Below are 51351 nucleotides of genomic sequence, written 5' to 3' on the forward strand. Positions count from 1 at the left end.
TATGGTTTCACCGATAACATTGAACAATCGGCCCAGAACCTCTTTGCCTACAGGCACCTGGATTGGAGAACCTGTATTGATGGCCTCCATGCCTCTTGTGAGACCGTCGGTAGCAGACAAGGCTACGCATTTTACGATGTCGTCTCCTACGTGCTGTGATACTTCTGCTACGATGTCCTTACCCTGGTGCTTGATGATAATAGCATTGAGCAATTCAGGCATATGTTCGGGTGAAAATTTTATATCGATAACCGGTCCGATAATCTGGTGAATAATACCTTTATTCTGTTCCATATTCCAAACCACCTCCCCTACTTCTCTTGTAACAACTTATTTTTGGGCCTCAGACCCTGCAACGATTTCAATAATCTCATCTGTAATGGCTGCCTGTCTTGCCCGGTTGTAGAACAGGGACAAGTTCTCCAGCATGTCTCTGGCATTGTCCGTAGCGTTTTCCATAGCCATTCTTCTGGCAGCGTGTTCACAGGTAGCAGATTCAACAATAGCTCCGTACACCTTAATCTCTACATACTTGGGAATCAAATAGTCAAACACTGCCTCAACAGAGGGTTCATATTCCACCTCTCTGTCGTGCTTCATGACCTCTGGATCCTTCTGCATAGTGATAGGCAGCAACGTCTCACACTTCACTACCTGCTCCATGGAGTTCTTAAAGGAAGTGTATATAATCACTACCTCATCAACCTCGCCGGAATTGTACATGTCGATAATCGGCCGGCTGATCTGCTTTGTTTGCAGAAAGGAAATATCCTCCGGAGGTCCTACGTACTCTTTGTAGATTTCGTAGTCTCTCTTTTCAAAATATTCCTTTCCTCTTGTGCCAACAGCCACGATGACCGGCTTCTCCGGATCAGCCTTGATCTCAGACTCCGCCTGCTTGATAATGTTAGTGTTGAAGCCTCCGCATAAGCCCCTGTTACTGGTCACGATGATGTAACAAGTCTTTTTGATTTCCCGGCTTCCGCCCAGATATCGCTCTGGAACGTCAGTGACATTGTTGAAAATATCTGCTATAGACTCTGTAATATAATGAAAATACTCAGTTGTTTTTTCGAAGGTGGCTTTAGCCCTTCTCAGCTTGGCAGCTGAAACGAGCTTCATGGCACTGGTTATGTGCTCTGTGCTGGTTACGCTCTTTATGCGGCGTTTTATATCCTGCATATTGTTTGAAGCCATATTTTCCTCCTATACTGACCTTCCCCGCTCTACTTGTCGCGCACTTCCTTATATTTGGAAATAGCTTCTTTCAGAGTTGCTTCTGTCGCTTCGTCCAGCTTGCCGCTTTCTTTAATGGTCTTTCCTACCTGTGCGTACTGAGTATCCATAAAGTCGTAGAAGCCCTTTTCAAACTCTTTAATCTGTTCAACAGGGATGTCTGCAAGGAAGTGATTGACCGCAGCATAAATAATCATAACCTGATGCTGAACTGCGATTGGGTTGTACTGTCCCTGCTTTATTATTTCCATTAAAATCAAACCGTGATCCAGTCGATCCTTGGTGTCCTTATCGATATCAGAACCGAACTGTGAGAAGCTGGCCAACTCTGTATACTGAGCTAATTCCAGCTTAATCTTGCTGGAAACCTGCTTCATGGCCTTAATCTGCGCATTACCGCCTACACGGGATACGGAGATACCAGCATTTACAGCAGGACGCTGTCCTGTAAAGAACAGTTCTGTTTCCAGGAATATCTGGCCGTCTGTGATGGAAATAACGTTGGTCGGAATGTACGCAGATACGTCTCCGGCCTGTGTTTCAATGATTGGCAGAGCCGTAATGGAGCCTCCGCCCAATTTATCAGACAACTTTGCCGCTCTTTCCAACAGTCTGCTGTGCAGATAGAATACGTCACCTGGGTAAGCTTCCCGCCCTGGTGGTCTACGAAGTAACAGGGACATAGCACGATAAGCTACCGCATGCTTGGACAGGTCATCGTAGATGATCAATACGTCCTTACCCTGATACATGAATTGTTCCGCCATAGCACAACCTGCATAAGGCGCAATATACTGAAGCGGTGCAACGTCACTTGCCGTTGCAGACACAACAATAGAGTAGTCCATGGCGCCTTTATTTTCAAGAGTCTGCACCAACTGGGCTACTGTGGATTTCTTCTGTCCGATAGCGACGTAAATACAGATTACGCCGGAATCTTTCTGATTTAAGATGGTATCAATGGCGATAGCTGTCTTACCAGTCTGTCTGTCACCGATAATCAGTTCACGCTGGCCTCTTCCGATTGGTATCATGGAGTCGATAGCCTTGATACCTGTCTGTAAAGGCTCATTTACTGATTTTCTCTGCAATACACCCGGTGCCGGATATTCTACCGGTCTGTGGTCTTCTGCATGAATAGGGCCTTTTCCGTCAAGAGGCTGGCCCAACGCATTGACAACACGACCGATTAAATCGTTACCTACGGGAACTTCAACTACTCGTCCTGTAGGTTTTACGATATCGCCTTCTTTGATGTTCTTGTCGGAGCCCAGCATAACGACACCCACGTTATCTTCTTCAAGATTCAGTGCCATGCCGTATATTTCTCCCGGGAACTCCAGCAGTTCGCCTGCCATACACTTCTCAAGTCCATAAATTCTGGAAATACCGTCTCCAACCTGTATAACAGTACCGAAATCAGAGATTTCAAGCTTATTTTTATAATTCTTGATTTGCTCTTTTATTACGGCACTTATTTCCTCTGGTCTGAGGTTCATGTCAGCAACCCCCTCTCTATATAATAGTATTGTTAAGGTCATCTAAACGCTTTCTAATAGAAGCGTCAATCACCTTACCGTCGATTAGTATTTTGATGCCACCAATCAACTTGGTGTCGATTTCATTTTCAAGCTTCACTGTCTGCTGCAACAGCTTTCCAGTCTCTGCTTCAAATTTCTCGAGCCTATCAGCGCTAAGAGACTCCACGGAAAAGATCTTTCCGTAGGAAACCCCTTCTTCTTTATTTAAAAGTTCCTCGTAAACCTTTATGGCTCTGGCAAAATGCCTTGCTCTTCCTTTATCAATCATGATGTACAGGAAGTTTAAAAGCTCTTCCGAAATGTGGCCTTCCAAGATCGACTTTAACACGTCTTTCTTTTCAACAACGGAAACTACCGGCGTATTGATAAAGGCACTCAAATCAGGCTCTCGATCTAACAGATCAAGAAGCTGCGTCGCTTCTTCCAGGATTAAACCTTTTTTGTCCACGTCGCGGGCTGCTTGAAACAGCGCATTACCATATGTCATTCCAACCGTTAATTCTGCCATTTTGCCGCACCTACCTGTTCAACGATATTATCAATCAGATGCTCTTGTCCTTCTAATGCCAAATCTTTTTCCAGAATCTTTTCTGCTGCAAGCAAAGCCATAGCCGCTACGTGAGACTTCATTTCTGCTAAAGCCTTCGCCTTCTGGCGTTCTACTTCGGTTTCAGCATGAAGTTTAATCTCCGTTGCTTTTGCGTTTGCTTCATTGATAATATCACTTGCCTGAGCTTCTGCTTTTAACTTAGCACTCTTGATGATATCTCTACCTTCCAGTTCCACATTTGCAATACGCTTGTTATACTGATCCATCTTCTCGTCAGCTCTCTTGTTCGTGTCTGCTGCCTGATCGAAGGAGTCCTGTATAGCCTGCTTTCTGTTTTCCAACATCTGTGTAAACGGACGGTATAAGAACTTCGCCAACACGGTCACAAGGATTACAAAGTTTACAATAGCAAAGATAATCTCTGTAAAGTTAATACCTAATGCTTCACCCATGAATAAACCCTCCCTGTGGTTGTTTTGCTTTCTTTAATAAACTTAAATCTTTGCCATTAAAAGGAAAGCGATCAACAAGCCATAGATTGCTAAAGATTCCATGAACGCCATACTCAGGATTAAGTTCGTACGAAGTGTACCTGCCATCTCAGGCTGTCTTGCCATACCTTCCAAAGCCTTTGCGGAAGCGATACCCTGTCCAAGTCCAGGACCGATAGTGGATAGACCGATAGCTAATGCTGCTGCTAATGCAATTGTCATTTTATTTTCTCCTTTCATTTCTGCTGATTAGTTTCAGCCATATGTGTTTGATTATTTATATATATTTTGCTGGGCGGTAAACTTCCTCCCTTTAAAATAGATATCCAACGTTGTGAGCTTTGTAGCCGATTTCATTATATCTGCCTTTTTATTGCATTTCCATGTGTTAATTTCGGTTCAATTCCCAAAATCAACCATGTTGAGCTTGAAGCAGATGCTCGTGCTCTTCTGCACCGTGCTCTGCTGCCTCAGCGATATAGATGCCTGCCAACAGGGAAAATACCAAAGCCTGAATCATGCCCATGAGTACGCTGAAAATCTGCATGATAATCGGCAATCCCAGAGGAACCATACCAAAGAACACGTGAGTTACAGATTCTTCTCCGTAGATGTTTCCGTAAAGCCGAAGAGTCAGGGATACCGGCTTAACTAAGTCTTCCACAATCATCAACGGGAACAGTGCCGCTATCGGCTTAAAGTAATGCTTATAAAATCCAAGACCGTGTGTTTCCTTGATTCCTACAAATTGTACGAAGAAGAAAACAAGTAAGGCTAGTCCCAGAGGGAAATTAATCGAGCTGGTAGGAGCCTGAACACCCGGTAACTCCCCTGAAAGCGGAAGCAAACCAGAATAGTTGCAGAGCAATACGTAGATAAATAAAGTGCCTACAAAGGGAAGATATTTGCGCCCGGCGTATTCGCCCATTAAATCCGCAAAGAAGTCTCCCAACTTCTCCACCGCCACCTCCATGGCATTTTGAAGTCCCGAAGGAATCATTTCCATGTGCCTTCCCGCTAAAATAGCCAAAAGACAGATAATCAGCGTTATAACTGTACTGGTTATCATGGCATTGGTAACACCCATTGAATTTAACATTTCTATCATTTTGCTTTCCTCCTACATGCAATTCTTACCTGACATGGGCCTATGTCTTTTCCAGTCTTCTACAGGTCTGACTTTCCGTTCCTTTCCATCACCTTTTGGACCGAGAAAAACTTTCCCGACACCACTAAGGCAAAAGCCGTTCCAATAATCAAAGCCGTAAAATCAAGGGATATCTTGTCTCTGATCAAAAATACGATCAATAATACCAGCGCATTGACAAAGTAGCTTATAAAAAGCCGAGTAGTAACGGCTTCTATCTTGAGATTCTCAGCCTGCTGAGTCAATAACTTTTTCCATAGAAAAATGTATTTTAAAAGTCCAGCTAAACCGCCATATAAAATACCAACTATGGCACCAATTACATATTCCAATTCTTATAAACCTCTCTTGTCAAAAAGCGATTTTAACATACGTTTTTTTACATTTCTTTAATTATACTCTGAATTTTCCCATTGTAAAGACTTGTTGTTTTAAATTTTTCATCTGCTGTCCCATTTTGTCGAAAGAAACCGCTAAACCATTGCATCTGCTAGCCCTAGCCCTCCATTATCGTTTATTTCTATTAAGCCATTCGCAAAAACTATTGTCAGCAAGTTAGTGATTTTTATGCGGTTTAGTGCAGATTTATCCAGACAAACTTGTCCGATTTCAGAAATATCCGCCTATTCAATGTTGTGGATAACATTTTTCGCCCACTTCTTGGAGCGGAATCGCCTGACCAGAATCACCGATTTGATGATCTCCTCCAATTTGACAAAGAACACCGCAACATATATAGGCAAGCCTAGAGCCAGTGCCGTAATAAATGCCGTCGGCACAGCATAAAGCCAAATGGTAATCATCTCTGTCGCCATGGCGAAAACCGTATCCCCGCCGCATCGCAAGATGCCGGTTACCGCAATGCCATTGTATACATGGAGCCATAGAAAAGCCCCGTATATAAGCAGAATATAGAAGGCGAATTGCTGTCCCTGAGGTGTCAGTTCAAATAGACCAATAATCAGCCGAGAGCAGGACACCAAGCCCAGTCCCAGGCAGACACCTACTGCCAGACCGACGCGCAGAAGCTTCCGCGCCAATTCATAAGCTTCCTCTACCTTGCCTTGCCCCAGCTTCTGCCCCACCAAAATTAATGTCGCATCGCCGATACTAAAAGCCGCTAAGGTAAACAGGTTGTTAATCACATTGCTGGCCTGAACCGCCGCATAAGCGGTGACTCCTACTCTGGCATAAGCGGCTACATACATAGATGTGCCAATACTCCAAAAAGCCTCGTTCATCGTGGTAGGTATCGCATTCTTAACGATACGCCGTACCAATTCCCGATTCCAGCCCACATACTCCGACAGACGCCCGGCTACCAAGTTCCTGCGGACGAAGACGACGAAAAGGACTAACGTCAGCTCTAAGCAGCGAGCTAAGACCGTTCCCAAAGCAGAACCGGGAACCCCTAGCTGAGGTGCACCAAACTTACCAAAGATAAAGGTATAATTCAGCACCGCATTGGTGATAAAAACCACGATACTGATATATAATGGCAGCTTCGTCTGCTGAGTCGTTCGAAGGGCCGCCGTAAAAGGCACCGTTATGCTGATCGTTAAGAACATGGGTGCCCCAGTGCGAATATAGGCGGTTCCCAACTCGATCAGTTCCGGGATGTCCGTAAACAGCCGCATAACCAGATGGGGAACAAATGCCGCTACCAGGAAAAACAGGCTGCTGATGGCCAGGCAGACACAAATAGCCAACCCTGTGGCCTTCTTAATGTTTCGCACATCCTGACTACCCCAGAACTGAGCCATAAAGGTAGAAACCCCGCTGGTAAATCCAAACATGACAATCCAATGGATGAGATAAATCTGGATGGCGATACCTACCGCAGCCAGCTCCGTCTCGCCTAAGCTTCCAACCATCAAGTTGTCAATCAAGGTCAGAGAGGATGAAATCAGCCCCTGTGCCGCAATGGGCAAGGCGATGACCGCCAGCTTCTTTAACAGGTCTCTGTTGTCAATGGTTACGATAGTTTCTTCTTTAATACGTCAACAATCCTTTCACACGCATGTCCGTCCCCATAAGGGTTCATGGACTGCGCCATAACGGCATAGGCAGTCGGATCGGTCAGCAATTCTTTGGACAACTGATAGATATTCTCCATCTCCACGCCGGCTAGTTTCACTGTGCCGGCCTCCACTGCTTCAGGCCGCTCCGTCTCTCGCCGAACCACCAACACTGGCTTGCCTAAAGAAGGCGCCTCCTCCTGAATACCACCAGAATCCGTGATGATAAAGTAGGACTTAGCCATGAGGTTCTCAAAAGGCTGATACTGAAGTGGATCAATCAAATGAACTCGATCCATTCCCTGCAAAATCTTATTGGCTGTCTCTCGTACTTTGGGGTTCATGTGCATCGGATAGATGATTTCCACATCCTGAAACTCTTCCGCAATCCGCCGAATGGCTCCGAAAATCTGTTCCATATTCTCCCCCAGATTTTCCCTACGATGACAAGTTACTGTAATAACTCGATGATTTTCAAAGTCGATTGTCTTTAATGTCTTATCTTCAAATTCATAAGGCTTGTCTACTACCTGGAAAAGTGCGTCGATGACAGTGTTCCCTGTAATAAAGATCTTATCCTCTGGCACCCCTTCTCGCAGAAGATTCTTTCGGTTTCGCTCCGTAGGAGCAAAATGAAAATCTGCCAGATGACCTGTCAATACTCGATTCATCTCCTCCGGATAAGGAGAATATTTGTCATAGGTCCGAAGTCCCGCCTCCACATGTCCAACTTTAATCTGTTGATAAAAACTGGCCATTGCTGCCGCAAAGGTGGTGGTGGTATCTCCGTGAACCAGCACCACATCGGGCCGTTCCTTTTGCAGAACCTCCTCCAATCCTACCAGCACGTTAGACGTAATCTGGCTGATGGTCTGATTGGGCTTCATAATGTTTAAGTCATAATCCGGTGTCAGTTGAAAAAGTTCCAGCACCTGGTCCAGCATCTCTCGGTGTTGGGCTGTCACGCAGAGAACAGACTGAATCCCTTCTGTCTCGTTCAGCTGCTTGACCAAAGGTGCCATCTTGATTGCTTCTGGTCTAGTCCCAAAGACAGTCATTACCTTCATAGTTACACTCCTATTCTTCCAACGCCCTTCCCGCTTTCGGTCCAAGCGCCTGTCAAGCTCTAGTCAAATAGATTATTTTCGCTTCCTCTTCTTGTCTCGTTTCTTCTGGCACTTCTCCTCATGAGCGATGTTAACTGCTTTAATTTGCAGCCGCCAATTGCTGGCATCCGTAAGAAATACGTAGATGTACATAAGTGCGATAGCGATGAGGCCTGCGGTCTCCACGAAGAGATCCCGGCTGAACAGCACTGCCGCCACCCCCATGACACCACTGATACCATAGAGGGTCAGCACTGTCCGACGCTGGCCTAAGCCTGCCGCCATAAGCCGATGATGGAGATGTCCCTTGTCTGCTTCCATAATAGGCCGATGATTTACAAGCCGCCTCAGGATGGCAAAGGCCGTATCGAAAATAGGCAGGCCTAACACCAATACAGGAATGATCACCGCCATAATGGTCGCACTCTTAACCGGTCCTACCACAGAAAGGGTGGCCAGCATAAAGCCTAGAAACAGAGATCCGCCATCTCCCATAAAAATCTTTGCCGGATGGAAGTTGTAAGGCAAAAATCCCAGCGCACTTCCGGCTAAAGCCAGCATAGCCAGCGCCGGCAGATAGGCACCATGGATATAAGCAGTGTAAGCCAAGCAAAGGGAGGAAATAGACGCCACCCCTGAAGCTAGGCCGTCCAGCCCGTCAATGAGGTTCACCGTATTGGTAATCCCCACAATCCAAATAATGGTGATAAAAAAGCAAACCGCTCCGGCAAAGTAGCTGTGGGAATCCCCAAAGCTAGCACCGAAGTGGTTAGTCACAAATTCAATCCGCACGCCAAAGGCATAGGGCACACAAGCAATCAGGGCTTGTCCTAAAAATTTCACCTTGGCTGGCAGCCCCTTCAAATCGTCGATAATGCCCAGTATATAAATCAGCGCTCCGCCCAGCAGGACTCCATACATGCTTTCAATAGGCTGATCCAGAAATCCAGCCCCCATCTGCTGAAAAGCCATGGCCTGCACTGGCCAGCCCCGGAAAGTAACCCAGCCAATGGTGACCATAGCCCCAATAAAGATAGCCAGCCCGCCGAACCGCGGCATAGGCTTGGTGTGCATGCGCCTGCTGTCTTTAGGCACATCCACCGCTCCGATTACAGGAGCCAGCCGGATGGCCACCGGCGTAAAAATAACGGACAATATGAATGCTGCTAAAAAAGCTATCCAAAAAACCATGATTTACCTAATCCCCTATCTTTTCTATCTTTAATCCAGCTTCGTTCAGTATCTCTACAGACAATTCATCCGGATACCCTTCTTTAACTACCAGCCGCGCGATGCCTGCATTGACAATCATCTTAGCGCAGATTACGCAAGGCTGATGGGTTATGTAGATGGTAGCACCTTCAATGCTTTGTCCCAAAGTGGCCGCCTGAATGATAGCATTTTGCTCTGCATGGAGAGCCATGCAGAGTTCATGTCGTTCCCCTGACGGAATCTGTAATTTCTCCCGCAGGCAGCCTCCTCGTTCTTCACAATGTTTAATGCCTCTAGGCGCCCCGTTATAGCCGGTGGCTACGATGTGCTTGTCACAAACGATGGCCGCGCCTACCTGTCTGCGAAGGCAGGTAGACCGCTGCGCCGTCAGCGAGGCAATGCCCATAAAATATTCATCCCAGCTGGGTCTTTCCATTTCTTTCCTCCAGAAGTTCCGCCTTTTTTAGGCAGACTTTTTCATCCTAGTCTGTTTATTGTATCAAAATTCAACCAATTCTTCAAGGTCATAGTACACTTTTGCCAAATACAGCCCTTGAGGCGGTGCTGTATGACCAGCTTGCTGCCGTTCTTTGCCGTCGATAATATCCGCCACGGACTCGGGTTTCTTCTTGCCCAAACCCACCTCGACCAGTGTGCCCGTGATAATCCGCACCATATTGTAAAGGAAGCCGTCCCCCTTGATTTCTAATGCGACAATTCGCTTGCCTTCCAGTGTTTTCTTCTCCACAATATTCAATGCGTAGATGGTCCGCACAGTGGTCTTCTTCTCTTCCCCTCCGGCAGCCTGAAAACATTTAAAATCATGGGTACCTACGATATGAGCAGCGGCCGCCCTCATGGCATCTGTATCCAGATTTTTCTGCACTTGGTAATACTGATTCCGGCTGAATATTTGTAGCTCCGGTTCATTGAGAATCTGATAGATATATTTTTTCCCTTTGGCATCGAATCGAGCGTGAAAGTCCGCTGACATCTCTTCCGCGTTCAAGATTCGCAAATCTCCTACTCGTCCGGAGGTATTTAAGCCTCCCGCCAGTAGATTGTTAGCCGCAATCAACAGCCGATCAGTAGGAATCCCGAAGTCGCCCTTGAAGCTGGCTCGCTGGCCCAGGGCATGAACTCCGGCATCTGTACGGCTTGTCCCATTAATCTGAATGGGGCAGCGGCACACCAAGCTTAGAATCTTCTCCAGTTCTCCCTGGACCGTCCTGCGCTGTGGCTGACGCTGCCAGCCGGAAAACAAAGTGCCATCATATTCTACAGTCAGCAAAATATTTTTCATATGCGTTCTCCGCCCTTACCGGGCTCTCGGGAGCTCAATCTGCTTGTTTTCCTTGGACTCTCTGTACAGAGTAAACTTCTTGCCTATGGCCTGTACAAACTCAGCCCCTACTTGTTCAGCTACCTGATTAGCCACCTCTTTCGGTTCCAGAGTACAGCCCTCCTGTAACTTCACCTTAACCAGTTCTCTAGCTTCCAGGTTTACTTCCACTTCCTTTATAATGTTCTCCGTCAGCCCGCCTTTTCCCAGATAAACGGAAGGTTCCAGACTGTGAGCTAAGCTCTTTAGGTAACTTCTCTGTTTGCTTGTTATCATTTTCTTTATTTTCCCTTCCAAAAACTCATTATTTGATACTATTATACATCAATTTTAAAAATAAAAGTAGTATTAAATTGTCTCCTTTTGTCGAAGTACTTTACATTTATTTTTCGACAGATTACAATGCTGATAGAACGCTAGAAAGACGTTGGAAAGGGGGGTAATCCAAATGCTGCATCGCTTCAAATATATCTTAGTGACAATGGTTCTATTGTCCCTAAGCTTCGTATCCTGCGCGGTATGGTATGTATCAGCAGACAGTCAGCTTATCCACTATGAACGAAGCAAAAATAGCCTCTTACATCTCAATAATATTTACGAACAAGAATATAATGGATTAGTTTCAAAGGCAAAGGAATATCTCGCTACAGGAGATGCCTCTGCAAAATATAAGTTCGTTACAGACACAAATGACTTTATTAGTTGCAACAACAGAAATCTTACTTACCTAAGTTTTTCAGATGAAGGCAAGCTAAGCGTTCTCCAGTTTCCCGGCCGCTACAGTGCGGCAGCGGACAACCATCGGTCCAGCTTCTCCTTAAACCAGGAAGAGCAGGCACTGCTGACAACAGCACTAAATCAATACAATCAAATGTCCCAAGTGCTTTTATCCGCTGTGGATCAGAGAAATACCGATATTTTATATGACAGTCCTTACTCTAAACTATCGGACTCCAAAACAGATGCCATCGATAAGTACACCAGCCTCTATCTCAATCGGATTGCTTCCAAAGAAAAAGACCTACAGTTTTCTTTACACTTCATCTCTACTGTGGCCATTGTTCTCGGGATATGCCTGATTATGCTAGCTTCCAAGGCATTCTTTATCTATTTAAGAAACAACCAATATAATGCCTATTTCAATCAATTGTACAGTAAGGCCATCGAAAATGCTGACGTGGGTATGGCTATCGTGGATCATGAGCAAAAATATGAATACATGAATGCCACCTATAAGCAGCTTCTAAACATTCAATCACCAAATCCCCTGGGACAGACCACCTTTGCCCTGATGCCTGAAGAAATTGCTGAAGCTCTACCTGAATATTCCTTGTCACAGAATGCGAAAAATATACAGATGTCTTACACGTTTGAAGGGTCAATGCGTTACATCAATTATAATTGCTTTTCTATCTTTGATGACCGAAATGAACCGAAGTTTGTCACACTCATCCAAGACTGTACAGAAAGCAAGCTAAAGGATCAGGCTCTGCAACATCAATTAAAAGAGATTGAATTTTTCGCCAACGCCAAGTCGTCGTTTGTGGCCAACGTATCCCACGAAATCAAGACGCCGTTAAACGTGATTATCGGCATGGTTCACATCCTTCAGGGTATGAATCTAACCATGGAGCAAAAAGAAATTCTGGCAAAACTACATATTTCCTCTGAACTGCTCTTGAACATTATCAACGACGTACTGGATATATCTAAGATTAAAAAATCTAATTTTGTCCTCTATCCAGCTGACTTCAACTTACTCAGCATGGTCAGTGAATCAGAGGAAGTATTCAGGCCTCTGATTTATGACAAAGGCCTGGAGCTGATTAAGGATTTTCGCTTTCCAACCAGCCTATGTCTTTCTGCGGATAAAACTCGTTTAGCACAGGTTCTGCTGAATCTGGTTAATAACGCTTGCAAATTTACTACCACAGGCCACATTCGCCTGGCCATTGAGCTGCTAAACATGCAACAAAACTCTGCCTTGCTGAAATTCACCATTGAAGACACAGGTATGGGCATTGAACAGGAGGATATTTCCAAGGTATTCCAGGAATTTGAACAGTTGGAAAATCATCTGACCAAACAACACCAGGGAACTGGACTTGGACTAGCTATCTGCAAGCATGTGGTAACCGCTATGGGTGGTGATATCTGGGTTGAAAGCCTAAAAGGCTCTGGCAGCCGTTTTCAGTTTACGATCTGGGCTCCTACTGTAGATCCAGCCTCCTGTGAGTCTTCCTCTTTAGCAGGCAATTCTCTGTCTCTATTGGATGGCAAGGGGCGGCGTGTGCTAGTGGTAGAGGATACGGAATTAAACTACGAAGTAACTCAGAGCATGTTAGCAGACTCTCATATTGTCTGCGACCACGCTTGTGACGGTCAAGAAGCAGTAGACATGTGTCTAAAGGTTCCAGAAGACTACTATACCGTCATTCTTATGGATATTCATATGCCCGTTATGGACGGTTACACTGCCGCCGAAATCCTTAAAAGCGAGGTAGGTATTACTTGCCCAATTTTGGCTTTGACGGCCACCAACATTGATCCGGAGACAAAGGAAAAGTACAAAGGTATTATGGACGGCTTTATCAGCAAACCGTTCCGTTACAAGGAATTCTACCGTATCCTGCGTCCATACTTCGACGGTACTGGTGACGAACTCCCCGAATCAGCTTTAACAAGTGCTGATTTTGGGACAAGCTTTCTGGAGCAATCACAGGGTACAATCGCTCCAACCTCGGATTCGGATAAGGAGACGGCTGACACCTCCACAATCATAGAATCGAAAACAGATACGGATTTAAACCTTGTAGGATTTGTGCCCAAGCTAGCTGCTGCTTTCGAAGAGGAGGGGGACGACGACCAGCTCTATCCTGATCGGCTCTCCGAGCTGGATTTGACCGAAGCTGCCAAAAACTTGGGCTGTTCAGAAAGGTTGTACATCAAACATTTGATGAAATTTAAAAACACTTATAACCATGCAGACCAAGATATTCAAACGCTGATTTTAAACAATAATTATTTAGAAGCCCACCGGCTGGCTCATTCCATTAAAGGCCTGGCGGGCACGTTGGGACTAGTACCATTGCAACAAATCTCCACCCAGTTGGAAGCAGCTCTAAAAGAAGAATCGGAAAACGCTGCGACCCTCCTGTCTCAGTTCCGATATGAGCTGAAAGGCGTGTGCAAGAGTGCTGTCTCCTATACCTGAAAAGGGAGCAGAACCTGTTATTACACAGGCTCTGCTCCCTTTTTGTTTTCTTATGACTTAGCGTTAACAGCAAAGCAACTTTGCCAACCCTGTGTTCGCCACATTTAACAGTTACTATTTTTTCCAAGAACTTTTCAGGTCTACAATTCGGTTAAACACCAGATTTCCTTCGGTGGACAACTTGCTGTCTGCAATGTAATATCCATGTCGGAAGAATTGGAAACGCTCCCCAGCCTTGGCCTGGGCCACAGCTGGTTCAGCATAGGCTTCCAGCTCCGTTAGGGATGCTGGATTCATTATGTTTTCACCCTTCTCATCTTCAATCATCAAATGCCCATACTGGCGAATTTTGATCTTAATTGCAGTCTTGGCGTCTACCCAGTGAATAGTTCCTTTGACCTTTCGACCCTCAAACCCGCTTCCGCTTCTGGTCTCCGGGTCGTAGGTGCAGTGAAGCGCCTTGATTGTGCCATCTTCATTCTTGATGACCTCATTACAGGTAATGAAATAAGCGCCCTTAAACCGAACTTCGTTACCTGGGAAAAGCCGAAAATATTTCTTGATGGGCACTTCCATAAAGTCCTCGCCATCTACGTAGAGTTCCCTAGAAAAAGGCACCATCCGGCTGCCCATCTCTGGGACTTCCTTGCTGTTCTCAATCTCCATCTCTTCGGTCTGATTTTCCGGATAGTTCGTGATAATCACTTTAATCGGATTTTCTACCACATTTCGGCTTTCTACCTGATTCTTTAAATCTTCTCGGACACAATGCTCCAGCAAGGCCACATCCACCAAGCTGTTGGCCTTGGATACACCAATGCGCTCACAGAAATCTCGCACCGCTTCCGGTGTATAACCTCTTCTCCGCAGACCAGCAATCGTTGGCATCCGCGGATCATCCCAGCCTTCCACCGTTCCGTCTTCTACCATGGCTTTCAAATACCGCTTAGACATGACTGTATTAGTGATATTCAATCTGGCAAATTCAATCTGCTGAGGAGGTGCTTCCCACCAGCCCAGCTGCTCCAGTACCCATTCGTAAAGAGGCCGATGATCTTCGAACTCCAAGGTACAAATAGAGTGTGTAATCCCTTCGATAGCGTCTTCAATAGGATGAGCGAAGTCGTACATAGGGTAGATGCACCACTGATCCCCTGTGTTGTGATGGCTGACATGAGCAATCCGATAGATAACCGGGTCACGCAAGTTGATATTAGGAGAAGCCATGTCAATCTTGGCCCGAAGGACCTTTTCGCCATCTCCGTATTTACCGGCTCGCATCTCCTCAAAAAGGCTTATATTTTCTTCTACGCTGCGGCTTCTGTAAGGGCTTTCTTGTCCTGGTTCCTTTAAGGTCCCCCGGTATGCCCGAATCTGCTCTGCATTTAAGTCACACACAAAAGCCTTTCCCTTTTTAATCAGGTCTACTGCGGCTTCACACATTTTATCAAAATAATCAGAGGCCCAAAGGCGTTTATCCCATTGAAAGCCTAGCCAAGTTACATCTTCTTCAATGGAAGTCACATACTCCATGTCCTCTTTCACCGGATTCGTATCATCATATCTCAAGTTGCACTTTCCACCATATTTCTGAGCGGTAGAAAAGTTCAAGCAGATGGACTTAGCGTGTCCGATATGCAAATATCCATTAGGTTCCGGTGGGAATCGAGTATAAACCCGATCTCCGTATTTTTGTGTTTCCAAATCCTTTTCTATTATATTATGAATAAAATTGGAAGCGGTCTGCGTCTCTGTTCCTTCAGAGTTCACAGCTTTTTTCTCGTCAGTCATAATTCTTCCTCCTTTTGCTCCAATACTACTATCTTTATATTTAGCTATTGCCTTTAAATACGAAAATATACCAGTTCTCCCCAGCATATTTTAAGGTTGCAGGCTTCACCTTTGGCTGCTCCGCCGCAAGGTTGAATATGGTGAAATAATGCCAATGGCCTCCCAAACGTATTTTATTATGAATTGGTATTGTAACATGAAAACTTGGTCAATCAGGCTTCAATAAACGCGTCCTTTCGGCATCCCCCAACTCAATCCTTGTTTTTATTATACCATAGCCTTCGCCCCTTGGCAGCTCCGCTGCAAGGTTGGATATGGTGAAATAATGCCAATGGCCTCCCAAACGTATTTTATTATGAATTGGTATTGTAACATGCGAACTTGGTCAATCAGGCTTTAATAAACGCGTCCTTTCAGCATCCCCCAACTCAATCCTTGTTTTTATTATACCATATCCTTCGCCCTTTGGCGGCTCCGCCGCAAGGTTGGATATGGTGAAATAATGCCAATGGCCTCCCGGCCATTGGCATTATTATAACATTCCAGTTGCTTTTCACGCAATAAGTATTTACAATAATGGTATGCTCTGCATTACTCATAGTAGTGCATATCATCTTGATTTATTTCAGAAAGGTAATTGAATTATGCTAACAGGAAAAACCGTCGTTCTAGGAATAACCGGCAGCATCGCTGCCTATAAAACTGCGTACCTGGCAAGTGCTTTAAAAAAGCAGCATTGCGATGTCCACGTAATCATGACCAAGAACGCCTGCGAATTTATTGCACCGCTTACATTTGAAACCCTTACAGGCAACAAGTGCCTGATCGATACATTTGACCGAGACTTCAAATTCGATGTAACACACATTTCCATCGCCAAGAAGGCAGACCTGATTATGCTGGCTCCAGCCAGCGCCAACTTGATTGCCAAGCTGGCTAACGGCATTGCTGATGACATGCTGACCACTACGGTTTTGGCCTCTAAGGCGGTAAAACTGATATCTCCAGCGATGAATACTAACATGTACCAGAACCCCATCACCCAGGACAACTTGCGCAAACTAGCTCATTACGGCTTTGAGATTATTCAACCGGCCACCGGACTGCTGGCCTGCAATGATGTCGGCGAAGGTAAAATGCCAGAGCCCGAAGTGCTCTTTGAATACATCCTCAAGCACCTAGCTAAAGAAAAAGACTTAATTGGTAAAAAGGTCTTAGTCACTGCCGGCCCTACTCAGGAGGCCGTGGACCCCGTGCGCTTTATCAGTAACCATTCCACTGGTAAAATGGGCTATGCCCTGGCTCAGGCCTGCATGCTGCGAGGCGCAGAGGTGACGTTAATCACGGGGAAGACTGCCATCGCCCCGCCTAGATTCGTAGATGTGGTACAGGTAACTTCTGCCAAAGACATGTATGATGCAGTCCAGCAGCAAGCGGACAGTGCCCATATGATTTTTAAGGCTGCTGCCGTTTCTGACTATACGCCTTCCGTCTCTTACGAGCACAAGGTAAAGAAAGCAGATGACAGTTTATCCATTCCCCTGGCCCGTACTTCTGATATTCTCTTACAGCTAGGCTCCAGCAAAAAAAATGGACAAGTTCTCTGCGGATTTTCTATGGAAACGGAGAATATGCTGGAAAATTCCCAGGCGAAGCTGGTAAAGAAAAATCTAGACATGATTGTCGCAAATAATCTTAAAGTGGAGGGAGCCGGCTTTGGCACCGACACGAATATCGTCACGATTATTACCAAAGACGGCCTTCAGGAACTGCCTCTTCTTTCCAAGTTTGATACGGCCAACCGAATTATCGACACCGCTTTGGAGCTGTACCAGAAAGAAATATAGAAATTTGCCGTTAACGGCTCCTTAGCTCCATAGTTCCACACCTTTGGCATTCCCTAAAACTAAACCCGTCCAACTTCTAAAACTATAAAACCGTATCCAGCTATTTTACTTGCTGAATACGGTTTTCTTTTGCATTAACCCTTGTCACCCCAAAAGCATATATTATAAAGGAACGCTCATTTTCCCTATAAAAAGCCTCTGCGACACGCTCTTTGCTCACATCCCTTCTCATTAAATTGCAACATTTTTTGATATTCCATTCCTATCGCTTTCAGATTTATTCCCTACATAATAAAAAGGACCAGGTGACCTTATGAAACATACGACAGTTTTAGAAATGCCGTCCGTCGGCTATGTCCGCCTTCTCCATGCAGTCCCCGATGCCCCCAAAGTAGATGTATATGCAAATCAGCAGCTACTAGCCTCGGGACTTGCTTATGGACAGCATACGGACTACATACCTCTTACTAGAGGCCTCTATACCTTTACCCTCTATGCAGCAGATGACACAGAACAGCCCCTGCTGGTCAATCAGTTGTCCGTCGGCATCGGAGACCTGTATACCGTCTGCATCTGTGGCATGGCAGCAACGATAAATTTTCTGGCAGTTTCCGATTTTGCTCAGCCCCCCGGTATCATCAATGCCTTGTTTCGCTTTGTTCACCTATCACCAGACACTCCAGCTGTGGATGTAACACTGCCTAACGGGACTTTATTATTCTCTCAAGTTTCCTTCCAGCAGATAACTCGATACCTGCCGATCGCTCCCAGACCTTTCAACTTTCAGCTCCGACTAGATTCAAATCCTGCTGTGGTGATTATTACGCTGCCTTCTTTTTCTCTCCACCAAGGTAAGATTTATACGCTCTATGCCCTAGGCTTGTCCATGGGAACTCCACCTCTTGACGGCCTTTTCTTGGAAGACAACAACTTAACCTGAATATGAAAAAAGGCGGTGTCCTGCAAGTGCTAAACCAGCCCACTGCAAAACCTCCCGCCTTTCCTATTCAAAATACTATCGTAACACTGAACTCAAAAAATCCTTTAGCCGCTCACTCTTCGGATTCTGGAAGATGTCTTCTGCCGTTCCCTCTTCTACAATCTTTCCTGCATCCATAAAAATAACTCGGTCCGCCACTTCCTTAGCAAAGCCCATTTCATGAGTAACAATGACCATGGTCGTATGCTCCTTGGACAACTTTCTCATAACGCTCAGTACTTCCCCAGTAATCTCCGGGTCCAGCGCACTGGTAGGCTCATCGAACAACATAATCTCTGGGTTCATGGCCAGACCTCTGGCAATAGCCACTCGCTGCTTTTGTCCACCGGACAATTGAGCCGGATAGGCCTCCCCTTTTTGAGACAAGCCTACCATGTCCAGCAGTTGTCGTCCACGGGCTTGAGCCTCTTCTTTTTTCTGCTTCTTAACCTTGACTGGTGCGTAGCACACATTTTCCAGGCAAGTCATGTGAGGAAACAAATTAAAGTGCTGAAAAATCATGCCAGTCTCTGCGCAAATATTCTTTAAAGACTTATCTGGCAGATACACGGCTTTCATGCCAGCCTTCGTCTCCACAAAGGTATCTCCGTTTAAGGTAATGCTGCCGCTTGTGATTCGTTCCAAACAGTTGATACATCGCAGCAGGGTACTCTTTCCCGAGCCAGAAGGACCAATGATAGCCACTGTTTCACCCTTCTGCATTGAGAAATTCACGTGATCCAGAGCCAAACAACCGGCAAACTGTTTTACGATGTCCTTCATTTGCAAAATAGCTTCCATATGCTGCTCCTCCTTCTCTTACTGGTGATCTGCACCTCATGTCCTTCATATTTAGAATAATGCCGTTCCAAATAACCTGTCAACAAAGTCAACAGGAAGGTGAATATTAAATATATAATAGCTGCGATAACAAAAGCTGTAGCGTTTACGTCGCGATTTACAGCTCCTCTGGAGGCTTTCAGCAGCTCCCCTACGGAAAGAACGGAAACCAACGCTGTATCCTTAATCAAGGTGATGGCCTCGTTGGATACAGATGGCAGGACTCGCTTTACTGTCTGAGGCAGGATAATACCAAACATAGTCTGTCTGCGATCCAATCCCAAGGATTGAGCCGCTTCATACTGCCCCTTGTCAATGCTCTCGATACCGCCTCTATAAATTTCTGCCAGATAAGAGGCGTAATTCAGTACAAAAGTAATGACTGCCGTAGTAAAGGCATCCAACCGTACGTCCATGACGATAGGAATGTAAAAATAAAAGAAAAACAGCTGGAGCATAAGGGGAGTTCCTCGAAAGATCCAGATGTATGTCTTTGATATCCACCTAAACGGTGCAAATTTGCTATTGCTGCCCAATGCAAAGGGCAGGCCTAAAGGCAGAGCTAAAATTAATGTAAAAGCAAAGAGCTTGACTGTTACCCAAGCTCCCTGCAATAGAGTGGGCATTAAAACGCCCACATAATTTATAGTCTCCGCCAGTTGATTAAAAAACTGATCCACTATCTATTACCTCTTATTATTCATCATATCCTTCTAGTATAACAATGTTGCGTCCAAACCACTTGTTGCTGATTTCTTCCGCCTTGCCGCTTTGAATAACGGCATCCAGTGCTTCGGTAATCTTCGCAGCCACATCGGTGTCCGCCTTGCGGCAGCCGATAGCATAGAAGTCGTCTCCAAAGTCGTAATCACATACTACCATCTTCTGAGCCAGCTTTGTGTTCTTGTATTCGCCTAACACCTGGTCTACAGCAATGCAGTCGATTCTACCAGCCTGCATATCCATGATGGCTTCATCATAGGTCTTGTATTCAGAAATTTTGTCTGCGAAAGTATCATAGTCCGGGTTGGCCTTCAGGATCTCCAGAGCAGCGGAATCTGCCTGAGTTCCCACGTTGTAGTTAGCCAAGTCGGAAGCCTTCTTTACCTTGATGGTGTCATCTTTTCCCATTACAATAATCTTGTTGTTAATGTACTTGTCAGTGAGAGCCATACTTTCTATTCGTTCCGGCGTAGCGGACATACCATTCCAAATGCAGTCAACCCGTTTAGATTTTAACTCCATTTCCTTAGCATCCCAATCGATAGATTTAAAGGTAACCTTTACGCCCAGTTGTTCACCGACTGCGTTGGCCAAATCAATATCAAAGCCCACTAGATCTCCCGCTTCATCTCGGAATCCCATCGGAGCAAACGTGTCATCCAAGCCTACAATCAGTTCGCCCTTGTCTTCGATATAAGCCCAGCCTGTCAAGTCGGAATCATTGGTGCCATCAGCATTTTCGGTGCTTCCGCATCCGGTCATGGCAATCAGACCGGCTACAAGTGTTATCATAAGTAAACTTGTCCATAATTTCTTCATTGCTGTCCTCCTAATTTTCATTATTATTTCTTCGTTACCCATTCGCTTTATCTCACTAAAGCGCTACTTAAAGATAGTACCATACTTTGCTGAACCTGTCAACTGATTTCTATCAAGCCAAAAGGCAGCCATCTCTGACTGCCTTTTGGTCTTTTCTTTATAAATTTTCACTATTTTACGGTAACCAGATCGTAATCCATGCTGCCTAATCCCATCTTTTCACAGTGAGCAAGGCAGACCTCCCAATTCGTATCCGGATGTGTCATCTGAAAATGGTCTGTTGGCTGCTGCGCGTCTTCCTGATGGTCGCAGCTGCAATCCCCGTGGTGATGAATCTGGTCTTCCAGGATACTGCCCTTTACCGGCATCTGTCCGTTGACCGCATCCGCACAGGCCTTGTCCAGAGCTACGGGATCAAAGGAAGCAAACATACCGATGTTCGGCACGATTGGGATATCATTTTCCGAATGACAGTCACAGTTAGGGGATACATCTACCACTAGCGATACGTGGAAATGCGGACGACCATGTAGAACGGCCCAGGTGTATTCCGCCATTTTTTTGTTTAAAATATCTTTAGACTCATCCCATTTGGTGGCGATAGCATCCGTTGGACAGACTCCAATGCACCTGCCGCAGCCGACACATTTATCTTCGTTCAGGTAGGCCTTTCGGTCTTCAATGGTGATGGCATCATGAGCGCATACGGCTATACACTTCCCACAGCCGATACAGACTTTCTGACGAATCATCGGTGTTCCGGCACTGTGCTGCTCCATCTTTCCGGCCCGAGACCCGCAGCCCATACCGATGTTTTTAATCGCGCCACCAAAGCCTGTAGACTCGTGTCCTTTAAAGTGATTTAAGGAAATAAATACATCCGCATCCATAACTGCCCGTCCAATTTTAGCTTCTTTGACGAATTCACCGCCCTCTACAGGCACTAACATCTCGTCGGTGCCTTTCAGTCCGTCGGCGATGATGACATGGCAGCCGGTGGAAAAGGGTGAAAACCCGTTGAGGTAAGCAGACTCTATGTGGTCTAAGGCATTTTTTCTGCCACCCACATACAAAGTATTGCAATCTGTTAAAAACGGCTTTCCTCCTTGCTGCTTGATTAAATCCACCAGCACTTTGGCATAGTTCGGTCTCAGGTAGGCCAGGTTTCCCGGCTCTCCAAAGTGGATTTTGATAGCAGTGTATTTCTCTTTCAAATCCATGGAGTCCATCCCTGCCTTGCGGATTAATTTATCTAATTTCGTCAGCAGGCTCACACCTAGCTCGGTCTTCATGCTGGTGAAATATACGGTTGATTTTTTCATATATTTTTCTCTTCCTCCAATACAATTATTTTTTCCTTGCAGCCGGGCTGCATTCCTTCTCATCAGCTTCATTCTACAACAAAGAAGGCTGGAAATCCAGCCTTCTTCATAAAAATGGTCTCTATTTATTTTTATCTTTCAACGATAAGCGCTGTACCCTGTCCGCCGCCGATGCAAAGAGTTGCCAGACCAGTCTTAGCATCTCTCTTAGCCATTTCGTAAATCAGGGAGATCAGGATTCTTGTTCCAGAAGCGCCAATTGGATGACCGATAGCAATTGCTCCGCCATTTACATTAACGATTTCAGGATTCAGTCCAAGATCTTTTCTTACTGCTACGGACTGTGCAGCAAAAGCTTCGTTTGCTTCAATCAGTTCAAGATCTTCAACCTTCATGCCAGCCTTTTCTAAAGCTTTCTTTGTTGCAGGAACCGGTCCGATACCCATGATAGTTGGATCTACACCGGCAGAAGCGTAGGACTTAATAGTGCAAAGCGGCTTAAGACCCAGTTCGTCTGCCTTTTCCTTGGACATAACGATTACGGCAGCACCTGCATCATTGATACCAGAAGCATTAGCAGCTGTTACGATACCATCCTTCTTGAAAGCAGGCTTTAATTTAGCAATGCCTTCAGCAGTAGTTCCAAACTTAGGGAATTCATCTGTATCAAAGATCTTTGGTTCGCCCTTTCTCTGAGGAATGGACACTGGAACGATTTCATCCTTAAACTTGCCTGCCTTGATAGCCGCTTCAGCTCTCTGCTGTGAAGTAGCTGCAAACTCATCTAGTTCTTCTCTTGTAAGGTTCCACTGCTCACCAATGTTTTCAGCAGTAATACCCATATGGTAATCGTTAAATGCATCCCAAAGACCGTCATTAACCAGCATATCCACCATCTTAGTGTTGTTCATTCTAGCGCCCCATCTTGCTGCCGGCATGGCATAAGCTGTTGCTGACATGTTTTCAGCACCACCAGCAACAACGATGTCTGCATCGCCTGCTTTAATCATCTGTGCTGCCAAAGAAACTGCTCTAAGGCCTGAACCGCAGACCTTATTTAATGTCATTGCAGGCACTTCAACCGGAATCCCTGCTTCAATCGCCATCTGTCTTGTTATGTTTTGTCCTAAACCACCCTGAAGTACGCAACCCATAACAACTTCGTCAATCTGTTCCGGCTTGATTCCAGCTCTTTCAATTGCACCCTTAATTGCGATAGCTCCTAAAGTTGATGTTTTAACATCCTTTAAGGAACCGCCATAGCTGCCAAGCGGTGTTCTAGCTGCACTTACAATTACTACTTCTCTCATGTTTTTAGTCCTCCTTAAAACCATTTGTAAAAATCATTCGCAAGAATCATTTGCAAATTAAATGTATTGTATAAGCTTTCATTCCCATATATCATATCACATTTCCTGTTAATTGCAATATGATAACCCGCAAAATGTTGATTTATTGTTATATATTTCACAATTTTTATATAATTTTAAAATGTCTGCAAAGAGAAGTCAATAGTTTTTTTAATTTTCTTACACTTTTTTACCTGTAAAACTTGTTTTATATAACAATTTAATGAACTCCTACAAATAACTTCAATCGTTACTGATAATATAAAAAAGCTGGCTAAAAACAGTTATCCTTTTCAGCCTCTTTACCTGTTAAAATATAGTTGGAATTTTTAAGCTGTTTCTATTCATGCAGCATTGGTTTTGAAGAAAGGATAGGATAAGAAATATGAATAAAAAATCATTGTGGTATATATTTAGTCTATTTGTCCTATTTGTATATGCGATTTCTGTGAAAAACGCTTTTTAGGGTACCTAACCCTGTGTCTGCCGAGCTTACTGATACTTCCCACCTATTCGAAAGATAAGCTATCGCCTCAAAAATGCGAGGACAAAAATAAACCGCTAAACCGATGCAATAACCTTGCAGCCGTTTAGCGGTTTTTTCATTTCTTTTTAAACCCAATCTTTAAAGCATACAATATACTTCTCCACCAGTTCCACCGGCTTATAGGAAAGCTTCGCTTTCCGCAAATTCTCAATGCCCATGTCCTCTTCTCGGTTCACATACACTACTGAATCGTCCAAGTGCTTACAAAACTCATTGTTGATGGCTGGATATAGGCCACGAATCTGGCTGTTAGCCTTCTCTACGTGAACCGTTACCGTCTCTTCTCCCAACCGTCCGCCAATGCTGAAAGCCTCCACCTTGCCATCTATAACAATAGCTCCCGCTATATAATCCAGCTTGTTTAGATTCATCACCACATCTCGCATGGCGTTGGTCTCCATCAGCAGCCAGTTCATCTCATGAGGAGCGATATTCTTCCGCGCGTTGAACTCCTCCAGGAACACCATGACTGTATCTAACATGTCCGGCGTCAGCGGCACGTACTCATACTGATAATTATTGAGAAAATAATTCAAATGGTTCTTCTTGGCATGATAGGTCCGACCTTTTAGGTCAATTAAATCCTGCTTCAAATACAAGTAATCATAATTAGGCCGGTCGGGAATAAACTCTGTCCCAGGGCAGGCCTCTGCAATGACCTCTCGCATGTGAGCGGGAAGCAGACGGATGGTAAAAGTGGAGTCTTTTTCCTTAAACCGTCTTCTGGTCTCCTCCAAGGTCTTTCTAAGGCTCTCCGGTTCGTACGTACCAGTCTTGGTCAGTGGTGGAAACAGGAAATATTCGTGTTTGTCAATCTCCAGATGACTTAATCCGGCGATAACCATATAATCCCCTATGATCTCCCATGAAAACTCATTTTGGTCCCGCCACATATAGAGTGACGAAAATGACAGTCCAGAAGTCCGGTACTCATAAGAGAATAAATAGGGCTCCAGAACTGCTTTACTTTCTATCGTTATTTCGTTTTTAAAAATGCTCATCTATTGTTCTTTCCTTTTGTCATTCAATGCCCCAGCTCTTCACTTCCTCCACCAATTTATAGTTAGTAAAATCATAGTGAAGCGGTGTGATGGATGCGTAACCATTTTGTATCGCCATCACGTCATATTCCTCCGTCAGGTCCTGGCATTTCACAGGTTTCCCGCTGTACCAATACTGGCATGCACCCGTATCTTCCACTTCCTGCTGATGAAACCAGCCCTCATATACCCGGGTGCCCAGGGTTGTAACCTTCACACCTTTTAACTTCTTCTTGGGTACGTCCGGTACATTGATATTCAATACCGTTTTGTCATCCAGCTTACCAAAGGACTTCAACATCGCCTGTACTGCTAACTCGGCGGCCACATCAAAGTGCTTCGGTTCATATCCATTGACCGGAACTGTGCCATGAATCGAAACAGCCACTGAGGGAATCCCGCAGATGCAGCCTTCGATAGCGGCAGATACGGTTCCCGAGTAGTGGATATCTGTCCCCAGATTTCCTCCGTGGTTAATACCGGAGAAAACCATATCTACATCTATACCCCGATTTCTTAAAAGTAAAACACCCAATTTTACACAATCCGCCGGTGTACCACTTATTTCATAGGCCAGCTGCGCATTTTTATAAGGAACCTCTGTAGCTTCCAACCCCTGCCTTATGGTAATGCTGTGGCCAGCGGCACTGCGCTCTACGTGGGGAGCACACACGTACACATCGGCTACTTTTGACAAAGCTTTTACTAGTTCAGAGATTCCTTTTGCCTGTATTCCATCGTCGTTAGACACTAAAATATTCATGTTAATTTTTACTCCTTTGCATATACTCTTGCTACCATACTATCATCAATATGCGGTTTTATCCATGGAAAAATACAGCCAACCTGTGTAATATTTTAATACCATCTAGTCATCGGCAGATCGTTATTTACCCCTTTGGAGATTAATATCTGATGAAGGTCGATGACACCTCTGTTAAAAGTTGCCGCACAAGCACACAGGTACAAATCCCACATACGAGCAAACTCTCCGCCCATCTTCTCTTCGATTTCTTCCCGGTGTTCATTGAAATTTGCATCCCACCTCAGCAAGGTCTCCGTATAATGCCGCCGCAGGCTCTCCACATCTAACGTGTAGAAGTTGTACTCTGCGCATAGGTCAATAATCTCCCGCAGACTTGGGCACATACCTCCTGGGAATATATATTTTCGCATCCATGCATCTCCCGGGTGCTCTTTCATGCCACTGATATAGTGCAATAAAAATAAGCCGGTCGGCTTTAACACTTTGTCCACGCTGGACAGGAATAAATTGTAGTTCTCTCTTCCCACGTGCTCAATCATGCCCACGCTGACCACTCGATCAAAGGTCTTTTTTGATTTTGGCAGATCCCGGTAATCCATCAGGGCTACTGTCAGATATTCCTCCACGCCCTCCTCTTCAATTCGCTCCTGGAACCGCTTGCACTGCTCCTGGCTCAAGGTTATTCCCATTCCCTTGACCTTATATGTCTTGGCAGCTTCAATGAGCAGCTGTCCCCAGCCGCAGCCAATATCCAGCAAGCTCATACCTTCCTTCAATCCAAGTTTTTCCAAGATATGATGAATCTTATTTATCTGTGCTTGGTACAAGGTCTCGCTTTTTCGCTTGAAGTACCCGCAGGAATAGCTCATGCTTTCATCCAACCACAGGGCATAAAAATCATTGCCGATGTCGTAATGGGCAGCGACCTCTTTTTGCTGGTTTTTCTTCCCGCTGGAGGTCATCATCAGCTTTTTTAAGGCCTTCGTATCGGTGGAGAATTTTCCTAGCTGGCCCAAGAAATTGTTCAAAGCTGTATACAAGTCTCCCTTGACCTCAATATCCCCTCTCATGTACGCCTCTCCCAATGCTAAAGAGGTGCTCTTCATCAAAGCTTTCACCTCGATAGGCTTGTTAATCTTCACCGTAAAGGTTGGCTCAGGCTGGCCAATCACATGAGTTTCGCCATCTATTTCGACGGCAAAGGGTTTTTCATCAAACTGGCTCAAAAACTCCATAAGTAACTCTTGTTTCTTTTTCATCATAGTTCCTCCCTTTAATAATCTGGCCTCTTTTCATTTTTGCAAACTACAATCAGTCAGGTTCTATTGATTTAAACAATAATTAACTTAATTCTATCCATCTTTCTTATTTTAATACTTTGTCTTTCATTTATCTAGCAGGATTTTGGTTTTCCTTCCCAAAAACAAAAAAGCCCTGACGGGCACGGGCTTTTCAAAACCCGTACTCCGTCCTCGGCTGCACACTTCACCTTTGCTATTTTTTAAGCTCGAGAGTTGTTACCTCCGAGCGCCTATTTTAATCCTCCAGATTTTCAGCTTACGAAGCTCAAAAACTTAAAAGCATACTCGAATAGTGGTTCCTTTCCCTTGCTGACTTTCTAGTTCTAAGGCTGCTCCGTGACGCTTTACCACGTGCTTTACGATGGAAAGCCCCAATCCAGTGCCGCCCGTCATCTTGGAATGGCTCTTATCTACCCGATAAAATCGTTCAAATACTCGTTCCTGATGCTCTCTGGCAATGCCGATGCCCGTATCCGCCACTGTCAAGCATACCGGTTCTGCTGTCAGAGTTACTTTGACTTGACCCGGCCTCTTATTATACTTAATCGCATTCTCACACAGGTTGAACACCAATTCATCCAGCATCGGCAGAGAGCCCATTACATAAACCGGCTGGCTGCCTTCCGTTCCGTCAAACTCCAAAGATACCTGTGCCGCCTCTGCCGCAGCCTCTAGTCGATTCATCACACCCTTGCACACCTCTTGCAGATCCACCGGTCCGTGGGCCTCTTCACCCAACCCTTCATCCAGCTTGGATAATTTTAAGATATCCTCTACCAAGGCAATCATCCGTTTGGCTTCGCTATATATCTTTGCAGCAAAATCCGGCATATCTGCCTGAGGCACGATCCCCGCCTTCATGATTTCCGCATAACCCAAAATCGAGGTCAACGGTGTCTTTAACTCATGAGACACGTTGCCTGAAAACTCTCGGCGCAGATGATCGGTCTCCTCTTTTTCTGTGACGTCCAATGCGAGGACCACCGCTCCTTCCGGCTGACCATCTGAGCCCTGTCCTGCAGCGGAAGGGGCTGCCAATAGGTGATAAATCCGCCCGCCTTGGCTCAACTGACTTTCGGCTGGGGTGCCTTGCAGGGCCTTTTCTGCTACTTCCCGAAATTCAGCACTCCGATTCAGGGTTAAGTAGTGCCCCGTCGCCGCTTTGCCGAAAATCGCTCCGGCTCGCTTATTGACTAAAAGCATTTCTCCCTGACCGTTGAGCACGATAAGCCCTTCATTCATATTTTGGGTAATAGACTGGAACTCATCTCGCTCCCTCTTCAAGGTGTTGTAAGTCTCCTGAATGAGTCGGTTCTGTTGTTCTAATTTTCTCAACAACGGTGAGAATTCGTCGTAGACTTGATTGGATAGGGGATTCTCTAAATCCAGCCGATTGATAGGAGCTACAATGGCTTCTGTCTGCCCCTTGGCCAGAAGCCAGATAAGAATCAGCATCACCAGACAGATGAGGGCCACATAAACTAGATTGATTGCCGCCACCGTATACACGTTAGAAGTGGTGTTAGCCACTCGCAGGATACTGCCATCTGCCAGCTTTATCGCGTGGTAAAAGGTCTGCTGCCCTAAGGTTTCCGACATGCGCACCCCTTCACTGCTGCCTTGGGTCAAGGCAGCAGCTACTTCCGGCCGATCTAAGTGATTCTCCATGAGAGACGGCTTCTGCCGATTGTCAAAGACCACCGTGCCATCGGAAGCAATCAAAGTGACCCGATCGCCGCGAATATCCTCAATAGTCTGCAAATAACTAGCTCCGTTCAGGTCCACAGCAGCCCCAATGTATTTAGCCTCTTGCTCTACTTCGACCCGCATATCTCGGTAAAATCCCTTATACATCACCACCGAAATCAGCAGGGTCGTCACGAGAATAGCGGCAGCAGACAGGAAGAAAAAATTTTTAAATATGGTTGTTCTCATGGTCTACACTCCATCACTGTTCTTTAATCAAATATCCCACTCCCCGGACGGTTTCAATCAGCTGTCCGCTTTTACCCAGCTTTTGCCGCAGCGTTCGTACATGAACGTCTACGGTGCGAGTCTCTCCGTCAAAATCATAACCCCAGATGCGCTCCAGTAAAACATCTCTGGAAAGAACTAAACTGCGATTCTCCATCAGATAACGGAGCATTTCAAATTCTTTTAAAGTCAGTTGAACCTCTTGACCCCCGGCTGTTACCAAGTGCTTGTCGGCTTGAAGCTGAATGTCTCCGCAGCTCAGTTGATTGCTCTGCTCCCGTGGCTGCGCACGGCGTAAGACAGCCTTAATCCGAGAGATGAGCTCCATCATACCAAAAGGCTTGGTCACATAATCGTCCGCACCGCTATCTAGCCCGATGACTTTATCATATTCCGTCCCCTTAGCCGTCAGTAGAATCACTGGAATGTCTTTGGTCGCTTTACTGCCTTTGATTCGTTTGAGAATTTCGATTCCATCCATCCCCGGAAGCATAATATCCAGCAAAATCAATTCCGGCGTCTGCTGAGACAGCGCTGGAAAAAACTCGGCGCTGTCCACAAACCCTTCCGCCTGAAACCCGGTGTTCTTTAAGGTGTATACAATTAATTCCCGTATGCTGCTGTCATCCTCCACACAAAATATCATTCTTTACTCCTCTTGCTCCGTATGAGTACCGGTTATAGAAAACTCCACCCACTCAGCGATATTGGTGGCGTGGTCGCCGATTCGCTCAAAATATTTGGCAATCATCAGAATATCGATTACATCTAAACTCATCTGATTGCGTATCTCCTTATCAGCCTTAGGCATATCACCAATAAGTTGAATGACGTCGTCTTTGACTACGTCAAACAGATCATCTACCACATCGTCATAAGCAATGACTTCCCGAGCCAGTACCAAATCCCGCTGAACGAAGGCTTCCACACTCTCTGTCACCATTTTGATAGTGGCCTCCGCCATCAGCTTAATATCCTGAAAGTCTGTGGGCAGGGTCAAGTCAGCTACCAGCACGATGTCTGCAATATCTGCTGCCTGATCCCCGATTCGTTCCATATCAGTAATCATCTTCAAGGCGGCAGAAATCAACCGTAAATCTCGAGCTACAGGCTGCTGCTGCAACAGCAGCTTCAAACACAGGGCTTCGATATCCTTTTCCTTTTGATCAATCTGTTTCTCCGCCTCAATGGTCTGCTTGGCCAATGCCCTATCCTTTTCAATCAGTGCCTTTACCGCAGCATTGATGGTGGTCTCACATAAAGCTCCCATTTCAATGATTTCTTTATTTAATAACGTCAGCTGCGTGTCAAATCTATTTCGCACGGCTCTTCCTCCTTCTATTTTACCATACCAATTTCATAAAGAAAATCAGCCAAATCTTCCGGTGATATAATCTTCTGTCTTTTTGTTCTTCGGAACAGCAAACAGCTCCTCTGTGTCGCCGAATTCCACCACTTCACCCAGAAGGAAAAAGGCCGTTTTATCGGAAATTCGAGCAGCCTGCTGCATGTTATGGGTTACCATGATGATTGTATAATCCTTTTTCAATTCTAGGGCCAAATCTTCAATCTTGGAGGTGGATATGGGGTCTAAAGCAGAGGTTGGTTCATCCATCAGCAGCACTTCTGGTTCTACCGCCAAAGCCCTGGCGATGCAAAGCCGCTGTTGCTGCCCTCCAGACAAGCCTAAAGCACTCTTCTTGAGCCGATCCTTGACTTCATCCCAAATAGCTGCATCCCGCAGTGATTTTTCTACCAATTCGGCCAGCCTGCCTCCAGACTTAATCCCATGGGTTCTTGGACCAAAGGCCACATTATCAAAAATGCTCATGGGAAAAGGATTGGGCTTTTGAAACACCATTCCTACTCGCTTCCGCAGGAGATTGATGTCCATACTGCCGTAGATATCCTGTTCATCCAGCAGCACCTCTCCGGTTATGCGGCAACCCTCTACCAAATCATTCATTCGATTCAGAGACTTCAGCAAGGTGGATTTTCCACAGCCACTAGGCCCGATAAAGGCCGTAATCTCCTTTTCCGGAAGTGTCAGATTGACATCTTTTAGGGCCTTAAAATCGCCATAATACAGGTCCAAATCTTTTACTTTTATTTTATCCATTATTTCATCCTCTTCTCTATGTGTCAACGGGCAGTAATACGCTTAGCAATGAATCCAGATAGGGTGTTGATGGCAATGACGATGACTAACAACACTACTGCGGTGGCATAGGACTGATTCATGTACAGGCCTTCACTGGATAGGGCGTACATGTGTACGGCCAGAGTTCGGCCTGAACTCAAAAGACTTTCAGGAATATCAGCCACCGTTCCAGCGGTATAAATTAGCGCCGCTGTCTCTCCTACAATTCGCCCAGTACCCAAGATGACTCCAGCCAAAATGCCGGGTACTGCCGTTGGGAGCACGATGACGAATACCGTCCGCAGCTTTCCTGCGCCTAGGCCAAAACTGCCTTCCCTAAAGGAATCCGGTACCGACTTCAAGGCTTCCTCCGTGGTACGCATAATCAGAGGCAAGATCATGATAGCTAAAGTGAACGCTCCTGCTAAAATAGAATATCCCCAGCCCAGCGCTGTTACAAAGAACAACAAGCCGAACAAGCCATACACAATAGAAGGAATCCCGGCCAAAGTCTCTGCCGTAAGTCGAATTATATTAACAAATTTATTTCCCCGCTTAGCATATTCAACCAGAAAAATAGCAGAAAATATCCCCAGGGGCGCAGCAATCAACAAGGAGAAAAAGGTCATGATCACGGTATTTATTAGCGCTGGCATCAGGGATACGTTTTCCGTATTATAGTTTAGAGCAAAGAGACCGGGATCTAAGTGGGGAATACCTTTCAGCAGAATATAACCCACTAGACAGATGAGCACACCAAAGGTGAGGATTCCTGCCCCTATAACTAAGAGAAACAAGCCGAAGGACAGGGGATTTCTCAGATACGCTTTCATCTTTTCTCTGTTGCTGACCTTATTGATGGCTTCCTTGTCAGGACTCGACGATGAGAACTGTTTAATTGCCTCCATTTAGATTCCTCCTGTTCAAAAGAGATACGGACAAGTTAATGATAAGTATAAAAACGAACAGCACCACAGCTGTCGCAATGAGGGCCTCCCGATGAAGACCTGCCGCATAGCCCATCTCAATAACGATGTTGGTGGTCATAGTCCGGACGCCCTTGAAAATACCTGCGGGCATTCTGGCTTGGTTTCCCGCTACCATCATCACCGCCATGGTTTCACCGATGGCTCGTCCGATACCTAAAACGATGCCGGCGATGATTCCCGATTTAGCTGCTGGCAGCACCACCCAGAAGATGCTTCGCTCGTGAGTGGCTCCTAGGGCCAAGGCCCCCTCATAATAAGATTCCGGGACGGTTCGGATGGCAGATTCGCTGACACCGATTATGGTTGGCAAGATCATGATGCCCAGTAAAAGGGAGGCCGTAAGCATGCTGCTCCCGTTGCCATCAAAATTGTCTCGGATAAAAGGAACCAGTACCACCAATCCAAAGAAACCATAAACAATGGAAGGAATACCTGCCAGCAACTCCGTAGCAGCTTTCAATGGCTTGTAGATTGGCTTCGGGCAAAACCGGGCCATGAATACCGCTGTCAGCAGTCCGATAGGCACGCCGATAACAATAGCGCCTGCGGTTACATAGATGCTCCCTAAAATCATCGGGAATATGCCATAAATATCGTTGGATGGCTTCCACTTTTCCCCTAATAGGAAGGATGCTGCTCCAATCTCATTTATGGCTGGTATGCCGTTTGTAAATAGAAAGATACATATCAAAGCAACTGCCAGCACCGAAGTGCAAGCAGCTGCAAAGAATACGCCTCTCATAAAAGTTTCTTTTGCGTTTCTCATTTTATTCTACGACCTCTGAGTCTACAACCTCTGACCAGTTCGTCACTTCACCGACAAAGATGGCTTTTACCTGATCCGGTGTCAGTTCATCCACTGTGCTTTCCTTGTTGACGATAACCGCGATGCCGTCCATAGCGATGGCAGTGGCTTTAAGCCCTGCTTCCAATTCAGTATCCTTCAATTCTCTGGATGCCATGCCGATGTCACAAATTCCATCAATAGCGGAAGTCATACCCGTGGTGGAATCACTCTGCTGGATTTCAATAGACGCATTTGTATTAACTGCCAAGTAAGCTTCTTTCAGCTTTTCCATAACTGGCGTAACAGAGGAGGAACCTGCTACAACAATCTTGCCTTCTGGCATAGTGCCGGCATAGGCCGCGGAATCGCTGACGGAGATATATCCATTGCCTTCGATGACCTTCTGACCTTCTGCACTCATGATGTAGTCAATGAAGTCCTGAGCCACTTCGCTAACCCCATCCTTGGTAGCGATGTTGAAAGGTCTGGCGATTTTGTAGGTGCCATTTTTGATTACTTCCTTGCTCGGAGCAACCCCATCAATCTTTACTGCCTTAACTGTATCATTCAGAGAGCCTAAGGAAATGTATCCGATGGCGTATGGATCGCCGGATACGCTGGTCATCATGACAGAGGTATTATTGGTAATATTGGCTTCTTCCGTGGTATTGTCCACTTTTTCACCGGCATCATTTTTTTCTTCAATGCCAAAGAGTTCGATAAACGCCCCTCTGGTGCCGGATCCATCTTCTCTGGATATAACGGAAATATCGTGGTCAAAATCCGCCTCACCATTTTCTGCTTCTTTGCTGCCACATCCTGCAAAACTTCCTGCAATCAATACAGCCACCGCAGTACATGCCATTAATTTCTTCAATCCTTTTTTCATCACACGTTCTCCTTTGCCAACCTTTTTTAATCACATTCATTTGTGAATACTCTTATTTTGTCTACATTCACATAGTATATGCGTCGTGTTAAATCAACAAGCAGGCTGTGGTAAAAGGTCTGTAAAGTCATGTTAAATATATGTAAAATCTCAGGCAATTTGGCGGCTATGGCTCTAGTTTTCACCATTTCCAACAATTTAAACTGCTTGCTTTCTATTTATGTTATTACTATAATGTAAATAGAAATTTGAATGAATTAGTAAACAACTCTTTTTGGCTGTTATCCTAATAATATCTATTATTTCGATTGTCCATAAACAAAAATTGTTTATACAGCGGATAAGAAAACGGCTTATAAAAGTTAGGAGGGCGAGCATCCCATGAATCAAGAAATCCAACAGCTGTCCCAAATTATTCAGGATAGCCAGAATATAGTATTCTTTGGTGGAGCAGGTGTTTCCACTGAAAGCAACATCCCTGATTTTCGCTCAGAGAGCGGACTGTATCAGGCGGTAAGCCAGTACGGTCATCCACCTGAAACCATGCTTTCCCGCAGTTTTTTCGACGGGCATCTGGATACCTTCTACGATTATTATAAAAATAACCTGATTTACACAGAAGCAAAGCCCAATGACGCCCACCTAGCCTTGGCTAGACTGGAAGCCGCAGGCAAGTTGAAAGCAGTGGTTACTCAAAACATCGACGGCCTCCATCAGTTGGCTGGCAGCAAGACGGTCTTTGAACTCCACGGCTCTGTCCTGCGAAATAACTGCATGGCATGTGGTGCCCCTTATGACCTGGCGTACATCATGGATCCAGCCCACTGCAAAGACAATCCGGAGGAGAAAAGGCAAATTCCTTTGTGCGAAAAGTGCGGCGGTATTGTCAAGCCGGACGTCGTTCTTTATGAAGAATGTTTGAATGACCAGGTAATGGAAGGTGCCATATCGGCCATCGCCCAAGCTGACACGTTAATTGTAGGCGGCACCTCTCTAGTAGTATATCCTGCTGCGGGGCTGATTAACTATTTTCACGGAAACCACCTGGTTCTCATCAACAAGTCTGAGACCTCTTACGACCGCAAGGCTGATTTAGTTATCTATGATGCCATCGGCAAAGTTCTCCGGGAAGCTACAAAAAAATATTCTTTTATTTAATATCTGACATTCTTTAGCATTCATCTATTTATCACCCTTGACAGGAAAAAGGATAAGTAGTAATATGAACATGCAACTAAATACATATTTTATGTTCCGTCAAAAAATGTTGACGGCTAAGAGGGAAGCAGGTAAGAGTCCTGCGCGGTCCCGCCGCTGTAAGCGAGGAGCCACCACCCTGTTCCACAAAGGAAGATCACTGAAGCGTCCGCTTTGGGAAGATCGGGTGACGGTGTTGATACGCAAGCCAGAAGACCTGCATAAAGTTCCATGTAATCCGAAGGGTAATCGGTTTATATTTTTATTGTGTCTTACAGAAAAACGGGCTGTAGCTTTTTGCTACAGCTTTTTTTATTGCAAATTCGCCTGTGAGATGCAGCCGGGGCGTAGCCCCATTCACGTTTTAACAAGATGACGTCTGAGGTAAACAAATGGAAGCACACATGACACTAAAAAACGAGACGAACAAACCTCACCAGCACGGACACCGCCACCAGAAGCACCGCAAGATTGGGCACAAGCACGGAGAAGGTTCCTCCATCGACTTTTATGCGTATCTCTCCGAGATACGTCATTGGAACCCCGGGTTTAAAGTGTCACTCTCCGCATTGACATTGATTTTGACCATCGGTTTAAACAACCCTTGGGTATCCTTGTCTGTCATTGCCGCTATGGCCTATGTGACCGTAGTGAAGGGACGACTTCCTCTTCACGCTTACCTGTCGATTCTAACCATTCCCATCGCATTTATCCTGCTGGGAACAATTATGATTGGCATTGATTTTGCGCTGAAGCCGGTGAGCCAGTTCAACCTTCATCTAGGTTTTTTCTACATAGTGACATCCTGGGAACGAATCCAGACTATGTGTTTTTTAATCCTCAAGGTCTTTGCCGCGGTCAGCGCCATGGAGATGATGGCTTTATCCACCCCATCCTCCGAGATTATCTGCGTACTCCAAAAAGTCCGCGTGCCAAAGCTGTTTACCGAGTTGATGATGATGACTTATCGGTATATCTTCATCCTGATTGACGTCAATATCCATATCAGAAATTCTGCGGACTCTCGCTTGGGTTTCTGCGATTTGAAAACTTCCTGGAATACATTTGGAAAAGTTGCAAGCAATATGCTGATCGTTTCACTGAAAAAGTCCAGCGCCTATTACGACGCCATGGAAGCCAGATGCTACGACGGAGAGTTTATCATCCTGGAAGAACCGCGGCCAATCCGCACCAGCCAGGTAATCCCAGCTATAATTTTTATCTTTTTTCTCTTCGGGCTATGGGTCATGTCAAGATAGGAGGCCGCTTATGAAGGAGCCGATTTTACAAATTCAGGATTTACATTATTGTTACGGAAACGGGAAGACGGCTTTAAACGGCATCAGCCTGGATATCTATCCAGGTGAAAAAATTGCCGTGGTAGGTTCCAACGGAGCTGGAAAGTCTACTTTTTTCCTCAACACCAACGGAGTTCTTACACCAGACGATGGTCAGATTTTTTACCGTGGACTGCCCATTACAAAGAAAAATTTAAAGGAACTGCGGAAAAACATTGGCATTGTCTTTCAGGACGCGGACAACCAAATCATCGCTTCTACGGTCCTGGCCGAAGTAGCTTTTGGGCCGATGAACCTCAAGCTAAGCAGGGAAGAGGTCTTGGAACGGGTGGAAGAAGCCTTGGCTTATATGAATATTCTTGAATTTAAAGAACGGCCGCCCCATTACCTGAGTGGCGGCGAAAAAAAACGCGTCAGCATTGCCGACATCATCGCTATGAGATCGGAAATTATCATCTTTGATGAACCTACGGCAGGGCTGGATCCCCTTAACGCAGCAATGCTGGAGGAGGTATTGGAAAAGCTTTCCTCCGAGGGAAAGACCATGTTAATCTCCACCCACGACGTAGACTTTGTCTACCGCTGGGCTGAGCGCATGATCGTTTTCAACCAAGGGCAAATCATCGCCGATGGATCACCCCTGAAAATTTTTCAGGACATGGCCATCCTGGAGCAAGCCAATTTAAAACAGCCTATGCTGTTAAAGATTTACGACTTGCTGGTGGAACAGTCTCTGGTAGGCGACGAGCAGCGCTACCCTGCCACGTTTCAGGAATTGCAGAAAGTCATTCAAAGATAAAAGAGAAAAGGAGAGACCTATGAAAAAAATGACTATGAAAGAAAAGAAACTAATTTTAGGCACTGCTGTTGCTGCTTTATTTCTCGGCATAGCACCGTCAGCCAGCGCCATGCACATTATGGAGGGCTATCTGCCTCCTACCTTTTGCATCGTATGGGGTGTAATCTGCCTGCCGTTTTTAGTGGCAGGTTTCCTATCCATCAAACGGACCTTAGCAGACAACCGCAGAAATATTACCATGATTGCCATGGCAGCGGCTTTCGTGTTCGTGCTGTCTTCCTTGAAGATTCCGTCAGTGACAGGCAGCTGCTCTCACATGACAGGTACTGGACTAGGTGCCATCTTGCTCGGACCTAGCGCAGTCAGCATCCTGGGCATTATCGTATTGATATTCCAGGCCATTTTGTTAGCTCATGGTGGTCTGACCACTCTGGGAGCCAACACCTTCTCCATGGCCATTGCCGGTCCTTTCGTTTCCTTCGGTATCTATGCCCTGTGCAAGAAGCTAAAGGTAAACAAGAGCGTGGGCATCTTTTTGGCAGCCTCCATCGGCGACCTGTTTACCTACTGTGTAACCAGTTTCCAGCTGACCATGGCGTACCCGTCTCCAACCGGCGGATATATGGCTTCCCTCTTAAAGTTCCTGGCGGTTTTCGCCCCTACTCAGGTTCCTCTAGCCATCATTGAGGGTATCCTGACGGTGGTTATCGTCATGGGTCTTGAGACTTACGCTAAACCAGAATTAAACGCTTTAAAGTTTGCAGTTGGAGGTGACACAAAATAATGAAGACGAGATCAAAGGTTATCATTTTACTAATAATTGTTTTTCTAATCGCTATTGTTCCCCTATTCGCCTTAAAAGGTGCTGAATTTGGTGGTTCTGACGATGCCGGTGGAGAGGCGATCTCTACGATTATGGGTGAAGAATATACCCCATGGTTTACACCGGTATTAGAGACCGCTATCGGGGGTGAAATCCCAGGAGAAGTGGAAAGTTTGGTATTCTGCCTTCAGACGGGTATCGGCGTAGGCGTCATCGCCTTTGTCATGGGCCGACTGGTAGAACGCTCCAAGCAGGAGAAAAAGAACGGCAAAAATACCCATTAAGTACATTCACGCGAGAATCACATTTACGCATACAAAAGAAGAAGACCATGGCTCTTTCAGGGCCATGGTCTTCTTTTATTTTCAATCAGTGATACACTCCAGCAATCTGAACCTTTAAGATATTAGTCGTGCCAGATATGCCGATTGGTACTCCCGCAGTCAGCACCACGATTTCACCGTTTTCTACATAACCGGCTTTACTGGCGGCAGCTACTGCTGAGTTGAAGAGATCCCGGGTGTTTTGGTATTCGGGAATGATTAAGGGCTGCACACCCCACGCCAGGTTCAGCTGTCGCCATACGCAGGCGTTGCTGGTGCAGCCGATGATGGGACTGCCTGGCCGGTAGCGGGAAATCATGTGGGCTGTCCGTCCAGAAGCGGTCACTGTGATAATGGCTGCTGCATTTAAATCCATGGAAGTAGTACAAGTCGCATGAGAAATAGCCGTAGTCACATCGGGCTTATCAAATTCTCGGATTTGAGCAAATCGGCTCTTGTAGTTAATATCTTCTTCTGCCCGTTCGGCAATCCGCACCATGGTCTGCAAGGCCTCTACCGGATAGGCCCCTGCTGCCGTCTCCCCCGAAAGCATGATGGCACTGGTTCCGTCATAGATTGCGTTGGCTACATCAGTGGCTTCCGCTCTCGTAGGCCTTGGATTCTTCATCATCGAATCCAGCATCTGCGTAGCAGTAATAACAATCTTTCCTTCTGCGATGCACTTTTTAATAATAAGCTTTTGCAGTACCGGGACATCCTCCAATGGAATCTCTACGCCCATGTCTCCTCTGGCCACCATGATTCCGTCAGCAATTTCAATAATCTTATCAACGTTATCTACGCCTTGCATATTTTCAATCTTAGCAATAATCTTAATAGTATCGCACTGCTGCTGGCTCAAAATATCTTTGATAGCTTGGACATCTTCGGCTGTGCGAACAAAAGATGCCGCTATAAAGTCTACATCCTGTTCCACACCGAAAAGAATATCCTCATAATCTCGCTGGCTGATAAACGGCATGGATAAATTGGAATTGGGCACATTGACCCCTTTATTATTGGATACCGCTCCGCCGTTTTCTACTTCACAGAGAATATCCGTTTCTCCTACCTCTAAGACCTTCAGTTCAATAAGCCCATCGTCGATAAGAATTATCATGCCCTGGTGGACATCCTTTGGCAAGTCAGCATAAGTAATGCTGGCTATATGCTGGTCGCCCATCATCTGCCGGGTGGTCAAGGTGAACTGCTGTCCCCTTTCTAGGAATATTTTGTCGTTTTCAAACTGACGAACCCGAATCTCCGGTCCCTTTGTATCTAATATGGTGGCAACAGGCAGTCCCAGCTCATCCCGCATCTGGCGGATTCTCTGCAACGTCTTCCCATGCTGCTGGTGATCTCCGTGAGAGAAATTTAATCTTGCCGCATTCATTCCCTCTACCATAAGCTTTCTCAAGGTTTCATCATCTGTGGTCGAAGGGCCCAAGGTACAAATTATCTTTGTTTTTCTCATTGCTATCACCTTTCCTTTTCCTCATAAGCGCCATAGGCTCATACTTTTCATATTGTCTGTATACACGTAGTTTACCACAGTATTCCATTCCTTACTACATACCTTTTGGCTAAAATTTCTTCCTCCAGCAAAGTCCCCGGTCCATCGGTCAAAAAACGCTTTACCTTGGATTTAACATCTTCCTTCCATTGCCTGCTAGTTTCTTGGTTCACCGCCTCCAGCAATTTCTGGTCCAGCACTTCCTTACTATAGACAATAGCAGGATCCAATTCAAAGGCGGCCGCCGCTGCATCGGCCTCCTCCAGCCTCTCTCCGGCAAATTGACCTCGGAGAAACGTATATTTCTTCCCCGAAAAAGCACCAAAAGCTTTCATGGTATCCAAATAACCCAGCCGTAAAATCCGTTTGACATTTTCCGGCTCAAAGGCCCAAAACTTACCTAAGTTCCATGCGGAGGCAATGATTGTCAGTCGGGGCGAATCCTTCCAGGTCGCTTTTCTCAACAGGCCGATGGCTTCCAGATCTACCGCTATTACATGCTCGGCGCCCTTTTCTAAAGCCATTTCCACCGGCAAATTATCAAAGTACGCCCCATCAATAAACTTCTTATTATCAATCTCGTAGGGTTGTATAATGGGGAAGCAAGCCGCGCTGGCTAAAATATAGTCCAGCAGCTCTCCTTCCGGCATGTCCGCCAAAAACGTGCAATGCTCCTTAAAAGAGGGAAATTCTACAGTCACCAGGCCGTATTCCACCGGCCCCCTGCGTATAACATCTTCTTTTATATACCGCTCTAAGATTTGGCGCAGCTCCTCCCGCTCTGTCAACTCTGTTATCGTACTCTCTTTAATTTCGCTCCAGCTGCTCTTGGCTGCTTCAAAATCGTTTTGTGCTACCAAAGCGCCGTTCACCGCACCGATAGACGTCCCCGTCACAATATGGATATCCACTCCCAATTCATTCAGTGCCTGCCACACACCGATTTCGTAGGCTCCCTTGGCGCCTCCGCCACCCAAGACCAGTGCTGTCTTCCCTGTCCCCATTCCTGTATCCTCCTGTAAAAGCCTGCGAGCCGGTCTTGCCGTCTGCCGACATTAGGTTGTGCAAATTTCCAAAATATATGTTTTGAACATTCGTTCTTTTTATGTTATAATGAACTCTATAAATGATTAACATAAACGCAAGATACCATCTTGTAAAGATAGCATAACCGGAATGACCGACCAAGGCAATATTTTTAAGAAATATTTTATGTCAGCAGGCTTGCCCCGCGGCCCATTCATTCAAATTCGGAGGAAACAACCTATGGACAGCTCCCTGATGAACAAGCTAAAAATTTTAGCCGACAGTGCCAAATACGATGTCTCCTGCTCCAGCAGCGGGGTAGAGCGGAAAAATTCTGGCCGCCGGGGAAGTGCGTCCAATGCAGGCATCTGTCATTCCTGGTCTGCTGACGGCCGCTGCATCTCTTTACTGAAGGTGCTGTTTACCAACAAGTGTGCTTACGATTGTCAGTACTGTACCAACCGCCGCAGCGTAGATGTACAGCGAGCTAGTTTTGAGCCTGCTGAGCTGGCTGAGCTGACGATGGAATTCTATCGGCGGAACTACATCGAGGGTCTGTTTCTCAGCTCGGCTGTGGAAGTCTCCCCCGACTACACCGCCGAGCGAATCCTTCAATGTCTGTCCATGCTGCGATACGACTACGGTTTTGCCGGCTATATTCACGCCAAGATTATTCCCGGCGTATCCCAGGAGTTGACTCACGCCATCGGACTAGTAGCAGATCGGCTCAGTGTCAACATTGAGCTGCCTACCGAAGCCAGCCTCCAGCGGCTGGCTCCTCAGAAAAAGGCCAAAGCGATTTTTACCCCCATGACGCAGATCACCAATACCTTGATTCAGCAGCGTTCCCTTAAAGGCCCCGGTACGATGTTCAAAGGGGAAAACCTCAACGACTCCCTGCACTATCTCCATCCAGAAGGAAAAACCCTGGTTCCTACAGCCGGAGCACAGGTTCACTTGGGGGAAGGCAGCCTGTACCAGATGAGTAATGGCGGTGAGCATGCTCTAATACGGGAGCCTCGCTATAAATACAAGGAAAAGTTTTGCCCTGCTGGTCAGACTACCCAGATGATCATTGGGGCAGGCACGGAAACGGACCGGCAGATTGTTAAGACCTCTGAAAGCTTGTACCGTTCCTTCAAGATGAAACGAGTATATTTTAGTGCCTACATTCCCATCAGCGATTCCCCCTTGCTTCCCTCCGTATTCACCGCCCCGCCGCTGACACGAGAGCATCGGCTCTATCAGGCAGACTGGCTTCTGCGGTTCTATGGCTTTACTGCTGAAGAGATGTTCACCGAATCAGAACCCAACCTGGATTTGGAGTTAGATCCTAAGATTACCTGGGCCCTGCGCAACATCCAGCTCTTCCCCATTGAGGTCAACAAGGCCTCCATGGAAGAGCTTCTGCGTATACCTGGATTGGGAACCGTATCCGCCCTGCGCATTCTTCGCCAGCGAAAAGTCTCTGCGGTCAAGTACGATGACCTCAAAAAAATGGGCGTAGTCCTCAAGCGAGCTCGATTTTTCCTGACTTGCTCCGGCAAATATTACGGAGAAAAAGAGCTATCTCCGGAGTATGTAAGGAGTAAGGTCCTGGAATCAGACCGCATAAAGAGCCAACTGCTGCCCCCAAAGGAGGACTCCCAGCTGTCCATGTTCACCCCCGGCAGCTTTCGACTGGAAGCTCCGGATTCTCTTCATCCCAATACCCCACAAAGGAGGCTGAAAACAGATGGTGGATTACTTATATGACGGCAGCTTTGAAGGATTTCTAACCTGCATATACTGGCACTACTACGGTGAAAAGGCCTCCGGCATCTATCCAGCTGCTCAATATCAGCCTAGCCTATTCTACGGCTTTACAGAGGTTCAAACAGAGGCAGAAAAAGCTACCCGGGTCTATGAGGCCATTGAAAAAAAGATTTCCGCTTACGACCTCCAGCGCATTTATCGGGTTTTTCTCTCCTCTGTAGAAAATCGGGAGCTGCTGCTCTTAAACTATATTCGCTTAGGCTTTAAGGAAGGCTCCAAAACCAGCCTTCTTCACGGCAATCCTTACGTCTTTCCCGTGGCGCAAGCGGAAAAGAAAATAGGCGCCGAAGTCCACCGACTTTATGGACTGCTGCGCTTCTCTGTGCTGGAAGGAGATATCCTCTATGCAGTTGTAGAACCGGATCATGACATCTTGGAGTTTATGGCAGAACACTTTTCTGACCGCTATAAACACGATCCGTTTATCCTACATGATAAACGCCGGGGTAAAGCTCTGGTGGCCCAAGGTGGCGAGTGGTATATCACAGCCTTTACCGAGGCCAATTTACCCCAATTTTCCGCTCAGGAGCAGGAATACCGAGCCCTATGGAAAAAATACTTTCAGACCATTGCCATCCAGGAGCGAACCAATCCCACCTGCCAGAAAAACTTTATGCCGGTGCGTTATTGGAAGCACCTAACAGAAATATAAAAAGGCTTCCCATATGATTTATATCGGAAGCCTTCGTTTTATTTTTTAGAGGGTTTTTATAGGCAAAGCTACACTAATTCACGCTCAATTAGATCTTGATATGACTGTCTTTTCACAATTAATCTCGCTTTCCCTTCTTTGGTCAGGACTACTGCAGGAAGCCTATTTTTGTTATAGTTTGAAGACATGGAAAAACAATATGCACCAGTGTTGAACACTGTCAATATATCGCCTCTTTCCACATTTGGTACGCATAGATTTTTAATTAATATATCTCCGGATTCACAGCATTTACCGCAGATAGTCACGTTTTTATGTCTTTCCAAATTCATTTTATTAGCAATGGCACCCTCATAGACTGCATCGTATAGGGCTGGCCGGATATTATCCGTCATTCCTCCATCTACAGAAACGTAGGTGCGGACATCCGGTATCTCTTTGATATTTCCAATGGTGTAAAGTGTAATTCCACTTTCTCCGATAAAACTTCTTCCTGGTTCGATGACCACAGATGGTCTTTTTAAATCTCTGCTGTCGAAAAATTCATAGATCAGCTTCATGACTGGTTCTAAAAAATAAGAATAAGGTTTTGGAGAATCTCCTTCGGTATAGCGGATGCCGAAGCCTCCTCCCACATTTAGCTCTTGTATTGTATAATTGTACCGTTTCCTTACTTCTTCTATTAAATCCAGTGTTTTAATGGTAGCATTTATATAGGGTTGATTGTCAAAAATCTGAGAACCTAAGTGAAAATGAAAGCCTAGAAACTCGATATATTCTGATTCTATCGCTGCTTGTATTAGCGGATAAAAAATAGAATCATTTAGTGGTACGCCAAATTTAGAATCCTTTTGACCAGTAGATATATGTGCATGTGTATCAATCTTTATCTCTGGTGTAATTCGGAATAAAATCCGGGCTTTTTTTTGCTTTTCTCTTGCAATCCGCTGGATTACCTGATAATCTGCGGGATTATCAACAATAATTCTTCCAACTTGATAATCGATTGCCATGCTGATCTCTTCTTCTGATTTATTATTTCCGTTAAATTCAATTTTTTCTGATGGAAATCCAGCAGATATACAAGTATATAGCTCCCCTCCAGATACCACATCAATACAAAATCCTTCTCTTTCTAAAATCTTACAAAGTGCAGTGGTTAAAAATGCTTTTGCAGCATAGGCCACGCGGGTATTTTCATATTGGCTTAGAAAATCTTTCTTTAATTCCTGACATTTATCTACGATGGCTGTTTCTGACATCACAAAAAGTGGTGTGCCATATTCTTTTGCCAGCTCTATCGTATCACAACCGTCGAAATATAAATTTGAGTTATGCGTTTCCAGTATCATAGTAATTTCCTTTCTTCTTGCGTAATAATACTATATTAAAGCAATTTACATGCCAACTATATCTTTCTTGTTAGAGAATGAGCAGACTACTTTTATAATTTTAGAACAATATTATATTTACTTTGCTATTATGGCCTTTGTTTGATAAAATTTATATAAATTCTAAAAAATTTTAAACAACAGTTATTACTTCGTATCAATTGGTTAGATAATTATGGAAAATATGAAGAGTCAAAATAGTATAATTCTTAACCAGCAAAATGGACTGCTGGAAGTAGGTAAGGCCCTGGTCCCATATATGAAGAGAGGCTCTAGCTATATCGTTTATGATGAGGGATACTTGCAAGACAATGACGTCATTTTATATGTTCATACTAAAGCAAGTAAGGCTGCCGCTACATGCAGAATATTATGGAACAAATTCAATATCAAGGAAAATATCATATATGAAAACCCTATTGCCTTTCTCGGGATATTTGGAAGAAATGATTCCCAAATTATTATGGTAAATGAAAAGAAAATTGATATTGATACGATTCTATGTGGTCGACAGATACAAGTACAAGCCAGCAAGAATCATGCAAAAATTACTTTAGATCAGGAAACGCTGAAGGATAATGACTGCAATGGCAAGTTAATGATTATAGATGAAAGTCGCATAAAATTTCTATCTAGTGAAAACCTTGCCGGCATCTTGGAAGGAGAACGCTTTCCGGCCTCTATTTTCTTTGGGGAAAATCAAATATCAGCTTAGACGAGATTTTTGAAAATAAAATATATGATGCGATCCTGGACATCTATAATGGAGGAAATAAAAAAATTAGGGTTCACGGAGAGGCAATCCGTATTACTGTAAAATTATATAGGCAATTTAATGAACAGATTAGAATTATCAGTATTGAAAATGAAGCGTATATTCTTAATACAATTTCTAACTATATGCAGGAGCTGGAACAATTAAGGAAGTTACAGGCCCGTGATGCCGTATTGGAAAGCTTTTCATCAAATATCAAGCACTAGGTGTAAGCAGTAATATTCTAGAAAATAAAATTTTGTTAAAAAAAGTGTCCACATCAAACATTGCAATTATGTTAACGGGTGAAAGTGGAACTGGAAAAACGTTTTTAGCACGTGAAATCCATAGAAGCAGCAGAAAAAATGAGGGTCCTTTTGTACACGTAAACTGTGCTGCCATACCTCCTGCTCTCATTGAAAGCGAACTTTTTGGTTATGCAGAAGGTGCGTTTACAGGTGCGAAAAAAGGAGGGAAAAAAGGGTACTTTGAAATGGCCCAAAACGGCACGATCTTCTTAGATGAAATTGCAGAACTGCCAATGGATCTGCAAGGTAGATTGCTGGAAGTAATACAAGAAAAAACATTTTATCGAGTTGGCGGAAACGAAAAAATTCACATTAATTGCAGATTTATAACAGCGACAAACCGGGACTTAAAACAGATGATTCATGACAGAAGCTTCAGAGAAGATCTATATTATAGAATCAACGTATTTCCAATTGACCTTTTACCACTTAGAGAAAGAATTGAAGATATTCAATTGCTCAGCAGTGTGCTTTTGCCTAAAATATGTAAAAGGTTAGAAATAGAGCCATTGATACTAAGCTCTCAAGCAATAGAGAAAATGAAGCAATATAACTGGCCTGGAAATATTCGCGAATTAGAAAATATCTTAGAAAAAGCATCTGTACTTTGTGATAATAAAATAATTTTCCCGGAGCATCTTGATCTTCCAACACCACCAGGTTCCTCTGAGATAGCGGACGGGTTTTATAGTTTAAAGGAAGAACTTGAAATGACCGAAAAAAAAATAATTTTACGAGCTCTAATCGAAAACAATTTTGAAAAGGGACGAACTGCTAAAAGTTTAAAAATCGGTCGGACAAATTTATTTGAAAAGATACGAAAGTATGAATTAGAGGAAGAAAAATGATATCAAGCAAAATAAAAACAGAATCGGAAAGATTGATGGCAAAATAGGCGTATTTTATTTGAATCTATTATCAGAAGAAAGCTGTGTGGTGGGAAATTCTGATGTGTTTGTATCCGCAGGAATTGCAAAACTTCCTATTATAGTAGAGGCTTTCAGGCAAATTGATGCAGGAATTTTGAAGAAAAACAATTCATACTATTTAAAAGAAACCGATAAAGTACCTTCTCTGGGAGCTTTGAACAATCTTCATGAATCTATAGAGCTTACTATAGAAGATCTTTACAAGCTAATGATTATCGTCAGTGATAATACAGCTACTAATATCCTAATTGAAATACTTGGAATCCATAATATCAATCACACCATGGCAGCTATGGGTTTTGATAAGACTAGGATTGAAAGAAAATTTTTTGACAAAAAGAAAGCCGCTGAGGGTTTTGAAAACAAATTTTCTCTGGTTGAGATGGGAGAACTGCTCAGGAGATTATACCATCTCCAAGTCATATCCTCTGAATTTAGTCAGGAAATTATTAATATTTTAAAAGAACAGCAGCGAAATAATATTATTCCTTATTATTTTGAAGAAGAAATGCCTATTGCCCATTTGCAGGGAGCTGATTTTAAAATTTTGCATAATATCGGTATTGTTTTTTCAGAGAACCCGTTTATTATCTGCATGGGTTCTAATGATGTGAACACAAGGAAATTAGAGAGCATTATGAGAGATATTGCCTTAATGTGTTATAATCATGCAAACAAGTAAACTATCTGTTCAAAATATCAAACACTACGTTCGGATAACCGAACACAAACAAGTAAGTCCATTATGGTTTATGCCTTTTAATGGACTTTTTTTTGTTAAAAAGGTATATAAAGAACTTTTTTCAATAGTTCAATAAAATAATATATTTGGAACGAGAATTGCATTTAAAATAAGTGAGTTAAAATATATGAGTCAAATTGGAGGAAATGAAAATGACAAATCAAACAAAAATCGACTCCCAACAGCCTTCTGGATTCCGAAAAGATATTGGGCTATTTGGTGGGTCAGCCTGGTAGCAGGTATGGTCATTGGCTCCGGAGTATATTATCTGGGGTCCTATGTGCTAGAACGGACAACGATGAATATCGGCTTAGCATTATTATGCTGGATTATTGGTGGCTTCGTATCTATTCTAGGCGGATTATGTTTTGCTGAGTTAGGTGCATCTATGCCTGTTGCCGGAGGCCAAACCGTTTATTTGAGCAGAGCATACAGTCCTGTAGTCGGCTTTATCAATGGATTTAATTTGTTTTTAATCAATGGTTCTGGATCAACTGCAGCCCTAGCGATTGCAGGAGCATCAGCGTTTGCCGGCGTCATTGGAGTAGGTGGTTGGACAGTGAAATTAATGGCCATTGCACTAATCATTATCTTTACAATCACAAATCTTTTCGGCGTAAAGGGTTCCAGTTATTTCCAAAATTTTACGATGATTTTTAGGCTTTTACCTCTGGCACTTATTATTATCTTTGGCTTGCTAATGGGTAAAGAACCCCGGATTTAAGTTTTGGATCTGCTTTTGAAGGCGTATCAGGAGTTTCAGGCGTCATTTCATTGATTGCTTTTGCAACTTTCGCAACCTTATGGGCTTACGAAGGTTGGACCAATATGAATGGGGTTGCTGAGGAATTGAAAAATCCTAAGAAGAATTTACCTCTTGCCATTATTATTTCTTTAGGAGGAATCACACTCCTATATACCATTTTTATTTTGCTATTTATAGAGTATTGCCGGTAGGGCAAATGACAAGCATGATTTCTGACGGAAATTTATACTTAGGAAGTGAAGTTGCAAAACAATTGATGGGAAATCTGGGATACTCCTTAGTGCTGGCTGGAATGATTGTTGGTGTAATCGGTACTATGAATGGAGGGATTCTAGTTTTTCCAAGATCCTACTATGCTATGTCCAAACAAGGATATTTTCCAAAGTCATTTTCTAAACTGAACAGTCAAGGAGTACCTGCAAATGCTATTATCGCTTCTTCAGCTGTAGCAATTTTTCTAGTATGTTTAAGAAATCTGGACCAACTGATTAATTTAGTAATCTTTGTCCAGGCCATTTTAAATATGCTTACCGTTATAGCAGTTCCAATATGCAGAAAAAAGTATCCGAATATTGAGCGTCCTTATCGAGTATGGGGCGGCATGCCGACAATTATTGTTACAGTAATACTTTTTGCAGTCCTATTAATTAATCAGCTTATCACAGATCCAATCAATTCTCTAATCGCTTGGTTGTTCCACTAGTTGGCGTAGTCGTTTACCTGTATTTTAAGAAAAAAAATGCAGGAATAAGTTATTCTGGTGAAGAAATAGAATAAAAAGATGTCTCGTTATAATTTGCCACACAAGCCGATTATTCGGTTTGTGTGGCTTACAAATTAAGAATGAATGTCTGGGAAGGAAGACTATGATGAATAAACGATAATAGATAGACTGAGAGAACAACAGGGAAAAATTGGTTTTTACTATAAAAACTTATCTAATGGAAAAGAGATTGCCTATCATGAAGACTTCTTGTTTCATTCAGCAAGCATAATAAAATTGCCGATATATGTTGAAATAATGAGAAGGTATTCACTTGGGCAGCTTGATTTAAAACAACGCGTGCAAGTATGTAAAGAAGACATTCTCCCAAGCTGCGGGGCAATTAACTTATTTCTGAGTGTCCCATTCTGGACATTAGAACATTATGCAATTTTATGATTGCACTAAGTGACAATACAGCTACAAACATTTTAATCAAGCAGCTAGGGGTAAATGCTTTTAATGCTGGCTTTAAGACATTCGGCCTTGAGCATACCGTGCTAGAGCGATTTTTATTTGATGAAGTTGCAGTTAATCAGGGTAAAGAAAATAAATTTATGCCAAGAGAATAGGTGTTTTGTTAGAAAAAATATATAAAAAGAATTGTTTAATAAAGAAATAGATGAAGAAATAGAAAGAACATTGCTCAATCAGCAAGTTAACTATAAAATCCCTGGAAAAATGCTGGAACAGATACCTGTTGCCCATAAAACCGGTGATGATGATGGTATCTCAAATGATGCTGGCATTGTCTATGGAGAAGAGCTTTTATTATTATTTTTGCATCGAATGAGACGGATGTGCCAAAATTTGATGACTTAATAAGAGATATTTCATATGAATTTTGTTTTGGAACAAAAGATTGATAAAGGACACAAGTATTATGAATAAGAAGATAGAATTAATCAGACTTTTGGATCTGGATGATGAATTTGTTATTGATTTAAAATATGCAACAACGGATAATTTTACAAAAAAAAATATATATGGGATTAATGAATGTTTTTAAATCCGGATACCGACAATTACTCATAGCGGCAAAGAAATTTTTAAATTAAAAGGATATTTTATCAAAGTATTAGATGCGTATAGGCCCATATGGGCACAAAAATTACTCTGGGAAATTGTGCAGGACGATAATTTTGTTGCGACACCTCCTAGTGAGGAAGACATGAAACATTGCCGACAAAGCCACCTCAATGGTATGTGCGTTGATGTCACCCTTGTTGATTCTCAAGGAAAGGAACTAGTAATGCCACACCTTTTGACTACTTTGGAGAAGCAGCCTCCTTTTCCTCGTTAAAAGGCGATTGCGAGGCAAAGGAGAATGCGAAGTTTTTAATTGATGTAATGGAAAGTGTTGGCTTTGAAAATTATGAAAAGAATGGTGGCATTTTTACGACAGACAGAATAAACCAACGCTATACATGGACTATACCTTGAAAGCTTATTAAAATTAAAGGGATTCCCTAATTCTTCTTTATCTCTTTAGAGATAAAGAAAGTGCCTGACGGAAAAGTTAGACAAATATTTTAATTAAGTAGCCTTGAGGGCTTGTGTCTGTGAAAAGCAGGCGGCAAGCCCTTTAACTTTGCTTTGATGCGGCGATTGTTGTAATAATCAATATAGTCAATAAGTTCAGCCTTGAATGTTCCATGGATTCAAATGTCTGTAAATACAGTAGTTCACTTTTCAGTAGACCAAAGAAATTTTCAATGACGGCATTGTCCAATCAATTGCCTTTGCGGCTCATACTCTGTCGGATATCCTTCGCCTTCAGCATTTGCTGGTACTGCTTGTGTGATATTGCCAGCCCTGGCCGGAATGCAAAATAAGATTTGTTCCGTCCGGAATTCTTGAAAAAGCTTTGTCCAACATCTGCGTCACCATGGACAGAACCGGACGGTCTGAGATGGAATAACTGACAATATCCCTGCTGCACAGGTCAAGAATTGGTGACAGATAAAGCTTTGGCCAATAGGCTGAATTCTTGACATCAGTCACCACTTCTGGTTCGGCTTTTCAGCCTCAAAGTTCCGTTCCAAGAGATTGAGAGCAATCTTCCACCTCACCCTTGTAAGAGCGATACTTTTTCATCCTACACGGCAAACAAGGCCGAGCTGCTTATCAAACGCTGTACCGTTTTGTGGTTTAACGAAAATCCGCGTTTGCACAGTTCTGCTGTAATACGCCGATAGCATAGCGACCTTTGTGTTCATGGTAGATTGGGCTATGACCTCTTTGTCATCTCTGTATTTGTCTGTTTTGTCAGTTGTTTTCATGGTAGTAATA

The 51351-nt window shown here is 44.3% G+C and carries 53 protein-coding genes, 2 pseudogenes and 1 riboswitch (1 of these 56 running past the window's edge); of the genes and pseudogenes, 19 read left to right on the plus strand and 36 right to left on the minus strand.

Features of this window, described 5'->3' with window-relative positions; all coding sequences use genetic code 11:
- The 14 genes from atpD to yhbY form a co-directional block, all read right to left on the minus strand.
- Positions 1–294, minus strand: partial view of a F0F1 ATP synthase subunit beta gene (atpD, locus tag Ami103574_RS15355; protein WP_163067827.1) — the 5' portion only. It extends 1101 nt beyond the left edge of the window; 294 of the gene's 1395 nt are visible here — the first part of the coding sequence; the start codon lies at positions 292–294; its stop codon lies beyond the left edge, outside the window.
- 36 nt (positions 295–330) lie between these two features.
- Entirely contained in the window at positions 331–1197 is an 867-nt protein-coding gene (atpG, locus tag Ami103574_RS15360; RefSeq protein WP_163067828.1) for an ATP synthase F1 subunit gamma, read from the minus strand.
- Between the two features lie 29 nt (positions 1198–1226).
- Positions 1227–2735, minus strand: coding sequence for a F0F1 ATP synthase subunit alpha (atpA, locus tag Ami103574_RS15365; protein WP_163067829.1), 1509 nt, complete (start codon positions 2733–2735; stop codon positions 1227–1229).
- A gap of 16 nt (positions 2736–2751) precedes the next feature.
- Positions 2752–3285, minus strand: coding sequence for an ATP synthase F1 subunit delta (atpH, locus tag Ami103574_RS15370; RefSeq protein WP_163067830.1), 534 nt, complete (start codon positions 3283–3285; stop codon positions 2752–2754).
- Positions 3273–3779 carry a F0F1 ATP synthase subunit B gene (atpF, locus tag Ami103574_RS15375; protein ID WP_163067831.1) on the minus strand — a complete coding sequence of 169 codons (507 nt, stop codon included), beginning with the start codon at positions 3777–3779 and terminating at the stop codon, positions 3273–3275. The genes atpH and atpF overlap by 13 nt, the downstream gene beginning before the upstream one ends.
- Positions 3780–3821: 42 nt before the next feature.
- Entirely contained in the window at positions 3822–4040 is a 219-nt protein-coding gene (gene atpE, locus Ami103574_RS15380) for an ATP synthase F0 subunit C (RefSeq protein WP_207710510.1), read from the minus strand.
- A 190-nt stretch (positions 4041–4230) separates the two neighbouring features.
- Positions 4231–4926 (minus strand): F0F1 ATP synthase subunit A, encoded by a 696-nt coding sequence (atpB, locus tag Ami103574_RS15385; protein ID WP_163067833.1) that lies wholly within the window; start codon positions 4924–4926, stop codon positions 4231–4233.
- Positions 4927–4985: 59 nt separating this feature from the next.
- Positions 4986–5297, minus strand: a complete 312-nt coding sequence (locus tag Ami103574_RS15390) for a hypothetical protein (protein WP_163067834.1) — start codon at positions 5295–5297, stop codon at positions 4986–4988.
- Positions 5298–5588: 291 nt separating this feature from the next.
- Positions 5589–6896 (minus strand): MATE family efflux transporter, encoded by a 1308-nt coding sequence (locus Ami103574_RS15395; RefSeq protein WP_163067835.1) that lies wholly within the window; start codon positions 6894–6896, stop codon positions 5589–5591.
- A 44-nt stretch (positions 6897–6940) separates the two neighbouring features.
- Positions 6941–8050 (minus strand): non-hydrolyzing UDP-N-acetylglucosamine 2-epimerase, encoded by a 1110-nt coding sequence (gene wecB / locus Ami103574_RS15905; protein WP_163067836.1) that lies wholly within the window; start codon positions 8048–8050, stop codon positions 6941–6943.
- A 72-nt stretch (positions 8051–8122) separates the two neighbouring features.
- Positions 8123–9280 (minus strand): MraY family glycosyltransferase, encoded by a 1158-nt coding sequence (locus Ami103574_RS15910; RefSeq protein ID WP_246213162.1) that lies wholly within the window; start codon positions 9278–9280, stop codon positions 8123–8125.
- Positions 9281–9287: 7 nt separating this feature from the next.
- Positions 9288–9737 (minus strand): deoxycytidylate deaminase, encoded by a 450-nt coding sequence (locus Ami103574_RS15410; protein WP_163067837.1) that lies wholly within the window; start codon positions 9735–9737, stop codon positions 9288–9290.
- Positions 9738–9800: 63 nt separating this feature from the next.
- The gene (truA, locus tag Ami103574_RS15415) at positions 9801–10604 is read right to left on the minus strand and encodes a tRNA pseudouridine(38-40) synthase TruA (RefSeq protein ID WP_163067838.1); all 804 of its coding nucleotides are present in this window, start codon (positions 10602–10604) and stop codon (positions 9801–9803) included.
- A gap of 15 nt (positions 10605–10619) precedes the next feature.
- Entirely contained in the window at positions 10620–10919 is a 300-nt protein-coding gene (gene yhbY / locus Ami103574_RS15420; protein ID WP_163067839.1) for a ribosome assembly RNA-binding protein YhbY, read from the minus strand.
- 172 nt (positions 10920–11091) lie between these two features.
- On the opposite strand from yhbY, the gene Ami103574_RS15425 reads away from it, so the two are divergent.
- Positions 11092–13857, plus strand: a complete 2766-nt coding sequence (locus Ami103574_RS15425; protein ID WP_163067840.1) for an ATP-binding protein — start codon at positions 11092–11094, stop codon at positions 13855–13857.
- A gap of 114 nt (positions 13858–13971) precedes the next feature.
- Here the strand turns inward: Ami103574_RS15425 and Ami103574_RS15430 are convergent, their stop codons facing one another.
- Complete coding sequence (locus tag Ami103574_RS15430) at positions 13972–15648, minus strand: glutamine--tRNA ligase/YqeY domain fusion protein (RefSeq protein WP_163067841.1); 1677 nt, start codon at positions 15646–15648, stop codon at positions 13972–13974.
- Between the two features lie 644 nt (positions 15649–16292).
- Here Ami103574_RS15430 and coaBC point away from each other — a divergent pair.
- Positions 16293–17495 (plus strand): bifunctional phosphopantothenoylcysteine decarboxylase/phosphopantothenate--cysteine ligase CoaBC, encoded by a 1203-nt coding sequence (gene coaBC / locus Ami103574_RS15435; RefSeq protein WP_163067842.1) that lies wholly within the window; start codon positions 16293–16295, stop codon positions 17493–17495.
- A gap of 313 nt (positions 17496–17808) precedes the next feature.
- Positions 17809–18435, plus strand: a complete 627-nt coding sequence (locus tag Ami103574_RS15440) for a DUF4397 domain-containing protein (protein WP_163067843.1) — start codon at positions 17809–17811, stop codon at positions 18433–18435.
- A 75-nt stretch (positions 18436–18510) separates the two neighbouring features.
- Here the strand turns inward: Ami103574_RS15440 and Ami103574_RS15445 are convergent, their stop codons facing one another.
- From Ami103574_RS15445 to Ami103574_RS15515, 15 genes are all read right to left on the minus strand, one after another.
- A complete protein-coding gene (locus Ami103574_RS15445; protein ID WP_334297167.1) occupies positions 18511–19266 on the minus strand; it encodes an amino acid ABC transporter ATP-binding protein in 756 nt (251 codons plus the stop codon).
- Entirely contained in the window at positions 19254–19994 is a 741-nt protein-coding gene (locus Ami103574_RS15450; RefSeq protein WP_246213163.1) for an amino acid ABC transporter permease, read from the minus strand. The genes Ami103574_RS15445 and Ami103574_RS15450 overlap by 13 nt, the downstream gene beginning before the upstream one ends.
- 16 nt (positions 19995–20010) lie before the next feature.
- Positions 20011–20856: an amino acid ABC transporter substrate-binding protein gene (locus Ami103574_RS15455; RefSeq protein WP_246213164.1), complete on the minus strand. Its 846-nt coding sequence runs from the start codon at positions 20854–20856 to the stop codon at positions 20011–20013.
- Positions 20857–21026: 170 nt separating this feature from the next.
- Positions 21027–22178 carry a DUF362 domain-containing protein gene (locus Ami103574_RS15460; RefSeq protein WP_163067846.1) on the minus strand — a complete coding sequence of 384 codons (1152 nt, stop codon included), beginning with the start codon at positions 22176–22178 and terminating at the stop codon, positions 21027–21029.
- Positions 22179–22309: 131 nt separating this feature from the next.
- Positions 22310–23488 (minus strand): acetyl-CoA C-acetyltransferase, encoded by a 1179-nt coding sequence (locus Ami103574_RS15465; RefSeq protein ID WP_163067847.1) that lies wholly within the window; start codon positions 23486–23488, stop codon positions 22310–22312.
- A gap of 651 nt (positions 23489–24139) precedes the next feature.
- On the minus strand, positions 24140–25075 hold the full coding sequence (locus tag Ami103574_RS15470) for a DUF2156 domain-containing protein (RefSeq protein ID WP_163067848.1): 936 nt from the start codon (positions 25073–25075) through the stop codon (positions 24140–24142).
- Positions 25076–25094: 19 nt separating this feature from the next.
- Entirely contained in the window at positions 25095–25877 is a 783-nt protein-coding gene (gene surE / locus Ami103574_RS15475; protein ID WP_163067849.1) for a 5'/3'-nucleotidase SurE, read from the minus strand.
- A gap of 95 nt (positions 25878–25972) precedes the next feature.
- Positions 25973–27139: an SAM-dependent methyltransferase gene (locus Ami103574_RS15480; protein WP_163067850.1), complete on the minus strand. Its 1167-nt coding sequence runs from the start codon at positions 27137–27139 to the stop codon at positions 25973–25975.
- A 315-nt stretch (positions 27140–27454) separates the two neighbouring features.
- Entirely contained in the window at positions 27455–29116 is a 1662-nt protein-coding gene (locus Ami103574_RS15485; protein WP_163067851.1) for a sensor histidine kinase, read from the minus strand.
- A 13-nt stretch (positions 29117–29129) separates the two neighbouring features.
- Positions 29130–29801 carry a winged helix-turn-helix domain-containing protein gene (locus Ami103574_RS15490; RefSeq protein ID WP_163067852.1) on the minus strand — a complete coding sequence of 224 codons (672 nt, stop codon included), beginning with the start codon at positions 29799–29801 and terminating at the stop codon, positions 29130–29132.
- 3 nt (positions 29802–29804) lie between these two features.
- Positions 29805–30479 carry a phosphate signaling complex protein PhoU gene (phoU, locus tag Ami103574_RS15495; protein WP_163067853.1) on the minus strand — a complete coding sequence of 225 codons (675 nt, stop codon included), beginning with the start codon at positions 30477–30479 and terminating at the stop codon, positions 29805–29807.
- Between the two features lie 45 nt (positions 30480–30524).
- A complete protein-coding gene (gene pstB, locus Ami103574_RS15500; protein WP_163067854.1) occupies positions 30525–31274 on the minus strand; it encodes a phosphate ABC transporter ATP-binding protein PstB in 750 nt (249 codons plus the stop codon).
- A gap of 23 nt (positions 31275–31297) precedes the next feature.
- A complete protein-coding gene (gene pstA, locus Ami103574_RS15505; protein ID WP_163067855.1) occupies positions 31298–32203 on the minus strand; it encodes a phosphate ABC transporter permease PstA in 906 nt (301 codons plus the stop codon).
- Positions 32190–33050 carry a phosphate ABC transporter permease subunit PstC gene (gene pstC / locus Ami103574_RS15510; protein WP_163067856.1) on the minus strand — a complete coding sequence of 287 codons (861 nt, stop codon included), beginning with the start codon at positions 33048–33050 and terminating at the stop codon, positions 32190–32192. The genes pstA and pstC overlap by 14 nt, the downstream gene beginning before the upstream one ends.
- 1 nt (position 33051) lies before the next feature.
- Positions 33052–33960: a substrate-binding domain-containing protein gene (locus Ami103574_RS15515; protein ID WP_163067857.1), complete on the minus strand. Its 909-nt coding sequence runs from the start codon at positions 33958–33960 to the stop codon at positions 33052–33054.
- 381 nt (positions 33961–34341) lie between these two features.
- Here Ami103574_RS15515 and Ami103574_RS15520 point away from each other — a divergent pair, with 381 nt between their 5' ends.
- The 5 genes from Ami103574_RS15520 to Ami103574_RS15540 all read left to right on the plus strand — a co-directional run bounded on the left by Ami103574_RS15520 (position 34342) and on the right by Ami103574_RS15540 (position 38361).
- Positions 34342–35118, plus strand: coding sequence for an NAD-dependent protein deacylase (locus Ami103574_RS15520; RefSeq protein WP_163067858.1), 777 nt, complete (start codon positions 34342–34344; stop codon positions 35116–35118).
- A 74-nt stretch (positions 35119–35192) separates the two neighbouring features.
- Positions 35193–35396: riboswitch (cobalamin riboswitch) on the plus strand.
- Positions 35397–35561: 165 nt separating this feature from the next.
- On the plus strand, positions 35562–36416 hold the full coding sequence (gene cbiQ / locus Ami103574_RS15525) for a cobalt ECF transporter T component CbiQ (RefSeq protein ID WP_163067859.1): 855 nt from the start codon (positions 35562–35564) through the stop codon (positions 36414–36416).
- A 10-nt stretch (positions 36417–36426) separates the two neighbouring features.
- A complete protein-coding gene (locus Ami103574_RS15530; RefSeq protein WP_163067860.1) occupies positions 36427–37254 on the plus strand; it encodes an energy-coupling factor ABC transporter ATP-binding protein in 828 nt (275 codons plus the stop codon).
- A 19-nt stretch (positions 37255–37273) separates the two neighbouring features.
- Positions 37274–38038, plus strand: coding sequence for an energy-coupling factor ABC transporter permease (locus tag Ami103574_RS15535; RefSeq protein WP_330587124.1), 765 nt, complete (start codon positions 37274–37276; stop codon positions 38036–38038).
- A complete protein-coding gene (locus tag Ami103574_RS15540; RefSeq protein ID WP_330587126.1) occupies positions 38038–38361 on the plus strand; it encodes an energy-coupling factor ABC transporter substrate-binding protein in 324 nt (107 codons plus the stop codon). Before Ami103574_RS15535 ends, Ami103574_RS15540 begins: the two co-directional genes overlap by 1 nt.
- A gap of 85 nt (positions 38362–38446) precedes the next feature.
- On the opposite strand, the gene pyk is transcribed toward Ami103574_RS15540, so the two are convergent.
- Both pyk and Ami103574_RS15550 read right to left on the minus strand, forming a co-directional pair.
- Positions 38447–39874: a pyruvate kinase gene (gene pyk, locus Ami103574_RS15545; protein WP_163067861.1), complete on the minus strand. Its 1428-nt coding sequence runs from the start codon at positions 39872–39874 to the stop codon at positions 38447–38449.
- A 71-nt stretch (positions 39875–39945) separates the two neighbouring features.
- Complete coding sequence (locus Ami103574_RS15550; RefSeq protein WP_163067862.1) at positions 39946–40917, minus strand: patatin-like phospholipase family protein; 972 nt, start codon at positions 40915–40917, stop codon at positions 39946–39948.
- A gap of 262 nt (positions 40918–41179) precedes the next feature.
- Between Ami103574_RS15550 and Ami103574_RS15555 the strand changes: the two genes are divergently transcribed.
- Together Ami103574_RS15555 and Ami103574_RS15560 are read left to right on the plus strand one after the other, a co-directional pair.
- Entirely contained in the window at positions 41180–42694 is a 1515-nt protein-coding gene (locus tag Ami103574_RS15555) for a putative DNA modification/repair radical SAM protein (RefSeq protein ID WP_163067863.1), read from the plus strand.
- On the plus strand, positions 42675–43406 hold the full coding sequence (locus Ami103574_RS15560; protein ID WP_163067864.1) for a TIGR03915 family putative DNA repair protein: 732 nt from the start codon (positions 42675–42677) through the stop codon (positions 43404–43406). Before Ami103574_RS15555 ends, Ami103574_RS15560 begins: the two co-directional genes overlap by 20 nt.
- A 68-nt stretch (positions 43407–43474) precedes the next feature.
- Here Ami103574_RS15560 and lysA read toward each other — a convergent pair whose 3' ends face one another.
- Positions 43475–44758, minus strand: coding sequence for a diaminopimelate decarboxylase (gene lysA, locus Ami103574_RS15565; RefSeq protein ID WP_163067865.1), 1284 nt, complete (start codon positions 44756–44758; stop codon positions 43475–43477).
- Between the two features lie 214 nt (positions 44759–44972).
- Here lysA and Ami103574_RS15570 point away from each other — a divergent pair, with 214 nt between their 5' ends.
- The 9 genes and pseudogenes from Ami103574_RS15570 (at position 44973) to Ami103574_RS16035 (ending at position 50068) form a co-directional block, all read left to right on the plus strand.
- Positions 44973–45512, plus strand: coding sequence for a hypothetical protein (locus Ami103574_RS15570; RefSeq protein ID WP_163067866.1), 540 nt, complete (start codon positions 44973–44975; stop codon positions 45510–45512).
- A 247-nt stretch (positions 45513–45759) separates the two neighbouring features.
- Positions 45760–46707 carry a sigma-54 interaction domain-containing protein gene (locus Ami103574_RS15575; protein ID WP_281350956.1) on the plus strand — a complete coding sequence of 316 codons (948 nt, stop codon included), beginning with the start codon at positions 45760–45762 and terminating at the stop codon, positions 46705–46707.
- A gap of 58 nt (positions 46708–46765) precedes the next feature.
- A complete protein-coding gene (locus tag Ami103574_RS15580; protein ID WP_163067868.1) occupies positions 46766–47470 on the plus strand; it encodes a serine hydrolase in 705 nt (234 codons plus the stop codon).
- 187 nt (positions 47471–47657) lie between these two features.
- Entirely contained in the window at positions 47658–48254 is a 597-nt protein-coding gene (locus Ami103574_RS16015; RefSeq protein WP_281350932.1) for an amino acid permease, read from the plus strand.
- Between the two features lie 79 nt (positions 48255–48333).
- Positions 48334–48999, plus strand: a pseudogene (locus Ami103574_RS16020) (APC family permease); the annotation flags it as partial.
- Between the two features lie 210 nt (positions 49000–49209).
- On the plus strand, positions 49210–49458 hold the full coding sequence (locus Ami103574_RS16210) for a serine hydrolase (RefSeq protein ID WP_408609109.1): 249 nt from the start codon (positions 49210–49212) through the stop codon (positions 49456–49458).
- Positions 49434–49631, plus strand: coding sequence for a serine hydrolase (locus Ami103574_RS16025; RefSeq protein ID WP_281350957.1), 198 nt, complete (start codon positions 49434–49436; stop codon positions 49629–49631). The genes Ami103574_RS16210 and Ami103574_RS16025 overlap by 25 nt, the downstream gene beginning before the upstream one ends.
- Before the next feature lie 31 nt (positions 49632–49662).
- The gene (locus Ami103574_RS16030) at positions 49663–49881 is read left to right on the plus strand and encodes a serine hydrolase (protein WP_163067871.1); all 219 of its coding nucleotides are present in this window, start codon (positions 49663–49665) and stop codon (positions 49879–49881) included.
- A 61-nt stretch (positions 49882–49942) separates the two neighbouring features.
- Positions 49943–50068: a M15 family metallopeptidase gene (locus tag Ami103574_RS16035; protein WP_163067872.1), complete on the plus strand. Its 126-nt coding sequence runs from the start codon at positions 49943–49945 to the stop codon at positions 50066–50068.
- 523 nt (positions 50069–50591) lie between these two features.
- Here Ami103574_RS16035 and Ami103574_RS16215 read toward each other — a convergent pair.
- The 3 genes and pseudogenes from Ami103574_RS16215 to Ami103574_RS16225 all read right to left on the minus strand — a co-directional run bounded on the left by Ami103574_RS16215 (position 50592) and on the right by Ami103574_RS16225 (position 51247).
- Positions 50592–50791, minus strand: a pseudogene (locus Ami103574_RS16215) (IS3 family transposase).
- A gap of 44 nt (positions 50792–50835) precedes the next feature.
- Positions 50836–51066 (minus strand): DDE-type integrase/transposase/recombinase, encoded by a 231-nt coding sequence (locus tag Ami103574_RS16220; RefSeq protein WP_163067874.1) that lies wholly within the window; start codon positions 51064–51066, stop codon positions 50836–50838.
- Positions 51067–51157: 91 nt separating this feature from the next.
- A complete protein-coding gene (locus Ami103574_RS16225) occupies positions 51158–51247 on the minus strand; it encodes a transposase (protein WP_163068041.1) in 90 nt (29 codons plus the stop codon).
- Between the last annotated feature and the right edge of the window lie 104 nt (positions 51248–51351).

It is taken from the genome of Aminipila butyrica, from assembly GCF_010669305.1.
Taxonomy (GTDB): domain Bacteria; phylum Bacillota; class Clostridia; order Peptostreptococcales; family Anaerovoracaceae; genus Aminipila; species Aminipila butyrica.

Bases quoted from the DNA above. Each gene is read 5' to 3' on its own strand.
- wecB (WP_163067836.1), bottom strand. From the start codon at position 8,050: ATGAAGGTAATGACTGTCTTTGGGACTAGACCAGAAGCAATCAAGATG.
- lysA (WP_163067865.1), bottom strand. From the start codon at position 44,758: ATGATACTGGAAACGCATAACTCAAATTTATATTTCGACGGTTGTGAT.
- Ami103574_RS15490 (WP_163067852.1), bottom strand. From the start codon at position 29,801: ATGATATTTTGTGTGGAGGATGACAGCAGCATACGGGAATTAATTGTA.
- Ami103574_RS15460 (WP_163067846.1), bottom strand. From the start codon at position 22,178: ATGAAAAAATCAACCGTATATTTCACCAGCATGAAGACCGAGCTAGGT.
- Ami103574_RS15430 (WP_163067841.1), bottom strand. From the start codon at position 15,648: ATGACTGACGAGAAAAAAGCTGTGAACTCTGAAGGAACAGAGACGCAG.
- Ami103574_RS15560 (WP_163067864.1), top strand. From the start codon at position 42,675: ATGGTGGATTACTTATATGACGGCAGCTTTGAAGGATTTCTAACCTGC.
- coaBC (WP_163067842.1), top strand. From the start codon at position 16,293: ATGCTAACAGGAAAAACCGTCGTTCTAGGAATAACCGGCAGCATCGCT.
- pyk (WP_163067861.1), bottom strand. From the start codon at position 39,874: ATGAGAAAAACAAAGATAATTTGTACCTTGGGCCCTTCGACCACAGAT.
- Ami103574_RS15550 (WP_163067862.1), bottom strand. From the start codon at position 40,917: ATGGGGACAGGGAAGACAGCACTGGTCTTGGGTGGCGGAGGCGCCAAG.
- atpF (WP_163067831.1), bottom strand. From the start codon at position 3,779: ATGGGTGAAGCATTAGGTATTAACTTTACAGAGATTATCTTTGCTATT.
- surE (WP_163067849.1), bottom strand. From the start codon at position 25,877: ATGAATATTTTAGTGTCTAACGACGATGGAATACAGGCAAAAGGAATC.
- atpH (WP_163067830.1), bottom strand. From the start codon at position 3,285: ATGGCAGAATTAACGGTTGGAATGACATATGGTAATGCGCTGTTTCAA.
- Ami103574_RS16035 (WP_163067872.1), top strand. From the start codon at position 49,943: ATGAATAAGAAGATAGAATTAATCAGACTTTTGGATCTGGATGATGAA.
- pstC (WP_163067856.1), bottom strand. From the start codon at position 33,050: ATGAGAAACGCAAAAGAAACTTTTATGAGAGGCGTATTCTTTGCAGCT.
- Ami103574_RS15570 (WP_163067866.1), top strand. From the start codon at position 44,973: ATGGAAAATATGAAGAGTCAAAATAGTATAATTCTTAACCAGCAAAAT.
- Ami103574_RS15540 (WP_330587126.1), top strand. From the start codon at position 38,038: ATGAAGACGAGATCAAAGGTTATCATTTTACTAATAATTGTTTTTCTA.
- Ami103574_RS15910 (WP_246213162.1), bottom strand. From the start codon at position 9,280: ATGGTTTTTTGGATAGCTTTTTTAGCAGCATTCATATTGTCCGTTATT.
- Ami103574_RS15410 (WP_163067837.1), bottom strand. From the start codon at position 9,737: ATGGAAAGACCCAGCTGGGATGAATATTTTATGGGCATTGCCTCGCTG.
- Ami103574_RS15555 (WP_163067863.1), top strand. From the start codon at position 41,180: ATGGACAGCTCCCTGATGAACAAGCTAAAAATTTTAGCCGACAGTGCC.
- Ami103574_RS15470 (WP_163067848.1), bottom strand. From the start codon at position 25,075: ATGAGCATTTTTAAAAACGAAATAACGATAGAAAGTAAAGCAGTTCTG.
- atpA (WP_163067829.1), bottom strand. From the start codon at position 2,735: ATGAACCTCAGACCAGAGGAAATAAGTGCCGTAATAAAAGAGCAAATC.
- Ami103574_RS15425 (WP_163067840.1), top strand. From the start codon at position 11,092: ATGCTGCATCGCTTCAAATATATCTTAGTGACAATGGTTCTATTGTCC.
- pstB (WP_163067854.1), bottom strand. From the start codon at position 31,274: ATGGATAAAATAAAAGTAAAAGATTTGGACCTGTATTATGGCGATTTT.
- Ami103574_RS15535 (WP_330587124.1), top strand. From the start codon at position 37,274: ATGAAAAAAATGACTATGAAAGAAAAGAAACTAATTTTAGGCACTGCT.
- Ami103574_RS16015 (WP_281350932.1), top strand. From the start codon at position 47,658: ATGAGTCAAATTGGAGGAAATGAAAATGACAAATCAAACAAAAATCGA.
- Ami103574_RS15530 (WP_163067860.1), top strand. From the start codon at position 36,427: ATGAAGGAGCCGATTTTACAAATTCAGGATTTACATTATTGTTACGGA.
- Ami103574_RS15440 (WP_163067843.1), top strand. From the start codon at position 17,809: ATGAAACATACGACAGTTTTAGAAATGCCGTCCGTCGGCTATGTCCGC.
- Ami103574_RS15485 (WP_163067851.1), bottom strand. From the start codon at position 29,116: ATGAGAACAACCATATTTAAAAATTTTTTCTTCCTGTCTGCTGCCGCT.
- atpE (WP_207710510.1), bottom strand. From the start codon at position 4,040: ATGACAATTGCATTAGCAGCAGCATTAGCTATCGGTCTATCCACTATC.
- yhbY (WP_163067839.1), bottom strand. From the start codon at position 10,919: ATGATAACAAGCAAACAGAGAAGTTACCTAAAGAGCTTAGCTCACAGT.
- atpB (WP_163067833.1), bottom strand. From the start codon at position 4,926: ATGATAGAAATGTTAAATTCAATGGGTGTTACCAATGCCATGATAACC.
- Ami103574_RS15455 (WP_246213164.1), bottom strand. From the start codon at position 20,856: ATGAAGAAATTATGGACAAGTTTACTTATGATAACACTTGTAGCCGGT.
- Ami103574_RS15465 (WP_163067847.1), bottom strand. From the start codon at position 23,488: ATGAGAGAAGTAGTAATTGTAAGTGCAGCTAGAACACCGCTTGGCAGC.
- Ami103574_RS15520 (WP_163067858.1), top strand. From the start codon at position 34,342: ATGAATCAAGAAATCCAACAGCTGTCCCAAATTATTCAGGATAGCCAG.
- cbiQ (WP_163067859.1), top strand. From the start codon at position 35,562: ATGACACTAAAAAACGAGACGAACAAACCTCACCAGCACGGACACCGC.
- pstA (WP_163067855.1), bottom strand. From the start codon at position 32,203: ATGGAGGCAATTAAACAGTTCTCATCGTCGAGTCCTGACAAGGAAGCC.
- truA (WP_163067838.1), bottom strand. From the start codon at position 10,604: ATGAAAAATATTTTGCTGACTGTAGAATATGATGGCACTTTGTTTTCC.
- atpG (WP_163067828.1), bottom strand. From the start codon at position 1,197: ATGGCTTCAAACAATATGCAGGATATAAAACGCCGCATAAAGAGCGTA.
- Ami103574_RS15515 (WP_163067857.1), bottom strand. From the start codon at position 33,960: ATGAAAAAAGGATTGAAGAAATTAATGGCATGTACTGCGGTGGCTGTA.
- Ami103574_RS15480 (WP_163067850.1), bottom strand. From the start codon at position 27,139: ATGAAAAAGAAACAAGAGTTACTTATGGAGTTTTTGAGCCAGTTTGAT.